The 57,671-nt window shown below is 32.0% G+C and carries 54 protein-coding genes and 2 pseudogenes (2 of these 56 cut by a window edge); 12 read left to right on the plus strand and 44 right to left on the minus strand.

The features are described from left to right. Nucleotides 1–14, plus strand: the 3' end of a protein-coding gene (locus TTHE_RS11430) for a DUF4367 domain-containing protein (protein ID WP_013298728.1). It extends 739 nt beyond the left edge of the window; 14 of the gene's 753 nt are visible here — the last part of the coding sequence; the start codon falls outside the window, past its left edge; the stop codon is at nt 12–14. 290 nt (nt 15–304) lie between these two features. On the opposite strand, the pseudogene TTHE_RS11435 reads toward TTHE_RS11430, so the two are convergent. The 3 genes and pseudogenes from TTHE_RS11435 to TTHE_RS11445 form a co-directional block, all read right to left on the minus strand. Beyond that, nucleotides 305–1,765, minus strand: a pseudogene (locus tag TTHE_RS11435) (amino acid permease). Nucleotides 1,766–1,929: 164 nt separating this feature from the next. Next, nucleotides 1,930–3,069, minus strand: a complete 1,140-nt coding sequence (locus tag TTHE_RS11440; protein WP_013298730.1) for a THUMP domain-containing class I SAM-dependent RNA methyltransferase — start codon at nt 3,067–3,069, stop codon at nt 1,930–1,932. Between the two features lie 75 nt (nt 3,070–3,144). Continuing rightward, on the minus strand, nt 3,145–3,879 hold the full coding sequence (locus TTHE_RS11445) for a class I SAM-dependent DNA methyltransferase (RefSeq protein WP_013298731.1): 735 nt from the start codon (nt 3,877–3,879) through the stop codon (nt 3,145–3,147). Between the two features lie 155 nt (nt 3,880–4,034). On the opposite strand from TTHE_RS11445, the gene TTHE_RS11450 reads away from it, so the two are divergent. The 3 genes from TTHE_RS11450 to TTHE_RS11460 all read left to right on the plus strand — a co-directional run bounded on the left by TTHE_RS11450 (nt 4,035) and on the right by TTHE_RS11460 (nt 6,629). Next, a complete protein-coding gene (locus TTHE_RS11450; protein ID WP_231292652.1) occupies nt 4,035–4,898 on the plus strand; it encodes a DUF2156 domain-containing protein in 864 nt (287 codons plus the stop codon). A gap of 79 nt (nt 4,899–4,977) precedes the next feature. Next, complete coding sequence (locus TTHE_RS11455; protein WP_013298733.1) at nt 4,978–5,466, plus strand: Lrp/AsnC family transcriptional regulator; 489 nt, start codon at nt 4,978–4,980, stop codon at nt 5,464–5,466. Then, nucleotides 5,463–6,629 (plus strand): aminotransferase class I/II-fold pyridoxal phosphate-dependent enzyme, encoded by a 1,167-nt coding sequence (locus TTHE_RS11460; RefSeq protein WP_013298734.1) that lies wholly within the window; start codon nt 5,463–5,465, stop codon nt 6,627–6,629. The genes TTHE_RS11455 and TTHE_RS11460 overlap by 4 nt, the downstream gene beginning before the upstream one ends. 20 nt (nt 6,630–6,649) lie before the next feature. On the opposite strand, the gene TTHE_RS14030 is transcribed toward TTHE_RS11460, so the two are convergent. From TTHE_RS14030 to TTHE_RS11475, 4 genes are all read right to left on the minus strand, one after another. Continuing rightward, a complete protein-coding gene (locus TTHE_RS14030; RefSeq protein ID WP_013298735.1) occupies nt 6,650–6,802 on the minus strand; it encodes a FeoB-associated Cys-rich membrane protein in 153 nt (50 codons plus the stop codon). Between the two features lie 16 nt (nt 6,803–6,818). Further along, nucleotides 6,819–8,609, minus strand: a complete 1,791-nt coding sequence (gene feoB, locus TTHE_RS11465) for a ferrous iron transport protein B (RefSeq protein WP_013298736.1) — start codon at nt 8,607–8,609, stop codon at nt 6,819–6,821. 34 nt (nt 8,610–8,643) lie between these two features. Then, nucleotides 8,644–8,871, minus strand: a complete 228-nt coding sequence (locus tag TTHE_RS11470; protein WP_013298737.1) for a FeoA family protein — start codon at nt 8,869–8,871, stop codon at nt 8,644–8,646. A gap of 97 nt (nt 8,872–8,968) precedes the next feature. After that, a complete protein-coding gene (locus tag TTHE_RS11475; RefSeq protein ID WP_013298738.1) occupies nt 8,969–9,520 on the minus strand; it encodes an undecaprenyl-diphosphatase in 552 nt (183 codons plus the stop codon). Between the two features lie 152 nt (nt 9,521–9,672). Between TTHE_RS11475 and TTHE_RS11480 the strand changes: the two genes are divergently transcribed. From TTHE_RS11480 to TTHE_RS11495, 4 genes are read left to right on the plus strand one after another with little or no spacing between them, the layout of a single operon-like run. Beyond that, nucleotides 9,673–10,101: a Fur family transcriptional regulator gene (locus TTHE_RS11480; protein ID WP_013298739.1), complete on the plus strand. Its 429-nt coding sequence runs from the start codon at nt 9,673–9,675 to the stop codon at nt 10,099–10,101. Next, nucleotides 10,098–10,979: a metal ABC transporter solute-binding protein, Zn/Mn family gene (locus TTHE_RS11485; protein ID WP_013298740.1), complete on the plus strand. Its 882-nt coding sequence runs from the start codon at nt 10,098–10,100 to the stop codon at nt 10,977–10,979. The genes TTHE_RS11480 and TTHE_RS11485 overlap by 4 nt, the downstream gene beginning before the upstream one ends. A 17-nt stretch (nt 10,980–10,996) precedes the next feature. Beyond that, nucleotides 10,997–11,770 carry a metal ABC transporter ATP-binding protein gene (locus tag TTHE_RS11490; protein ID WP_013298741.1) on the plus strand — a complete coding sequence of 258 codons (774 nt, stop codon included), beginning with the start codon at nt 10,997–10,999 and terminating at the stop codon, nt 11,768–11,770. 14 nt (nt 11,771–11,784) lie between these two features. Beyond that, the gene (locus TTHE_RS11495) at nt 11,785–12,585 is read left to right on the plus strand and encodes a metal ABC transporter permease (RefSeq protein WP_013298742.1); all 801 of its coding nucleotides are present in this window, start codon (nt 11,785–11,787) and stop codon (nt 12,583–12,585) included. Between the two features lie 95 nt (nt 12,586–12,680). On the opposite strand, the gene TTHE_RS13780 is transcribed toward TTHE_RS11495, so the two are convergent. The 12 genes from TTHE_RS13780 to TTHE_RS11550 all read right to left on the minus strand — a co-directional run bounded on the left by TTHE_RS13780 (nt 12,681) and on the right by TTHE_RS11550 (nt 28,176). Continuing rightward, a complete protein-coding gene (locus TTHE_RS13780) occupies nt 12,681–13,241 on the minus strand; it encodes a VanZ family protein (RefSeq protein ID WP_013298743.1) in 561 nt (186 codons plus the stop codon). Beyond that, on the minus strand, nt 13,228–13,374 hold the full coding sequence (locus TTHE_RS14230) for a hypothetical protein (RefSeq protein WP_231292653.1): 147 nt from the start codon (nt 13,372–13,374) through the stop codon (nt 13,228–13,230). Before TTHE_RS14230 ends, TTHE_RS13780 begins: the two co-directional genes overlap by 14 nt. A gap of 324 nt (nt 13,375–13,698) precedes the next feature. After that, a complete protein-coding gene (locus TTHE_RS11505) occupies nt 13,699–14,445 on the minus strand; it encodes an endonuclease/exonuclease/phosphatase family protein (RefSeq protein WP_013298744.1) in 747 nt (248 codons plus the stop codon). Nucleotides 14,446–14,472: 27 nt separating this feature from the next. After that, nucleotides 14,473–16,224: an ABC transporter ATP-binding protein gene (locus TTHE_RS11510; protein ID WP_013298745.1), complete on the minus strand. Its 1,752-nt coding sequence runs from the start codon at nt 16,222–16,224 to the stop codon at nt 14,473–14,475. Between the two features lie 31 nt (nt 16,225–16,255). Further along, on the minus strand, nt 16,256–17,275 hold the full coding sequence (locus tag TTHE_RS11515; RefSeq protein WP_013298746.1) for a S8 family serine peptidase: 1,020 nt from the start codon (nt 17,273–17,275) through the stop codon (nt 16,256–16,258). 24 nt (nt 17,276–17,299) lie between these two features. Further along, nucleotides 17,300–18,550 carry a radical SAM/SPASM domain-containing protein gene (locus TTHE_RS11520; protein ID WP_013298747.1) on the minus strand — a complete coding sequence of 417 codons (1,251 nt, stop codon included), beginning with the start codon at nt 18,548–18,550 and terminating at the stop codon, nt 17,300–17,302. Between the two features lie 12 nt (nt 18,551–18,562). Further along, nucleotides 18,563–19,240, minus strand: coding sequence for an ABC transporter ATP-binding protein (locus TTHE_RS11525; protein ID WP_013297960.1), 678 nt, complete (start codon nt 19,238–19,240; stop codon nt 18,563–18,565). 17 nt (nt 19,241–19,257) lie between these two features. Further along, a complete protein-coding gene (locus TTHE_RS11530) occupies nt 19,258–21,816 on the minus strand; it encodes an ABC transporter permease (RefSeq protein WP_013298748.1) in 2,559 nt (852 codons plus the stop codon). Nucleotides 21,817–21,852: 36 nt separating this feature from the next. Next, nucleotides 21,853–22,515: an ABC transporter ATP-binding protein gene (locus TTHE_RS11535; protein ID WP_013298749.1), complete on the minus strand. Its 663-nt coding sequence runs from the start codon at nt 22,513–22,515 to the stop codon at nt 21,853–21,855. A 68-nt stretch (nt 22,516–22,583) separates the two neighbouring features. Beyond that, on the minus strand, nt 22,584–25,151 hold the full coding sequence (locus tag TTHE_RS11540) for an ABC transporter permease (RefSeq protein WP_013298750.1): 2,568 nt from the start codon (nt 25,149–25,151) through the stop codon (nt 22,584–22,586). A gap of 158 nt (nt 25,152–25,309) precedes the next feature. After that, on the minus strand, nt 25,310–25,573 hold the full coding sequence (locus TTHE_RS11545; RefSeq protein ID WP_049774935.1) for a hypothetical protein: 264 nt from the start codon (nt 25,571–25,573) through the stop codon (nt 25,310–25,312). Between the two features lie 17 nt (nt 25,574–25,590). Beyond that, complete coding sequence (locus TTHE_RS11550) at nt 25,591–28,176, minus strand: ABC transporter permease (RefSeq protein ID WP_196793625.1); 2,586 nt, start codon at nt 28,174–28,176, stop codon at nt 25,591–25,593. Nucleotides 28,177–28,201: 25 nt separating this feature from the next. Here TTHE_RS11550 and TTHE_RS11555 point away from each other — a divergent pair, with 25 nt between their 5' ends. Continuing rightward, the gene (locus tag TTHE_RS11555; protein WP_196793627.1) at nt 28,202–28,828 is read left to right on the plus strand and encodes a transposase; all 627 of its coding nucleotides are present in this window, start codon (nt 28,202–28,204) and stop codon (nt 28,826–28,828) included. A gap of 294 nt (nt 28,829–29,122) precedes the next feature. Here the strand turns inward: TTHE_RS11555 and TTHE_RS14235 are convergent, their stop codons facing one another. The 17 genes and pseudogenes from TTHE_RS14235 to TTHE_RS11640 all read right to left on the minus strand — a co-directional run bounded on the left by TTHE_RS14235 (nt 29,123) and on the right by TTHE_RS11640 (nt 43,958). Beyond that, a complete protein-coding gene (locus TTHE_RS14235; protein WP_013298752.1) occupies nt 29,123–29,287 on the minus strand; it encodes a hypothetical protein in 165 nt (54 codons plus the stop codon). Nucleotides 29,288–29,360: 73 nt separating this feature from the next. Next, nucleotides 29,361–30,380, minus strand: coding sequence for a radical SAM/SPASM domain-containing protein (locus tag TTHE_RS11560; protein ID WP_081441852.1), 1,020 nt, complete (start codon nt 30,378–30,380; stop codon nt 29,361–29,363). Next, nucleotides 30,373–31,623 (minus strand): radical SAM/SPASM domain-containing protein, encoded by a 1,251-nt coding sequence (locus TTHE_RS11565; protein ID WP_013298754.1) that lies wholly within the window; start codon nt 31,621–31,623, stop codon nt 30,373–30,375. Before TTHE_RS11565 ends, TTHE_RS11560 begins: the two co-directional genes overlap by 8 nt. A gap of 157 nt (nt 31,624–31,780) precedes the next feature. Then, nucleotides 31,781–32,563, minus strand: coding sequence for a helix-turn-helix domain-containing protein (locus tag TTHE_RS11570; RefSeq protein ID WP_013298755.1), 783 nt, complete (start codon nt 32,561–32,563; stop codon nt 31,781–31,783). Between the two features lie 455 nt (nt 32,564–33,018). Continuing rightward, nucleotides 33,019–33,558 (minus strand): hypothetical protein, encoded by a 540-nt coding sequence (locus TTHE_RS11575; protein ID WP_013298756.1) that lies wholly within the window; start codon nt 33,556–33,558, stop codon nt 33,019–33,021. A gap of 32 nt (nt 33,559–33,590) precedes the next feature. Further along, nucleotides 33,591–34,307, minus strand: a complete 717-nt coding sequence (locus TTHE_RS11580) for a polymorphic toxin type 35 domain-containing protein (RefSeq protein ID WP_013298757.1) — start codon at nt 34,305–34,307, stop codon at nt 33,591–33,593. A 209-nt stretch (nt 34,308–34,516) separates the two neighbouring features. Next, nucleotides 34,517–34,642, minus strand: coding sequence for a hypothetical protein (locus TTHE_RS14865; protein WP_269207929.1), 126 nt, complete (start codon nt 34,640–34,642; stop codon nt 34,517–34,519). A 221-nt stretch (nt 34,643–34,863) separates the two neighbouring features. Beyond that, entirely contained in the window at nt 34,864–35,421 is a 558-nt protein-coding gene (locus tag TTHE_RS11585; RefSeq protein WP_340371412.1) for a transposase, read from the minus strand. A gap of 251 nt (nt 35,422–35,672) precedes the next feature. Beyond that, nucleotides 35,673–36,200: a hypothetical protein gene (locus tag TTHE_RS11590; RefSeq protein WP_013298758.1), complete on the minus strand. Its 528-nt coding sequence runs from the start codon at nt 36,198–36,200 to the stop codon at nt 35,673–35,675. A gap of 314 nt (nt 36,201–36,514) precedes the next feature. Further along, a complete protein-coding gene (locus TTHE_RS11595; RefSeq protein ID WP_013298760.1) occupies nt 36,515–36,937 on the minus strand; it encodes a hypothetical protein in 423 nt (140 codons plus the stop codon). Nucleotides 36,938–36,980: 43 nt separating this feature from the next. After that, nucleotides 36,981–37,397, minus strand: coding sequence for a hypothetical protein (locus tag TTHE_RS11600; protein ID WP_231292654.1), 417 nt, complete (start codon nt 37,395–37,397; stop codon nt 36,981–36,983). Nucleotides 37,398–37,722: 325 nt separating this feature from the next. Further along, a complete protein-coding gene (locus TTHE_RS14410; protein ID WP_013298762.1) occupies nt 37,723–38,559 on the minus strand; it encodes a polymorphic toxin type 44 domain-containing protein in 837 nt (278 codons plus the stop codon). Between the two features lie 529 nt (nt 38,560–39,088). Further along, complete coding sequence (locus tag TTHE_RS11615; protein WP_013296871.1) at nt 39,089–40,372, minus strand: IS110 family RNA-guided transposase; 1,284 nt, start codon at nt 40,370–40,372, stop codon at nt 39,089–39,091. Between the two features lie 257 nt (nt 40,373–40,629). Then, a pseudogene (locus TTHE_RS11625) lies at nt 40,630–41,411 on the minus strand (helix-turn-helix transcriptional regulator). A 142-nt stretch (nt 41,412–41,553) separates the two neighbouring features. Next, complete coding sequence (locus TTHE_RS11630) at nt 41,554–41,970, minus strand: hypothetical protein (protein ID WP_231292655.1); 417 nt, start codon at nt 41,968–41,970, stop codon at nt 41,554–41,556. Between the two features lie 130 nt (nt 41,971–42,100). Next, entirely contained in the window at nt 42,101–42,505 is a 405-nt protein-coding gene (locus tag TTHE_RS11635) for a hypothetical protein (RefSeq protein WP_013298764.1), read from the minus strand. A 103-nt stretch (nt 42,506–42,608) separates the two neighbouring features. After that, complete coding sequence (locus TTHE_RS11640) at nt 42,609–43,958, minus strand: ATP-binding protein (RefSeq protein ID WP_231292656.1); 1,350 nt, start codon at nt 43,956–43,958, stop codon at nt 42,609–42,611. A 195-nt stretch (nt 43,959–44,153) separates the two neighbouring features. On the opposite strand from TTHE_RS11640, the gene istA reads away from it, so the two are divergent. The 3 genes from istA to TTHE_RS15030 all read left to right on the plus strand — a co-directional run bounded on the left by istA (nt 44,154) and on the right by TTHE_RS15030 (nt 46,964). Beyond that, nucleotides 44,154–45,626 (plus strand): IS21 family transposase, encoded by a 1,473-nt coding sequence (gene istA, locus TTHE_RS11645; protein WP_013297221.1) that lies wholly within the window; start codon nt 44,154–44,156, stop codon nt 45,624–45,626. Then, nucleotides 45,623–46,369 carry an IS21-like element helper ATPase IstB gene (gene istB, locus TTHE_RS11650; RefSeq protein WP_013297222.1) on the plus strand — a complete coding sequence of 249 codons (747 nt, stop codon included), beginning with the start codon at nt 45,623–45,625 and terminating at the stop codon, nt 46,367–46,369. Before istA ends, istB begins: the two co-directional genes overlap by 4 nt. A 382-nt stretch (nt 46,370–46,751) precedes the next feature. Next, entirely contained in the window at nt 46,752–46,964 is a 213-nt protein-coding gene (locus tag TTHE_RS15030) for a hypothetical protein (RefSeq protein ID WP_423250143.1), read from the plus strand. Nucleotides 46,965–47,137: 173 nt separating this feature from the next. Here the strand turns inward: TTHE_RS15030 and TTHE_RS11655 are convergent, their stop codons facing one another. From TTHE_RS11655 to TTHE_RS11690, 8 genes are all read right to left on the minus strand, one after another. Next, nucleotides 47,138–47,995, minus strand: coding sequence for a cation diffusion facilitator family transporter (locus TTHE_RS11655; protein WP_013298766.1), 858 nt, complete (start codon nt 47,993–47,995; stop codon nt 47,138–47,140). A gap of 248 nt (nt 47,996–48,243) precedes the next feature. After that, nucleotides 48,244–48,432, minus strand: coding sequence for a hypothetical protein (locus TTHE_RS11660; RefSeq protein ID WP_013298767.1), 189 nt, complete (start codon nt 48,430–48,432; stop codon nt 48,244–48,246). Nucleotides 48,433–48,541: 109 nt separating this feature from the next. Further along, nucleotides 48,542–49,315 carry a YiiX/YebB-like N1pC/P60 family cysteine hydrolase gene (locus tag TTHE_RS11665; RefSeq protein WP_049774954.1) on the minus strand — a complete coding sequence of 258 codons (774 nt, stop codon included), beginning with the start codon at nt 49,313–49,315 and terminating at the stop codon, nt 48,542–48,544. 74 nt (nt 49,316–49,389) lie between these two features. Further along, the gene (dusB, locus tag TTHE_RS11670; RefSeq protein ID WP_013298769.1) at nt 49,390–50,391 is read right to left on the minus strand and encodes a tRNA dihydrouridine synthase DusB; all 1,002 of its coding nucleotides are present in this window, start codon (nt 50,389–50,391) and stop codon (nt 49,390–49,392) included. Between the two features lie 111 nt (nt 50,392–50,502). Next, the gene (locus tag TTHE_RS11675; protein ID WP_013298770.1) at nt 50,503–54,129 is read right to left on the minus strand and encodes a 5'-nucleotidase C-terminal domain-containing protein; all 3,627 of its coding nucleotides are present in this window, start codon (nt 54,127–54,129) and stop codon (nt 50,503–50,505) included. A 507-nt stretch (nt 54,130–54,636) separates the two neighbouring features. After that, nucleotides 54,637–55,542, minus strand: coding sequence for an N-acetylmuramic acid 6-phosphate etherase (murQ, locus tag TTHE_RS11680; protein ID WP_013298771.1), 906 nt, complete (start codon nt 55,540–55,542; stop codon nt 54,637–54,639). A 4-nt stretch (nt 55,543–55,546) separates the two neighbouring features. Beyond that, complete coding sequence (locus TTHE_RS11685) at nt 55,547–56,629, minus strand: DUF871 domain-containing protein (RefSeq protein ID WP_013298772.1); 1,083 nt, start codon at nt 56,627–56,629, stop codon at nt 55,547–55,549. 39 nt (nt 56,630–56,668) lie between these two features. Beyond that, nucleotides 56,669–57,671, minus strand: partial view of a PTS transporter subunit EIIC gene (locus TTHE_RS11690; protein ID WP_013298773.1) — the 3' portion only. Its footprint extends 371 nt past the window's final position; the window shows 1,003 of its 1,374 coding nt (coding positions 372–1,374); its start codon lies off the right edge, out of view — the gene reads right to left on this strand; its stop codon occupies nt 56,669–56,671.

Consider the following 57,671-nt stretch of genomic DNA (forward strand, 5'->3'; position numbering starts at 1 on the left):
AATTAAAAAAATAATTTATTTTTAGTGTAACAAAATACTTACTTATTTGTCTATATATTATAGAGAAAAATAATATAGAGGGGATTTAATGTTGAAGAAGAATTTTATAAGAGCTGTTTTAATATTTTGCCTCATAGTATTTGTGAATTTTGCAGTATTCTACGGTATATTTTCTCTATATACGGCAGTTCATCCTTAATTACTTATTGGGGCATACTGCTATATATAAGCATGACTAACAGGTACAATACATATTAATTAGTCATGCGTGCAAAAAAAGCCTTGGTTGTCCAAGGCTTTATCGTCATACTTCTTTATAAAGGCTTTCCACTTTGACACCTTTATAGTCATTTTGTGCTAGCTTGCTGTGCCTATATCCATAAAAGAAATATATGATAATCCCCAACACAAACCATACTATAAACCTTATCCATGTCTCCAAAGGCAGCGAAATCATCAAAAATACAGTTGAAGCAATGGATAAGATAGGTATTAAAGGCACAAATGGGCATCTAAATTTTCTCGGCAGATCAGGTTTTGTATATCTTAATACAATGACGGCTATTGATACAAGAACGAATGCAAACATAGTTCCTATATTCACAAGTTTTGCAAGCTCATCAATCGAGAAAAATCCTGCAACAAGTGCTGCAAATAATGCAACTATTATCGTGCTTGCAACAGGCGTTTTGTGCTTCTCATGAAGTTTTGAAAGAAATGGCGGCAAAAGTCCATCTCTTGACATAGCAAAGAATATCCTCGTCTGTCCATACATCATTACCAAAAGAACCGTCGTTATTCCTGCTATTGCACCGAAAGAAACTAATCCTGACGCCCAGTTTATGCCGAGGCTGGTTAGCGCAAATGCCACAGGTTCAGGCGTATTAAGTTTTGTATACGAGACAACACCTGTCAGTATTGCAACAACGACTATATACAAAAGTGTGCTGATACCTAATGAACCTAAAATTCCTATAGGCATATCCCTTTCAGGGTTTTTTGTCTCCTCAGCCGCAGTTGACACAGAATCAAACCCAATGTAAGCGAAAAATATTATTGCAGCGCCTGAAAATACCCCTTTCCAGCCATATGGCAAAAATGGTTTCCAATTAGAAGGATGAACGTGCCATACAGCAACAGCAATGAAAAATAGCACAACCATTATCTTAAAGATGACTGCAATATTATTTATTATAGAACTTTCTTTAGTGCCAAAAAGTAAGATTATTCCTAACAGCAAAACTATGCCAATAGCGGGTAAATTTATAATTCCACCATGTGCAGAACTTGCTGAATTTGCAGCCCATACCGGTATATTCACACCGAAGCTATGAAGCAGATTTGTGAAATAACCTGACCAGCCAAGTGCTATCGTTGGTATAGCAAATGCATACTCTAATATCAAGTCCCAGCCTATTATCCACGCGAATATCTCACCAAGTGCCACATAACTGTAGCTATACGTAGATCCCGCTGCTGGAAATGTCGATGCAAACTCTGCATAACTCAATGCAGCAAAAGAGCAAGCAATACCTGAAAGAATAAACGACAATATAAGACCTGGTCCTGCATATTTTGCGGCAGCAACACCTGTCAAAACAAAAATACCTGTTCCTATGATAGCGCCGATTCAAAAAAGAATGAGGTCAAACCAGCTAAGAGATTTTTTCAAAGCGTGATTTTTGTCATTTACATCTTCTATTATCATGTCAAAAGATTTTTTTCTTAATATATTTGAATTTCCTCCATTTTTCTTAAAAGTCATTTAAAAGTATCCCCCAGTTTTTTTAATTGCAATTAATTAAAATGCATTTTTTGTTGAATTTAAAACAATTTATTATATTATAATTAAAATTCAATAACGCTGCAAATAATTTTTTATAAATGTTAAAATTTTTTTATAAATACAAAAAAAAGACGCTTAAGCGTCTAAATTTTCCTTGTAGGCCTTGGCCCAAAATATTGATAATAAGTGGTTTTTATCATGCCGTTGTAAAGCTTTCTCCTTTTTGTTGCTTTTTTACCAAATAACTTCTCAAAATTTTCATGAGATGTTATTATATAGTATGACCACGTATTAAGACTTGTAAAGACTCGCCCCATTTCTCTATAAAGCTTTTCTACTTCTTGTATCTCACCCATCCTCTCGCCATAAGGTGGGTTGCATATTAAGATTCCATACATATCATCTGTTCTCAAATCTTTTAACGGTTTCTTGGCAAATTTTACGTATTGATTAACACCTGCTTTGTGTGCATTGTTAATGGATAACTTAACTGCAGATTCATCAATATCATATCCTCTTATATTGAGTTCAACATCCATCTTAATTAAACTATGAGCCTCTTTTCTTGTATCAAGCCACAATTTCTTCGGTATCTGTCCCCATTTTTCTGATGTGAATTTGCGATTCAATCCGGGTGCAATGTTGGCGCCGATTAAAGCAGCTTCAATGGGAATAGTTCCTGAGCCACAAAATGGATCTATGAGTGGCCTATCATATCTCCAGTCACTAAGCATAATCATGGCAGATGCTAAAGTCTCTCTCAAAGGCGCTATATTTGACATGACTCTATATCCTCTTTTGTGCAATCCTTCTCCGCTGGTATCTATCATAAGCACTGCCTTATTCTTCATCAATGAAAACTTTATTTTATAGAGAGGCCCATTTTCATCAAACCATTCCTTTTTATACTTTTTCTTAAGCCTCTCAACAACAGCCTTTTTTATTATTGATTGGCAGTCAGGTATGCTATGCAAATTTGATTTCAGTGAGTACCCATCAACGGGAAACTGGCCATTTTCTGGAATCCATTCTTCCCACGGTAGCGATCTTACTCCTTCAAAAAGTTCGTCAAACGTAGATACCTCAAATTCCCCAATTTTAACATATATACGCTCTGCAGACCTTATCCACATGTTAGCTTTGCATATAGCGGATATATCACCAATAAATGTAACTTTTCCATCTTCAACCTTTATGCCTTCATAACCTAAAGATCTTATCTCTTTAGCCGCCACTGATTCAATCCCAAAAAGTGTAGGTGCTATTAATTCTATCTTAGACATATCACTATCTCCCATTTATTAATTCCAACATTATATTGTTGACTAAATTCTATTTAATCACATCTCCACATTTTATTAAATGCTGCAGAGAATGAAAGCCCTATCTAAACTATATATGTCTTCAACCACATCAAATTTTCTATTCATTATTCTGATATCCTTAAACCCTGCACACTTTAGTTCATCTACTACTGCATCTAATGAAAAACTCGATTCCTGAACTGTTTCCTCATATTCTTCATATAGCCTGCCTTCTTTCTTTAAAAAAGCAGTAAATGTTATAAACGCACTATCTCCAAATGATATACTTTTGGAAATATAGTAATCGCCGTTTGGATACTTCCTTATATGGATATTATTCCAATTATCATTTAAATCTTTCAATGTATTCATATCAAACATAAATACGCCCTTTTCATTAAGGTGATTCTTTACACAATTAAACATAGACTTCCATTTATCAAATTCAGTCATGTGATTTATGGCGTCAAATGTACATGTTATAAGGTCATATTTTTTCCCAAGGTGGAAGCTACTCATATCGCCATGATGAAACTTAATATCAAAACCAAAACTTTTTGCATTTTCAACCGCCTTTTTAAGCATCTCTTCTGATATATCAAGTCCTTCAACAATTATACCATCTTTCAATGCACCTATGCAAAAAGTGCCTGTTCCACAAGCCAAATCAAGCATAGTTCTTGGTTTAAACCCCGCTTTATCTAAATATTTTTTAAAATCAGGCCACAACTCCTTTGCATAGGAATCCCATCCCAATCTATCGTAAAATTTAGCAAATTCATCGTACATAAAAACACCTCTTAAACAATATTTTCTGTATTATTATCCTTATATATTATATTATTACATAACTTAAGTCAATTTTGTAATTCAGATGCTATATGTTATAATATTAACACGCGCAAATAACCATATTCAATAAATAATTGTTATCCAAGAGGTGAGTGACATTGAAATCGCTGACAATTGACGATAAAAGCGTATTTGATGAATACTTCTCTAATTTTCCGCCGGAAATATCGGAGTACACATTCACGAATCTTTTCATGTGGAATCATGTGTACAACATAAAGTACGAAATAATTGATAATTGCCTATGCATATCATCAGGCAACAAAATCTTGCCTCCGGTAGGGCCTAAAGAAAATATTTTGAATGCTTTTGATAAATTTTGTAAAATAATGCAAACGTACCATTCTGAAATTTACCTTGATCGATTTGATAAAGACAGCGCCTGTAAAATTTCAGAAATGTACAAAGTTGAGATGACACCAGATGAAGATAATTTTGATTATGTCTACAATACAGATGATCTTATTAATCTTTCTGGAAGAAAATACCATAATAAGAAAAATCATATAAATAGGTTTTTGAAAACATATGATTATACTTTGGAGGAATTGTCATCTGATAATGCTTTAGAATGCTTGAAATTCACTGAAGAATGGCTTTCGTCAAAAGATATAAATGAAAATCCCGGTGTTCTTAAAGAGTTTGATGCTATAAAGAAAGTACTGAATAACTATGAGTTTTTTAAACTAAAGGGCATTGTTTTGAAAATAAGCGGAAAAATTGAAGCATATTCATTTGGAGAAAAATTAAATCCGGAAACAGCCGTTACACACATAGAAAAGGCAAACCCCGAGATTAAAGATGCGTACGCTTTTATAAACATGTGCTTTGCAAAAATGATGTCGGAATTCAAATACATCAATAGAGAGCAAGATTTAGGAATTCCTGGCCTTAGATATGCGAAACAATCTTACCATCCAGTAAAGATGATTTTTAAATTTAAGGGAAAGTTATAAACTTAAAACTTTACTAGATTGAATTATTATAATAATTATATTATAATGTGCATAACATTAATTTTTAGGAGGTGTTATGATGTCTAAAAAAATGGATATTATTGAGCTTCTTAATGAAAACAGCCGTCTGACAGACAAGCAAATCTCTGTAATAACAGGGCTTAGCGAAGATGAAGTAAAAGATATAATAAAAAATCTTGAAGAAGAAAAAGTTTTATTAAAGTACAGCACATTAGTTAATTGGGAAAAAACTGAAAAAGAAGTCGTACGCGCACTTATCGATGTAAGAGTTACACCGCAGCAAGGACAGGGCTTTAATGCAATAGCTGAAAGAATCGGTCAATATGATGAAGTAAAATCAGTATCTTTAATATCTGGAGGATACGATCTGTCTGTAGAAGTCGAAGGAAAAACGATGAAGGAAATCGCTATTTTTGTAGCCGAAAGGCTAGCACCGATAGATGGTGTATTAAGCACCACAACACATTTCATACTTAAAAGGTATAAACAGGACGGCATATTTTTTACAGATGGTCCGGAGGATAAAAGATTGGTGGTAACGCCATGATAGAGGACAAATACATTTCAGACATAGTTAAAAATATACCACCATCTGGAATAAGAAAATTTTTTGACCTTGTTACTAATTCACGCGATATTATCTCTCTCGGTGTAGGAGAGCCAGATTTTGTAACACCTTGGGTAATACGCAAAGAGGGCATAGATGTCTTAGACAGAGGCAGCACTACGTACACATCAAATCTCGGCCTTAAAGAACTGCGTGAGGCTATATCATTTTTCTTAAAAAAACATTATGACTTAAATTATGATCCTGAAAGGGAAATTATGATAACTGTAGGAGCAAGTGAAGCCATCGATCTTGCGCTTCGCTGTCTTTTGAACAATGGCGATGAAGTGCTGGTACCGGCGCCAAGCTATGTATCGTATTCACCGTGTATTGAGCTTACAAGGGGAATTCCCGTCTATGTACCAACAGATGAAAAAAACAACTTTGTAATAACACCTGATGATTTGAAATCAAAAATAACCAACAAGACAAAAGCACTTATACTTCCATATCCGAATAATCCGACAGGTGCCATTATGAAAAAGGAAGACTTGGAAGAAATCTTAGACGTAATAATAGATCATGATTTAATAGTCATTTCTGATGAAATATACAGCGAGCTTACCTATGATGGAAAGCATGTTAGCATAGCATCGCTACCCGGCATGAAAGAAAGGACTATACTTCTCAATGGATTTTCTAAAGCATTTGCCATGACAGGCTGGAGACTAGGTTATATAGCAGCAGAACATGGTTTTATAGAAGCCATGAATAAGATACACCAATATACAACGATATGCGCTCCAATCATGGCTCAATATGCTGGTATAAAAGCTATATACGAATGCGAAGCAGATATAGAAAAGATGCGAAAAACTTACGATCAAAGAAGGAGATTTATAGTAAACGGATTTAGAGAAATAGGCTTTGATTGCTTTGAACCAAAGGGCGCCTTTTACATCTTCCCTTCAATTAAAAAAACAGGATTAACTTCACAGGAATTCTGTGAAAGATTGTTAAAAGAGGAAAGAATCGCAGTTGTGCCAGGGGATGCTTTTGGACCAGGCGGTGAGGGTTACATAAGGGTTTCATATGCATATTCCATCGATAAGATAATGAAAGCTCTTGAGAGAATAGAAAGATTTGCAAAGAAAATATTTTAAAACAAAAAAAGTAGGTTTTCCTACTTTTTTTGTTTAATAGCACTGAATTTAGGACAGCTAGAAGAACAATTGCCGCAATTGCATTTGCCAGAAGCACTCTTCTTTAAATTCTTGTAAAGCATAAATACAGCAGCAGCTACTATTGCTACAGTTATAATTACTTCAATAATCATAGGACCACTCCTTTAATTAAAATATTCTTAAGATTAAACTTCCACCATTAAAGACTATAAAAGAAACTATCCACGCTAAGACAAGCTGATATATTACAGAAAAGATGGCCATTTTACCCCCATATTCTTTTTTCATGGTAGCTATAAGAGATATACATGGCGTGTACAAAAGCACAAACACCAAAAAGCTGATTGCTGAGAGGGGAGTAAATACCGTAGGCAATACTTTTGTCAAATTTCCACCATAAATAACTCCCATCGTTCCTACTACTACTTCTTTAGCCATTATTCCCGTAAGAAGAGCTACTGTATTTTGCCATGAAGCAAAGCCTAAAGGAATAAAAATCGGGCTTATAAACTTTCCGATGGCTGCTATGAAACTGGAATTAATTTCCGTCATACCCGAAAAATTAAAATTTGACAATACCCAAACTATTATGGATACAGAAAAAATTATAGTTCCTGCCTTCCTTAAAAAACCCTTACCTTTTTCCCATGTATGAATCGCTAGAGATTTAACTTCAGGCAGCTTGTATTCAGGAAGTTCTATAATAAAAGGCTCATCGTCCTTTTTAAATATAGTATTTTTAAAAAGTATCCCAACTAAAAAGGCTACTATTATACCTAACGCATAAAGTGATGCAACAACTATAGATTCGTGGCCTTTAAATAAAGCTCCTGCAATTATGAGATAAACTGGAAGTCTTGCATTGCATGACATAAGAGGAACAAGAAGTGCTGTCATCTTTCTGTCTTTTTCACTCTCTAAAGTTCTGGTAGACATAACTCCTGGAACTGAACATCCAAAACCAATTATAAGCGGAATAAAAGCTTTGCCGGATAAACCCATTTTTCTAATAATTTTGTCCATTAAGAAGGCAACCCTAGCCATATACCCACTATCCTCTAAAAAGGATATACACAAAAATAGCGTCAAAATCACAGGCAAAAATACTATAACAGAACCTACACCTCCTATTATGCCATCCACAATAAATGATTTGAACCAATTACTAGTGCCTGAAAGCACCATCTGAATATGTGGCACCAGCCAGTCATTGACACCGCTATCCAATAAATCTGCAAGAGGTTGACCAACCCAGCTAAAAGTAAACTGAAATATGAAGTATACAATTGCCAGAAAAATCGGATACGCTAAAAATTTATTTATGAAAATTTTATCAAGTTTTTCTGAAATTGTAGTCGTGTTTTCAGATGTGTACGTCAAACACTGTGATAAAATTTCTTCTATATATTTATACGTTTCAGCTTCACTTTTGAAATGTAAAATATTATGATAATGAGAATTATTATCATTATATGTTTCTAAAAAGTCACCTTTCGCTAACAGCTCTTCAAGTTTGTCAACGCCTTTTCCTTTTGCAGCTATTATTGGAACCACCAAAACATTTAAAAGCTTTGACAATTTATCATAATCTATTTTTACACCTTTGCTCTCAGCAACATCCACCATATTTAAAATTAATACGATAGGTTTATTGAATTCTTTTAGCTGCATAGTTAAGTACAAATTTCTTTGTAGATTTGACGCATCAACTATATTTAGTATCAAATCTACATCTCCACTCTCTAAAAATGCTTTTGAAATTTTCTCTTCATTTGAGTAAGTATCCATCGCATAAATGCCTGGCAAATCCACAAGCTTTACATTTTCGCTGACAAAACCCTCTTTTTTTTCAACTGTAACACCGGGCCAATTTCCAACATGCTGGTTAGAACCAGTAAGCAGATTGAAAAGTGTAGTCTTTCCTACGTTTGGATTTCCAATTAAAGCTGCAGTAATCATACGTTTCCTCCCTTGTTTATATTAAGCCATATACTTACAATACATTTTTCACAACAATATTTTTCGCATCTCTTTTTCTAATAGCTAAATCAAACCCCATGAAATTTATTATTATAGGATCTCCTAAAGGAGCAAAACTTTTAACTTTCACTTTAGCCCCTTCAATAGCCCCCAGGGCCCTTAGCCTCTTTGCCAATCTTTCATTGCCTAAAATATCGCTGACTATAGCAGTTTGGCCCGGTTTCAGATCGTATATGCTCACTATCACCACCCCTTATTGATAATCATTCTCAATTACTTGATTTTATGATAACATACATCATCCTCAATGTCAACAATAAGGACAAACAAAAAAGCCTTTATATCTTTATAAATCTATGCCAAGTTTTTAAAATAAACGTCTCTATAGGATTTAAAACAATATTTAAATATTTTATCAATTTGCTGCTTATATAACCTATCACAAATCCTCCTATAACATCAATTGGATAGTGAACACCAACATAGACTCTTGCAATAATCAGTAAAATCGTCAATAACATCATAATAGAACCTATAATCTTGTTGTATTTTAATTCCGTAAATGTTATAGCCGATCCACCTGACAGATGATCGCTTGGGAATGAAGCATCGCTTGGATGTTTAACTAATAAATTTACTTTATGTGTAACAAAAGGCCTCGGTTCAAAGTAAAACTTTGAAATAATAAAATTTGTGCTTAATGCTATCACTGCTGCAAAAAAATCATCCATCGACGCTTTCTTACCCCTGTCCCCTCCTATAAACCACTGTACAATCACTAAAGCACCATATATGATCGGAGAATACAAAGCAGTAAATATCATTATCTTATCCAATATACTGTTATGACCGGCAAATCCATTGATAATCTGAAAAACAGCATAATTCATTTTTATCACCTCTCCTTAAGATTGTAAGCATAAATCCTTAAAATCATATTAGACTGACATTAAAAAAAAATTAGAAATTGCTTGACAGATAGTATAAATAGTTATACAATCCTAAATAGTAAAATATTCTTATTTAAAAGGATTGTGGTATCATGACGAAGGAAGAAATTTTAAATGCAATTAAAACCAATAATTTTAAGATCACTCCACAAAGGGAGCTTATTATAAATATCATGTTGAATACACAAGGATACCTGTCGGTTAAAGAAATATACGAGAAGGTGAAAAAATCTTTTCCACAAGTCAGTTTGGATACAGTGTATAGAAATTTAAGCCTTTTAAAGGATATAAATGTACTAAGTGAAACAACTATAGGCAACAATATTATGTATGAGATCCACAAAGACATGCACGATCATATTATGAAATGCATAAAGTGCGGCAAGGTTTATGAACTCAATATTTGTCCACTTGATTTGTGCATCAATAAACTTGATGATTTTGAAATAGTAGATCATAAAATAGAGATTACAGGATACTGCAAAAATTGCAAAAAAACAATAGGAGGATCACATTTATGAAAAAGCTTTTATCAATTTTTTTAGCAATTTCAATATTATTTAGCTTGACATCATGCAATACAAAGATTTCAAAAAGACCTGACAAAATGATAGTTTACGCTTCTTTTTACCCTTTATATGATTTAACAAAAAAGATTGCCGGAGATAAAGCAGTCGTACAAAATATAATACCACCCGGTGTGGAACCACATGACTGGGAGCCCACAACACGACAGGTGGCTGATATTGAAAGAGCCTCTGCAGTCATATATCTTGGACTCGGCATGGATTCATGGATAAATAAAATCGAAACATCAGTTTCAGGTCCTAAATTTATAAATGTATCAACTGGCATAAACGCGATAAAAGTTGGAAATGCTGTAAATCCTCATGTATGGTTGTCTCCAAAAGAAACACAGATATTGGCAAAAAATATCAAAGATGCTTTAGTAAATGCTGACAATAAAAACGCAAAATACTATCAAAGCAATTATGAAAATCTAGTAAAGACTTTAAAACAATTGGACAATGAATACACTACAAAGCTTAAAAACACTAAGACAAAGACTTTTGTGGTATACCACAGTGCATTTGACTACATAGCTAGAGATTACGGATTAAATCAAGTATCAATTGTCGGTATGAGTGAGGAAGCGGAAGCCAGCCCAGCGAAAATTGCTGAAGTAATAAAGCTTATTAAAGATGAAAATATTAAATACATTTTCACCGAACCATTGACATCTCCAAAGCCTATTCAGTCAATCGCCAACGAAACAGGTACAAAAGTACTTCCGCTAAATACTATTGAAGGGATTACTAAAGATGAGATGAAGAAAGGATACGATTATATAAAATTGATGCAGCAAAATTTAGATAATCTTCAAAAAGCATTAAATTAAGTGAAAGGAATCAAAATATGGGTAAAATAGTAGAGCTTAAAGATGTTAGTTTTTCTTATGATGATAAAAAGGTGTTTAATAATATCAATCTAACTATCGATGATGGCGAATTTGTAGGCCTTATTGGGCCTAATGGTTCAGGCAAAAGCACTCTTGTAAAGATCATGATAGGAGATCTTACGCCTTCATCAGGAGAAGTCCTTATAAACGGGATAAATGTAAAAGACATAAAAAACAGATCTATAATCGGGTATGTCCCTCAAAAATCTTATTCATTTAACGCTTCTTTTCCAGCAAGTGTAAAAGAAGTCGTCTCAATGGGACTTTATGGGAAATTAGGGTTATTTAAAAAACTTTCCAAAGACGACTGGGAAATTGTAAATAACGCTTTAAATACTGTCGACATGATTGATTATAAAGACAGGCTTATCGGAAATCTGTCTGGAGGCCAACAGCAGAGGGTATTTATAGCAAGAGCGCTTGTCAGCAATCCTAAGATTTTATTTTTAGATGAACCGACGACAGGTATTGATGCAAAGTCAGAAGACACGCTCTATAAAATACTTGATACTTTAAATAAGGAAAATAAAATAACGATTATCATGGTCACTCATGATGTTTGGGCAATAACTGACAAGGTATCTCGAATCGTATGCATGGGAAATGGCAAATTATATGATAGATGCGACACACTGGACTTTTCGAAAAAAGGATTAGCGGAAATATACGGATACCCTGTCAAACTGGATATGCACCATCACCAAAGTGAAAATATCAATAATCGACTTTAGATTGAGGTGTTATAATGCTTAATATTTTTACATACGACTTTATGATCAGGGCGTTTTTGGCAGGCGGTTTTATATCGGTAATAGCACCATTAGTCGGCAGTTTCTTAGTGCTAAGAAGGCTATCGCAGATGGGTGATACGCTATCCCACGTAGCACTGTCAGGCGTAGCAGCAGGATTTCTGATTGGAATAAATCCAACAATTGGCTCTATAATCTTCGTAATAATATCGTCTTTCGGAATTGAACGCTTGAGAAAATCGTACTTTAGATATTCAGAAATATCTATTGCAGTTGTCATGTCTGCAGGAATGGCAATTGCAGTAATACTTCTAAGTTTATCCAGCGGAAGCCCTGCAAACATAATGAATTATCTCTTTGGAAGCATAATATCAATTAATAACACTGATGTATTGCTATCACTACTACTTAGCATTGCAGTAATAACTGTAATTTATATCTTCTACAAAGAGCTTCTATACATTACATTTGACGAAGAAGCTGCTTTGATATCGGGAATTCCCGTCAACATGGTAAATATAATATTTACTATGATTGTCGCCATAACTGTAGCAGTATCCATGAGAATAGTCGGAGCACTTTTGGTATCAGCACTAATGGTGATACCTGCTGCAGCAAGCCTTAAAATCGCCAAAAACTTCAGACAGACTATTTTTTATGCCATACTGTTTTCCTTTATATCTGTATTTGCAGGCATAATACTATCTTTTTATCTCAATCTTTCACCTGGCGGCAGCATTGTAATTGTTTCTCTCATAATCATGGGTTTAGCAAGTATAAAGAAAGCAGGTAACTAACCTGCTTTTTTTGTTTTTAACTTGGATAATAAAATGTACTAATTTAATTCCAACTCCTAAAACCTCCTAACTGTGAAAATATTTTTTCACAATAATTATTGAAAGTCTTGCTGTGGCGATTCACAAAATAAATGATTGTCTTTTTTGAATATATGTAGCAAAATCTTAAAAAAGATATAACCAATTAATGCTCCAAATACATTTAATATAAAATCATTTATATCACAAATTTTATATGCAAAACCGTATATTAGTGAAACAAGCAATTGTGTTATTTCGATACAAAAAGATGTTATTGTACATAAAGATATATTTTTTCTAAATGAAATATACTTATAGTTAATAAAAGGCATTAAAAATGCCAAAGGCATCAAAAGTACAATATTTCCTATTATTTGTATTTTTGTGTAATGTATCATTGGTAATAACGGAATTAAATTATATGATTTATTTTTTGTGCCATTTAAAAACTGAATCATATCACTTTGTATTGGTATAGGAAAAAACACGGTATTTATTAAAACTGCAATATAAACAACTAAAACCGCATATATAATATATTTTTCAAATTTAGCTTTTTTATAATATAATTTAAGAGCTATTATTACATAAATAACAAGAAATAAAATTTTAAAAAGAATATTAAATTCCAACATATTGCAAGAACATCCTCCATTTTGAAATTATTGCAGGATCCGTCATCGAACTTGTAAGCCCTGCTTTTACGCATCTTTTATATGAATAAAGTATTTCATCATATATTTTCATATTTCCAATATAAATCCCCACGCAAAACTTGTAAATTCATTCTCTCACAATATAAAACAAATTTCTAAGGAATTTGTTACAGTTTTTATAAAAATTTTTATATTTTTTTATAGTAAACAATCAATTGTATCTTTGTGAACAAGTACACAAATTCCCACACCTTTTCGCGAATATCTAATTCTATGAAAATCCTTTACCTCCTCAAACAGAAAATTCCCCAAAAAATAAGTCTGCGGAAACATAAAGCACACTTCAATATTTAATTAAAAATCTTTAAAGCCTTTGATTTCAACCTATTTATTCTTACTTTTATTAAACATAAATCAAATATCTTTCTTGATTTTTTTAATCATTTATATAAGCCATCACTGGGCGGTGATCTGAAATATCCACTTGCAATACTTTGCTTTTTGTTGCATCAATCGAAGTTCCACAGTTAAATAAAAAATCAATCTTTGGATTATTAGAATTATTATAGCATTCCAGTGTGCATATACCTGCAGGTCCACTATCAACCATAGAAAAAACATTATTGAGCATTATATTATAGGTATCTGAGTTTTCTCCATCGTTCAAATCACAACCAATAATCAATCTTTCATTTGAAAATCCATTATTATTTAATTCATCTTTAATCTTTTGTGCTTGAATCACTTGATCACCGTTTAAGCCTAGATGGGCAGTTCCTACATAAAAGTAAGAACTGCCAAAATCAACACGTACAAGAAGAAAGCTGCGATTTTCTGAACTATTTACCTTAGACAAGTAAACCCTTAAAGCCGTTGTCAAAGAGCAACTACTTATAATTGCATTACCATAATAACATGGATTCATATTAATAGATGTAATATATTTATAATTCCAAGTCGTCCCAGTAATCGCGGTAAGTTTATTAGAAATATACTCTGCCTGATGAATATTTGTGCCAGATCGTATAGTATATGCATCAACTTCTTGAAGACAGACAATTGAAGCTCCCGAAGTTTTAATTTCATCCGCGATTTTATCCAGATTTTCCGTTTTCGGATCTGGATAACCGCCATCCTTGTTTTGTCCAGCTTTAATATTCCACGTAAGAATATTTATTGTCATAATTATTCCCCCTATACTTTTTTAATTTTATGCAATAGAATCGATATCTGCTTCCATATTCTGCTCTTTTATAAAGCTGTAAAAATACCCTCCTTTTTCCACCAGTTCTTCGAAGTTTCCCTCTTCTACAACTTTCCCCTTATCAATTACATATATTGTGTCTGCATCTTTTATTGTCGATAATCTATGAGCTATTTTAACAACAGTTTTATCTTTCAAATATTTGTCTATATTTTCCGATATATGCTTCTGCGATAAGCTATCCAAAGCAGATGTTGCTTCATCGAAAATTACAATTTTCGAATCACTTAAGATTGCTCTGGCGATGGCTATCCTTTGCTTTTGTCCACCTGACAATTTTACTCCCTTTTCTCCAACAATAGTTTCAAATTCTTGAGGCAGATTTGTAATAAAGTCATAAATATCCACCTCTTTGCATATTTTGTCTACATAATCTCTATCTATGTTCCTATTCAATGTTAGATTGTTTAATATGGTATCGTCAAATAATAATAAGTCCTGCGTCACTATCGAAATCTTACTTCTTATGTGTTTAAGATTATATTCATTTATAGGTACATCATCTATTGTTATGTTCCCCTCATCAACATCCCACAATCTATACACCAATTTCGCAATAGTTGATTTTCCGCACCCACTTGCGCCAACTAGTGCTGTTACTTTGCCATTTTCAAATTTTAAACTTATTTTATCCAAAATCTTATTATTGTCTTTATATGAGAAGCTAACATCATTAAAAGAGATATCTCCCTTAAAATTATCGCATCTATAGCCTTTATTGTCCTGTTTTATAGATATGGGTTCATCTACAATATTGAATACACGATTTATTGATGCAACTGATCTTTGAATCATAGTATTTGATCTTATTATTCTCAAACAAGGTCCTATAAGCATTCCAATATACTGTTGAAATGCTATGAGTTCGCCGAAAGTCATTTCTCTATTTATTATTTTATAGCCTCCATAACCATAAATAAAAGCTGTTATTAGTCCGCCTAAAGAACTTCCTATTGCCCCGTTGCCAGAAATAATAACATCTAACTTTATAAATTTATTTATAATATCTTTTTCTTTCTTTAAATAATCTTTGAAAAATTTAAAAATAGATTTTGTAATAACTACATTCATTATATTGGAAATATATTCCTCAATTATATTTGATATATTTCCTGCATCATTTCTGATTTCCAATGTCTTTCTCGATATGATTTTATTAAACTTTGATTGAGAAAATATCAGTAGTATCTGCAGCACAATGACCAAAATCAGCAAACTTGATTGCATCTTTATCAAGAAAAATAATGCCATTATAGCCGTAAAGGTATCGACTATCACAGAAAACAGTATATCAACTCCAAAACTTTCTATTGTATATATATCGTTTTCTACCATACTTAATATATTGCCGGTTTTTATATTTGTAAAATAATCGCCTGATAATTTTGGTATATGCTTCAATAATTTTATTTTCAAATTAATCGAAACTCTCTTTTTCATTTTAGAATACATGTACTGTAATATTACATTTAATAATGAAGATAATATACTTATTGCTCCATATATTGTGGCAAGCTTTATTAATAATTCTATATTGCTATTTTTTATAGCATCATCCAATATCATTTTGGTTAATTGGGGTTGTAATAAGCCCAAAATGGATACTGTTAACATTATAAAAAATGCTACACATAAGCCAAGTTTGTTGTGTCTTAACAGTATTTTTATAAATCTTCTTATGTTTTTTTTATTGTTCATATTTTCATCTCCATATTATATACAACGGAAACTATGAATTTAAAATATTTTTTGCCACAAGGTCTGTTAATGTTTGTATTGATACAAAATCATATCTTGATATACTTAAATAGTCAAACTTTATGTCAAACTTTTCTTCCAATTTCTTTAACACTTCATAACAGTTATCGTTGTTTAACCCAATTTTTCTATTAAATAAACTGTATTTATAAATGTCATCATCAGACTTATTAAGTTTTAACACTTCTTTTACAACATTTGCTGTACCTAAAAGGATGCTATTGTCTTTATCATATAAGCCTTCTTTAAAATCATGATACCTTTTGCTGGCTAAAAAATCCTTATCCTCCCAATCATTTTTCACTGCAAGATTCTCAAGCTCATTGTTCAGCTCCTCAAACGTTATATCATGCTTTTTTGATAATATTCTGGCAATTATGCCTGTTAACTTCGCAGTCGACTGACTATTACATTTCCCAAATAGTCTGTATGAATTATTGATATTGCAATTCATATATGGATTGTTATCCATTATGCATTGAATTCTTTTATCCTTGTTGTACCAAAACGAATTTTCGCTTTCCAAAATAAAACCCTTGACACCTATGACATTGTTAAAAACAGCAGGATAGCTTTCTTCAAATCCGTTAGCAAGGGAACATACTATTATTTTTCCTTGCCGATACAATTCATCGCATATTTCATGCAAATCCTGAATCATTTCATTTGTTGTAACTGACAGGCTTAAATTTATCAATCTAATGTCCATATTAAGAAGATACTTTAATGCTTCCTCAAATATTTGTCTACTTGTTCTTCCATTTTTGCCTAATACTTTCACTACAAATATTTCAACATCATCAAATTCTCTCTTTATACTAGATGCGCAAGAAGTTCCATGTCCATTCTCATCTTCATAATTGTCTGTGGCTATTATATAATCATTATCACACTCAAAAGATATTCCACCGATTATATTACCCTTTAGATAATCATGGTTTATATCTATGCCTGAATCTACCAATGCTACTTTTACTTTGTTATTCAACACCTATCACCTTGCCTCATAAAAACATTAATTCATCTGCCATATTTTAGGCATCAATGTTCTTTTCATAAAATTGCAATTGTAGTCAAAAGCTCTTTTATCACTTAACAGTGTGTATACTTTTGCAGGGCATACTGTACAAAATAAATTTATTTTACAACTTTTGCAGTGTGGAATATTTCTAGTTTTTATATTATCAAAATTAGAAAATGCAGGAAGTTGTCTTTTAAACACCTTTTTAATGATTTCATCACTTAAATCAAAAATATGACAAATTTTAAATTCTTCATATCGTAACAATGGGCATAAATATATATTGCCATCATGATTTACAAACAATTGTGAATTTCCTGCCCAGCAGTTATTAGCTCGAAGCTTGTTTAAATCGTTAAAATCATTTACCCCATAGTAATGCATTGCAAACTCATCTTTTAAATATTTGTAGGAATATTTTCCTCTTCCAAACTTGCTAAAATTTCTAACAACTGCTCTCGTTCCCAAACTTTCATTTAATTTTAAAAAATTGTCAACATTATCTTCATTAAATTCCCCTGCCACCATTGATAAGCTTATATGTTTCATGCCGCTTTTCTTCAATAGCCTAACATTTTCAATAACCTTAGCAAAAGTTCCCTTCCCTCTTATTTTACTGCAGCTTTCTTCATCATACCCATCTAAGCTGATTTCTACAGCATAAACAGCATTTGTTATTTTTTCGATATCTTCTTCCTTTATCAATGTCGCATTTGTACATAAGACCACTTTCCCACCATATACCAATTTAATGTATTCCAAAATATAGTAAAAATCGTCTCTAACTAAAGGTTCTCCGCCTGAGATAACAACCTCTTGAGGCTTTAATTTTAAAATTTTATCAATCGCTCTTTTTATATCACTGGTTGATAAAATATCGTCTTTTTTTAAATAATTGTCTGCATCAACACAGCAATATTCACAGCTTAAATTACATCTGTTTGTTATGGAAAAGACTACTTTGGGGATAAAATCAATTTCAAACTCATAAGTTTGATCAGCATTCAACAAACCAATATTATCTAAACAATTTAATACGGATTTAAAATACTGTTGATCTTCTTCATCTTCAAATACCTCTATAGCGTTATTGACTGGAGTAGAGGTTTCAAGTGAATATTTTATTGCTTCGTAACATTCTATAGGTATCTTAATCCACTTGCCCGTTAATCTGTTACTCAATATCACGGTATTATCTTTTATAACAATGTCACAAATCTTATCTATAAAATATTTATTCTCCATCTTTATCACTTCCTAATTGTTCAAGTAACTTAGAATCTTGCCATCTTGTATTGTTATGCATACATCTGCTGATGCTGCTATATCTTTATTATGAGTTACCATAATCAAAGTCTGTCCAAATTTTTCTACACAGAGTTTAAAGAATTTCATCACTTCATCCGCTGTTTTACTGTCTAAATTACCTGTTGGTTCATCTGCAAATATTATATCTGGTTTGTTTGATAGTGCCCTTGCTATTGCTACTCTTTGCTGCTGTCCTCCTGAGAGTTCATTTGGAAAGCTTTTTATCTTGCTCTCTAGTCCTAAAATTTCTATTATTTCCGATATGTAGTCCTTATCTATTTTTTTATTATCTAATGATACTGGCAATGTTATATTTTCATACACGTCTATAACTGGTATAAGGTTAAAGCTTTGAAATACAAATCCGAAGTTTCGCCTTCTCAGTATCGAAAGTTTTTCTTCTGATAGATTAAATATATTCTCACCATTTAATAATACTTCACCTGATGTAGGCACATCTAGTCCTGCCATGCAGTGAAGCAGCGTACTCTTACCTGAACCGCTGGGGCCTATTATAGTAGTGAATTTTCCCTTTTCTATAGAAACTGATACTTCCTTTAAAGCCTCTACTTTATTGTCACCTTTACCGTATATCTTAGTCAATTTTACTGTCTCTAATATGCTCATAATCTCCACCTCATCTTTTATTCGGTTATATTTAAGCCTTCTACTATATTAAGCTTTTCTACTTTCTTTGCAGATACATAAGATGACAATATGCATATAACTATAACTATAGCACTGTACAATAGTATTGGTATAACTGGAAGTTTAAATTGCAGCCTTTCGCTTATGTTAAATCCAGCCTTGTACTGCCTGTTTACCAAACTGTAAAATGAATAAACGTTGTAACTGCCTATTAAAGCCGCTATTATGCTGCTTAAAAGGCCATAAATAATCGATTCTTTTATTATCATGCTTTTAAGCTGTTTGGCTGTCATGCCTATTGCTCTAAGTGTAGCAAACTCATTTGTACGTATCAATAAGTTAGTTTTTAGCGTATTATATACATTCATGCCTGCTATTAGTAATATCAATGCTACGATCACCATGTCTGATTTCAATACTCCCGTAAATCCTTTTTGGCTCTTTTCAATATAGCTTAGCTTACTTTCCATTTCTGCAAATGGCTTATTCTCTAAAATCTTGTTTATTCTATTATACACATAAGTGTCCTTTCCCGCCTCAGACTGCACACTGATCTGGTCATATGTACTTTTCCCCGAAATGGTCATTAAGTACTTTTGAGGAAGGATTATCTCCATCCTGGCTCCCCGTGTACTGTCACCTTTAGCTATCCATTCCTGCTTTAATAGTGCACCTACTCTGATATTTTTATCTTCATATGCTATTTTGCCATTTCTGATAACAGGAATCCTTATTGTCATGATATCACCAACTTTTAAATCTTTTCTAATTCCTTTGAGCTTATGTTTAAAAATATCATAATAATAGTTATACACAACTGCATTTGGATATTTATCTGATGAATTATTCAGCGATGACATGTCCCCTTTATCTATATACTTCTTAAATCCCTGCAACTGATCATCATCATAGCCTTTTACTTCTATCATTGTTTCCACATTTTTTTTTGTATCTGAAATTCCATTGTACTTTTTAAAGTCATTTTCTAAATCATTTACATCAGATTCCAAAAAACCTTCCATAGATACCTTTGTACCTACTTTTTTCACTCCTTCTATCTGAGATATGGCTTTTACATCATCATTTGTATAACCTGTAAAATATAGATCTATATTTGGACCAAACAACAATTTAAAATCATAGTCCTGCATGTTTAAAACATACGGTGTTGTATTATACACCGCATCTCGGTTGTTAAGAAATGCAATATCATCTATAAATAAATATCCTGCCATTGCTACTGATACGACTATTATTATAGTCCTCCACTTATTTCTCCACACATTTTTATATGCCATCTCACCTGTTATACCAGATATCTTTTTTATAAACTTATGGTATCCTCTATTTCTTTGTTTTCCACCTGATCTATCGCTCTTTCTCATAGCTTCTATTGGTGATATCATTCCTGACATCCATATGGGTATTATACTTGATAATATGACTGTTGCTGTACCGACTATTAATGCATTCCATATGTTTTTCGCACTTATGTACACTGTTGATTGTGATACATCTAAAAATGCAAAGTTAAACAACTTCATCCCAATATATGAAAATGCAATTCCCATCAATAGACCAAGAGATAATCCAATGATGAGAATAAATAAGCTTTGAAATCCTATTATCAGTCTCACTTGTTTCTTTGACGACCCTATAGCCCTCATCATGCCTATTTGCTTTATCATGTCTATTAAAGATATGTTAAACATGTTATATATAAGAAGAATCGCTGTAATTACTATCAAAATATTAAAATGACGTACAGAAGCATTCGTATTTTGAGAACTGTAATCATCAAGTGCTGTTACCAGTTGTATATTTAGGTCATAATCCCATCTTCCTATATTATATCTCTCTCTTATCTGATTCAACTGACCCGATAGATTAGCCTTTGATTTCAATTTGACGATTTCTTCATATGTTATAAAATTGTTAGGCAGTACATTATTTACGCCTTCTTTAAAGTATGTAAATCCTCTCAGTGAATAGTACCCCTCATAATATTGTTTGGGCTTATCTAATATCCCCACCAATTTGAAGGACTTGTTTTCCATGTATATTTGGTTCAGGCCGTTTTCATCTTTATATTCCCTTTTGATTTTAAAATTTATTGTCTCACCCAGCTTTTCTTTAAGTCCCATCTTTTTTAAAGCCTGTGATTCTAATACTATTTCTCCTTGTTTATTAGGTAAATGTCCTTTTATAAGAGTGTATCCACTCATTTCTATGTAGTCTTTGTCTGTTGAATTTAATATCATTGAAATACCATTATCAGTAACAAGATTTCCTAGATTAGCTGCTACTGCAGATTTACTTACGTCTTTATCATTTTTTATTTTCTCAGTCAAGTCTTTATTTAGATTAGTAAATATGCCCTGATATGTTCCATACATTTTGTAAATATTAGCAAGCTGGTTTCTGCTCTGGCTTTCAAATATAACGTTAGTACCAAATACAAGCATTACTGCCAAGGCGACACCTAATACTAAAGCAATCGTCCTTCCTCTTTGTTTTTTCAGATATGCTAATGCTAAATGTATATATACATTCATTTCTATCCTCCATTGATAATTTGAATAATTTTATCTCTATCGTATTTCTCCATCAACGATAGATAATATTCTGTCTGCACTTTGTGCTATATTTTCATTATGTGTTATCAATACAAGTGTCTGATTATATTTTTTAATAGAACTTTTTATCAGGTTCATTACTTCACCTGTCGTTTTTGTGTCTAAATTCCCCGTGGGTTCATCTGCTAATATTATACTGGGCTTTGCTGCCAATGCTCTGCCTATTGCCACTCTCTGCTGCTGCCCTCCTGAAAGCTGATTTGGTAAATGTCTTTGTCTTTCTGTTAACCCTAAAAATTCTATCAAATCATCTATATATTCTTTATCTGGTATTTTTTTATCTAGTCTTACTGGCATTTCTATATTTTCTCTTACATTTAATACTGGTATCAAATTGTACTGCTGAAATACGAATCCTATATTTCTCCTCCTGTATATAGCTAATTTGTCCTCAGATAGCTTATATATATCCACACCATCTATCTCAACTGTTCCTTCTGTTGGTTTATCAAGTCCTCCTAATAAGTGGAGCAATGTTGATTTTCCACTTCCGCTTGGTCCTACGATTGCCAAAAATTCACCTTTTTCTACATTTATGTTTATATCCTTTAGTGCGTGTACTTTATTTTCGTCCTTCCCGTAAACTTTGCTTAGATTTATCGTTTTTAATATAACCATATATAAATGCTCCTCTCCTAATTTATTGTGCTGATAGATTCTACTATACTCATACGCTTAACTTGGAGTCATTGATCATTTTTGATCATATCAACTACTGCTGTTTTTCTTATATTCATAGATGATAGGTATGTTGTTGCAATTGTTACTATAAAATTTATAATGATAACAATCAAATATTCTCTGTATTGTATCTTAAAGATGGGATTTATATATATAGCTAAATATTTATTATATAAAATATATTGAACCAACACTCCAAAGATAATTACTACTACACTTGATATAGCTCCATATAAGAACCCTTCAGCTAAAAACATCTCTTTCAGGCTTTTGTTTGTAGTGCCGACAGCTCTTAACATGCCAAACTCTCTCATTCGCGATGCAATATTATATTTAATATTGTTTGCTATATTAAATACTCCCATAATGAACAGTATCATTACAATTGCATTTATAAATCTGTGCTTATTTTCATTCAGTATATTAAAATTTTCTATTTCTTTATCTAAATCTCTTAAAATTACTCCAGGTTTCTTATCAATTATTGATTTAATCTTTTTATATAAGACATTATGATTTACTCCTCTTTCTTTGTTGATGCTTATAATCTTATACTGAGTTATCCCCGTATCCTTTTTAAATATATCCGAGGATAGGACAACATCAACGCTGTTATTTACAGTATAATAATTATCGTAATCCAACAGATTGTTTACTATTGCCACCACAGTATATTCTTTATATTCATAGCTATCGTCATTATAATTAATTTTCCAGCTTTCCTCAGAATTTGTTCCCTTGTTTGAAAAAGCAACTCTTATTTTATCTCCCACTTTGAAATTTGCAACGTAAGGCCTTTTATTTTCTGTATTTATGGGATTGGGTATCCTTACAATGGCAAGATTTTCTTTTTTCATCCTGTCAATATCAATTTTACCTTTTACCAAATATTTTCTTAACTTGGCAAGAGATTTATCATCATAACCGTACATATTATCTTTTAAAATATATTCTTCCAATTTATCCGTCGCCTTTAAATTTTTGACTAACATTCCATTCATCAAATCTTTTATATATGGAGTGCTGTTTAAATTTTCGAAGTACATAGGTTCTGATATATGTTCACTGCTTAGCATAAGTCTTGAATATATTACCTGTATAGCTGATAAATCCCTTACTCCGTTTAATGACCTTATTCTCTCTAGTTCTTTGCTGCTTAGCCCGTCGGTTTTTTTCGCACCGGGTACAAGATTTATTTTATAGTCGGAATTATACCCTATGCTATCTGCTATATTGTCTACTTGCCTTTCTTCTAAAAAACTTAAGTAGCTTGCATTTATAAAAAGTATACCTGCAATACTTATTGATAGTATAATCATTATAAAGCTTCTGCTGTTAGAAAGAATATTCCTTATAGTTACAATTGAATATATGGACAGGTTTTTCCCTGAGGCTACTTTTTTATATATTTTTTTATTGCATTTTTCTCTTAGTCCTAAATTTTTTCTTATAGCTTCTATAGGTGATATCTTTGATATGGTTATATAGACTGCAATAACAATCAAAAGTATGACGGCTGCTGTAACAATTACAGGTATAATAAAGGCTTCCTTAGTTATAACAAGCCGGCTTATGTTGACAGCTCCTTCAGTAAATACATTTCCAACTAAACCGCTTAATAGCTTTGAACCGATCAGGCCTAATATAATACCTATAGGGACACCCATTGTGCTCAATATAAGCAATTCATATAATGTTATTTCAATCAATTGCTTTCTACTGCTACCTATAGCTAATAAAATTCCGTATTCTGATATTCTTTGAAGAATTGATATGCTGTATATTCCATATATAACTATAAAAGAAGCTACCAATATTACAAGTAATGAAAAAATATTGTTTTTATATATATTATTTAATTTCCCATATGCCTCTATTAGCGTCGTGTTTTTAACTATGTCATCGCTCTTCACATTCAATTTCTTTGCCAGTAAAGATGTCAATTTATTTATATTGTTTTCATCTTTAAATGTCACCATAGAAATATTTCTGTTTCCTTTAAAATCGTCACTAATAGGCAAAAATGCCTGTAAGGTCATACTTCTTTTAAATTCTGGTCTGTCTTTCAATATTCCCACCAATTTATACGTTTTTGTTTCCCTTCTGTCTTCCAGTTTAAGTTGCAGGTCACTGCCAACTTTAGGTTCTTTCCCAAGAACATTTAAGACCCACTCTTCAACAGCAATTTCATTATCTTTCTCTGGATACCTTCCTTCTTTGATAAATGAATTACCACTGAAAGAGCTTCCTAATTTTATGTATTCTTTATCTGCCCTTAGAATATTCAAATAAAAATCATCAGTTAAGGCAACCGAATCATAATACTCTGCAAATCCTCTGTCTTTTATTGATTTATCCTTTTTTATTTTCTCTATCTGATCATTGTCTAATTTTGTAAAAACCGCATGGTAACTTCCTTCGTCATATTTTATGCTATCAATATTTGCCTGGTTGGCACTTTGGCCCAATATTATTATACTTGCAATAACAGCAACACTTAGGATTATAGCCACCAACACAGAAAAAGTCCTTTTTTTGTAATATTTGATATATTGTAATGATAATTTAAACATCTATTATATGCCTCCTAACTAAATGCATCCTCAAATATTTGCCTATTTGCTCTTCCATCTTTGCCCAATACTTTTACCACAAATATTTCAACATCATTAATTTTCTCTTTATAGTTGATACGCAAGAAGTTCCATGTCCATTCTCGCCATCATTATCTCTATCGTATTTCTCCGTCAACGATAGATAATATTCTGTCTGCACTTTGTTCTATATTTTCATTATGTGTTATCAATACAAGTGTCTGATTATATTTTTTAATAGAACTTTTTATTAGGTTCATTACTTCACCTGTCGTTTTTGTGTTTAAATTACCGGTGGGTTCATCTGCTAAATACTTTATGTTTATATCCTTTAGTGCGTGTACTTTATTTTCGTCCTTCCCGTAAACTTTGCTTAGATTTATCGTTTTTAATATAACCATATATAAATGCTCCTCTCCTAATTTATTGTGCTTATAGATTCTACTATACTCATACGCTTTACCCTTTTTGATACAATAAATGTAGCTGAAAATCCTAAAAGGATATTTATTATTACTATGAAAAGATATATTTTCCAATCAATTGTAAATTTTGGAGTGATTAAAATTGGACCTAAGTATTTAAATAATATCACCTGTCCAGTCAGTCCAAATATCACAGACAAAGTGCTTGAAAATATTCCATATGTCATACCTTCAAAAGTTATCATCTTTCTGAATTCTTTGTTTGTAATGCCAACGGCTCTTATCATGCCAAACTCATTTACTCTCGATATTAAACTGTAACTTACATTATTGATTATATTTAAGAAGCTTATGGCAAATAGTACTATTACAATGGTATTTATAAATATAAGCTGATTTGTCGCAAATGCCTTTATTTTCTGCTTTTCATTGCTTAGATTTAAAACTGTTGCTCCTTGTGTTCTTTTAGCAATTTTCAAAATCTGATTGTACAATTTTTCACTGTTATAACCTGGTTTTACATTTATATCAATGAGTCTGTAATTTTTAAATCCGCTTATTTTCTGTAAAATATCGTTAGATATGACAACTTGAACACTATTATTGCCTGCATAATAATCGGAAGAATCTATTAATTTTTCTACTATTGCTCCCACAGTAAATTCTTCCTCTTTAAATTGTGCATTTGCATCTTCCATTCTAAAAAATTCTTCTCCTGTATCCCCATCTTTTCTAAAACTTTCCGTTATCTTGTCTCCAACTTTTAAATTCACCACATCAGGACTTAAATGTTTAGTGTTCATTGGATGTGGTATGGCAATGATAGCAATTTTTTCCTTTTTCATTTTTTCTATGTCTATCTGTCCTTTTTTTACATATTTTTTCATCTCTTTAAGAAGCTTATCATCATATCCATAAATATCATTTTTCAATATGTACTCGTCACTATTTGGTTCTTTAACAAGCAGGCCATTAAGTACTTCTTTAAAATAAGGAGAGTCATTTATCTGTTCAAAATATAAAGGCTCAGCTATATTTTCTTTTTTCAGTTTCATTCTCCCGTATATCGGCTGTATCGTTTTAACTTCTTCTATACCTTCTAAGTTTTTTATTTCTTGAATGTCTTCAAAAGGAATACCCACTGATAAATTTGTACCGGGTATTATTTCTATTTTATAATCGGTATTTATCTTTGATGTTTCGGCCTCTTTATTTATTTGAGCTGCTGTAAGCTCTGCGTAAAAATTTGATATTATGAATATAGTGCTCCCCAAGCACATAGATAGAATTATCATATAGAAACTTTTTTTATTTCTAAAGATGTTTCTAAATGAAATGTATTTTGAAAATGGTAGAATTCTATATAAGAAATCTGTCTTAATTAATACTTTTTTGTATTTTATATCCGTGTTTAAATTTTTTCTTATTGAGTCAATAAGCGTTAGCCTTTTTATGCTTCTATATGTAACCAACGTAACTATAATTATAGAAATAAGGTTAATTATTATGGACATCAAGAAAACTCTCGGAGATAGAACTATATTTTTTATGTCGACTTTGCCTTCTGTGAATAGATTCCCTGCTATTGAGCTTAAAAATTTCGCTCCCGCACGACCACCCACAATTCCGATTGGTGTGCTAATAAGTAGTAAAGTTAATAATTCATAAAAAAGCAGCATCAAAATCTGTAAGGAACCTGCTCCAACTGCCCTCATTATTCCATATTCAGATAGCCTTTGTAATATGGATATATTGAAAATGCCTAAAATTACTATTAATGATACTACCCCTGCAATAAGTGATATCAATAAAAAAGTAGGATCTATTTTTTTGCTGCTTCCTAATGATTCCAGAAGCATATTATTTTTTCTAACATATTTATTATCTATTTTCAAGTCCTCGGCTATGTTTTGTATATCTTTATTTATGTCAGTATTTTCATCAAACTCTACATAAACTTGTGCATCTTTATAAGAATCATTTTCATTTAGATTAAGGATGGCTTCCATCTGCCCTGATGATTTTAACCGTGGCCTATCTTGTAAAATCCCGGTTAAAATGTATGTTTCGTTAGTCTTTTTCCCATATAAATTGAAATTAATCTTAGTACCTGGCTCCGGATTTACCCCCATGTTTTTTAAAACCCATTCTTCTATAGCTATTTCATCATCTTTTACCGGAAACCTTCCCTTAATTACCTTAGAATTAGTTAACTGTACATAATCTTTATTTGCCTTTATTATATTTAGAATTATTCGCCCATCAGGTACAGTAGAATCGTAATATGAAGAGATGCCAATTTTTTCAACATTCGGTTCATTTTTTATCATTTTGAGTTTTGATTCATCTATATCGATATTATACCTAACATGGTAGATTCCGCTTTCATATTTTGTTTTAGTTACATTAGCATGCTTGGCACTATCAGCTAGAGTTCCAACTCCTACTATTAATGCTGTACATAAGATAATGCCAAGACAAATAGCTAATGATCTTGATCTATACTTTTTTATATATGCTGAAATTACTTCAAAAAGATATTTATTCATTTTTATAATCATTCCTTTCGCTTCGCTCAAGGCATAAAACGTAATAAAATGTGCCATGCTAAAAAACTTCCTGAGCTTTATCGCTGTTGATGGTTATATTACGCCTGAACAAGCTGGAAAATTAAAGATCATCAAAGGGCATTTTGAAGATTTGGAATCCCGGAAAGCAGAATTAGAAAAACTAATTCTTGCGCTCGCTGCGCCTTATCAACAAGAACTAGATATAATTCTAACCGCTCCATCGTTTAAAAATATTTTCTCGGCTATTACTGTAATATCTGAAATCGGCGTAAATATGGAGGCTTTCCCTTCAGCGAAACACTTATGCTCATGGGCTGGACTAACTCCAACTAACAATGAGAGTGCAGGCAAGAAAAAATCTGTCCGGGTTTCCAAAGCAGGATGTTACATTAAGCCGCTTCTTGTGCAGTGTGCTAACTCTGTAGTTAAAAGCGAAAAACACCATAAAATTCATAACCACTATTTGCACATCAAAAAGCGTCGCGGCCACAAGAAGGCAATCATTGCTATTGCAAGAATGCTTCTTACAGCATTATACAGCATGTTGAAGAAGAAAGAACCATATAATGCTGAATTATATAAAAAATCTGATGCTTTTCCCGCAAAACGCGAGATTACGGTTGAGCAAGCTTATACTATTAGCTCAACTTCAAGGCTATAAAATAAAGCCAGCTATTTAGCTTTAACACTTACTTCGATATTTAATTTTTAAAAAGTCATCAAAGATGGCTTGTTTGCTATGCTATTTTATTCTTATTGCAATTTGTACTTTTAATTTCAACCTTTGCCTCCACAATTGATTTATCTTCAAAAGAATATTTCCAAGATTATTTTGTCTAATATTATTCTATCAACTTCTCTATTAGTTTATAAAAATACAAAAATCATCTTTTAAATATGGATAAGGCAATAGATAATGTTTAATTGTCTATTGCCTTACCTGTACTATCAATTTCTAAGTCCATTGACTTTCCCAGTAACGTGGTTTGTCGTAAGCAGTGCAATCTTGTAAACAATCTTGACCAGGCTGATAGTAATAAGGTGCTCCGGGTTTTGTGCAATTATCCTGACCCACTACTATTTTTGTTTCTTTGTCTTCAATTTTGTTGATCTTTAACATTTCAATACCTCCTTTCTTGAATAATTTACTAATTAAATTAATTATAAATTTAATTAGTCTTCACTTTAATTTTTTAAGTGGCATACATTTTATATTGCAAATTTTCTAACGCGCAAACCATATAAGGTGGAATACAGTAGTTATTTGTTATTAACTTATTAATAATTTTACATCTTGGTCCATCACAATAATTATATATTTTACAGCCATGACAAACTTGATTTAATTGATATGATTTTTCTAGTATATTATCCCTCTTTTTATAATCAATACCATTATATATGTCTCCGATTTGAAATTCATCATTACCCGCTGATACTATGCAAGGATATATTTTTCCATCAGGATATATTTGAAAATGTGTTTTACCTCCATTACACGTTGTCTTGAAAAAATATTTTTTATTTTCAGTTAAATTTATAAACGTATCATTAAAACTCGCCTGATATTCTTTTATGTATTTAATTTGTTCTTCTAAATTATTTATATGTTCAGTATTCCAATTCTTATCATATAAGTTAGGTATCGCTACTATAAATCTAAATCCTAAGTCCATCAAAGATTTTACATCTTCATATAAATTATATGCTGTATTACTGTCAAAGGTCATCCGTACCCTTAAATTTGGTAAATATTTAAGTAACTTTAAACTATTTTTTTTAACTATATCATAACTGCCTTTTCCATTTTTAAAAAGTCGCATCTTATCATGGGTACTTTTAGTTCCATCTAAACTTATAGTAATATCCGGTATTTCATTTACAATAAATTCTATTATTTCCTCATTAAATAAAGTTGCGTTCGTAGTTGCCGCAAATAAAATATTAATATTATTCCTTTTAAAAATTTTCTTAAATTTATATACTAAATATTTTATTTCATCAAATGCTAAAAATGGCTCACCTCCATGTATGTTTAGATTAAACTCTGTTATATTCTGAAAATCAAAATAATTCATTATAAACTCAATAGATTGATCAATTATGTTTCTATTTACTGTTTTATTAGCCTTATTTATACCTTCATAGCAATATCTACAATTTAAATTGCAATCTGTTGTTACCCATAACGTTACATACATTACTTTATTCACTCTCCCAAACTCTTTTATATAATATTGGCTTTAATTTATTACATCTATCTTCAAAAGCTTTAATATTTCCCTTATACTCTTGAAAACTTCCCGGGCATGTCCAGCAGAACAAATTTACTTTACATTGTTTACATCTTTGTTTGTATTTATAATCCAAAGATTGTAATACAGTATTGAAATCTATAAAATCCATAGTTTTTTTTACTACTTCACTTAAGCTTTTAATTTCCAATATACTACCCAATTTGAATTTTTGACTAGATAGAGACATACATGGATATATGTCGCCATTATATCTTATTAATAATTCTCTAGTCCCTGCTCCACATGAAGACACTCCAATAGGTTTACTATAATCATCGCTAAGAAATTTTTTTGAAATAAAAACTTTATCTAATCCATCATCAGTAAAAGCAAGATAATTGTCCCTTCCTCTTCCTACAGGTGAAAAATCTCTAATTAAAGGAGTTGTTCCTAATGATTTATTCAATTCATAAAATTTACCTTCTAAATGTTCAGTTTTCGGACTTATAGTCATTGAAACACTTATCCTCTTAAAATTATTCTTTTTTAGTAACTGAATATTTTTTATCACTTTATTAAATACCCCGTGTCCTCTTATCATTGAGCAAGATTCTTCATCTGCACCATCTAAACTAATAGACATAGAAGTAACGCACTTTGTTAAAATGTCAACATTCTCTTCGCTAATTAAAAGCCCATTAGTAGATAATATTATATTTCCATTATAAATAGATTTTAAATATAATAACAATTCAAAAAAATCTGTCCTCACCATGGGCTCACCACCACTTAGCATTATTGACTTAGGATTCCATTTACTCATTTTATTAATAATGTCTTTGCATATCTCTGTAGATAAGTCTTTGTCCTTGCTATTTAAAGTATCAGCCGAAACGCAGCAATGGATACAATGTAAATTACATCTATGTGTCATTTCAAATGATACTAATTTATTATAAGCAATATTTTGGTGAGTATCATCTTCAATTATTCCAAGCATGCACATGTCTTTGTATAATGATTTTAAGTAGTTTTTATCATCGTTATCATATAAACAGTTAATTAATTCACTTATGGATAATTTATTTTTTATACCCATTTCTAAAATATTATATACTTCCTTAGATATCCTTATCCATTCACCATTTAATCTATTTCCCAAAACAACTTTGTTATTATTTTCTACTATTTGTGTATATTTACTAAAGTGATAAATCATTATTATTCACCCCCCCTTTGATATTAAATACTTAATCAATTCTTTAACGAATTGATTTCTTTATTTTCATTTTACAATGATAAATTTCCAATGTCTACTATATCTTTGTATAGTTTTTACATAAAAACCAAAAAACTATACAAAGATATAGTCTGGTTTAATCAATATCTATTAAATTTAACTTTGTTGCCTTTACTATTGCTTCTTGAATGCTTTTTACACATAGTTTCTCAATTATTTTCTTCTTATGATATTTTACGGTAACTGGTTTAATCCAAAGTTCTCTTGATATTGTCAATTCTTTATAGCCTTTTGCAAGCATTATCAATATTTTTATTTGTTTGTCTGTAAAATCTATATTTTTATTTACTAGTTCAGAATTCTTTAAACAGTTTTTATATTCATTAGCAATTTTATCTGAAAGCAGTTCGACAACCACATTCATTTCTTCTGTCATGTCTCTTTCTATCGTTGAAACATCTAAATATCCTATTATATTTTCATCTATAATTATAGGAGCAGCAATGCAATGCCATTTTTTTAGAATATCACAATAATGATATAGAGGTTCTAAATATACTGATCTTTTTAATTTCATCGCCATTGATATGGCATTTGTACCTATGGCTTCTTCTGTAAAAGATATGCCAATTGAACAGTCAAAATTGATGTGACATAGGATTTTCTCATGACACATCGTATCTAAAAGATATCCTTCATCGTCAGTTAATAAAAATATGTACTTACCCTTTAAGCTCCTTAAAATATTGCCAACAACATTTTTAAATGTCTCAATTAATGTCATATTTTTCTTTAATCTGATTTGCAAATCATTTCCTCTTGAAATTATTGCAGGATCCGTCATCGAACTTGTAAGCCCTGCTTTTACGCATCTTTTATATGAATAAAGTATTTCTTCATATATTTGCATATTTCCCATATAAATCCCCCGTAAAACTTACAAATTTATTCTCTCATAATATAAGACAATTTTTTAAAAGATTTGTTACAGTTTCTTATAAAAAAATTTTTATATTTTTTTCATAATTAACACTCAATTGTATCTTTGTGAACAAGTACATAAATTCCCACACCTTTTCGCAAATATCTAATACTGTGAAAATTCTTTACCTCCTCAAACAGAAAATTCCCCAAACAATAAGTTTGCGGGAACATAAAACACGCTTCAATATTTAATTAAAAATCTTTAAAGCCTTTGATTTCAACCTATTTATTCTCTACCAACATGACTGTCTCAACATGTGTTTTGATAGAGAAATGATAGTATTTCGCAAAATTAAAGAGGGTATTTTAATTTTACCCCCATGCATTCAAAATAAAAGCTTATGACTTTCTCTCCAATAGAAAACATTTTTTATTTATATTGGAAGTATTCTATTTTTTATCCTCAGACTCTATCAGTTCTATCATTCTAATAAAATAATCATATACTTCTGTACTTTCATTAAACATATTTTCTAAGTCTTTTTTCCCTTTTTCTAAAATATCTTTTTCTAAAAACTTTTCGTTAAAGATAATTGCTAATGGATATTGCCTTCGTGAAGCTACATTTAACATTTGTTTGCCAGCATTTTCTGCTTTTAAATAATCAGAATATATTGATAAAAAGTGTTCTGGAAAAACACTAATTAAATAACCATAAAACCACAAATAATCTTCGTCATTTGAATATTTCTCTGTTGCTATTTTGAAGGCATCTATTAATATGTGTTCTGCCTGGTCTAAACATTTTTCTAATTTAGGTGATAATCTTCCCCATTCAGACATAACATACCAAGTGTAAAAAGAAATTCTGAAAAGATTATATTTCCCAATTGATTTTAAATAATCTTCATTAATAGTATTTAAAAGTTCTATAAACTTATCCCAATCTTCATCATTTTTTATAATTCTATCTAATTTATCTAAATCCATCGTACATCATAACCTTTCAAATAATGTTCTATTTATTCCTTATTTACCCATGCATCGCTAATTTTCCATATATTATCGCTTACTTTTTGAAATGTTACTGTTACTGTTTCTTTACCAACCTTTAAAACTCTTTTATATGCAGAACCGTATCTGCTTTCTGTTCCTTCTTTCATAACTTTTTCTATTGTATTTCTTACTTTTTCCCATGTAATTGCCCCCTTAATAATTTTATCCCAATTATGTTTTGGATCTTTTATATGTCTTTGCTTATTTGGTTGTCCATCTAAATCTTTTAAGGCTTTGTCAATTATTTTCTCTTCCGCTCTAGCTTCAAACCAATCAACAACTTTTTTATACAACCAGGTACCTGCTGCTATTACTGTACCACCTATAATCACTACTCCCGCAGCAGTAATCACTACTTCTCCAACTCCTGGAATCCACCATGTTCCTGCAATAAGAGCTCCTGTAGCACTTTGTACACCTACACTTCTCATTGCACTATTATCATCTTTTAATTCAGTTTTATCAACTACTACTGCAGTATCAAGAAGTTTGACAAACTGTTCTTGTGTATAATAAACATCATTAATATATACGCCGTCATCAGTAATAACAATATTACATTTATCAATATTTGCATTTTTAGAACTTGATTCATTTTCACTTGCAAATGCTGAAATGCCTATATTAGATACCATCAGTATCATAAGTATAAAACTAACAATTTTTCTTGTCAAATTTTTCATAATTCACTCACCCCTTAAACTTTTCCTTAGGTAATTTTATCAAATATATAAACAAGCTTGTTTACAGTAATTATTATACCTCCACATTCCAAATTTGTAAATAATTTTATTTCAAATATTTTCCGACATAAATTGACAGAATGTTATTGTTTCAAACAAAAAATAATCAAAGCGACTCTACATCACTTCAACTATCACATTCATAATCTCTATAGTCCAGGATTCTTTAAACAGTTTTTATATTCATTAGCAATTTTGTCTGAAAACCATTCAATAACTACATTCATTTCTTCTGTCATGTCTTTTTCTATTGTTGATACATAACATTTCCTCATGACACATCGTATCTAAAAGATACCTTTCATCGTCGATTAATAAAAATATGTACTTACCGGCTTTTTGAGTGAATCTAATATCTTTTTCCCTTCGTCAGTTACCAACTTGGGAGATATTTGTCAATAATGCAGATTTACTAACATCAAAACAGTTATCTTTTCACTTTTTTATAATACAGTTTAATAGAATATTTGATTCAAGTGTCATAAGAAGCATTTTTTTAAGATGATAATAATAACTTCGCTTGATTTTTACCTGATTTTGTAAGAATAAATCTGATTTTGATATTTTTATACAAAGTCGCAGCCATCTCAGCTGCCATTTTCAGTACTTTTTTTGCATTTATGGCTCCTATTTTGAATGAAAACCAGATTTTTGAGCGCACTAATCCCCTTACAGGTATCACATCTACATGATATTTTCGTCTTAGTATTGATGGAATACCCTCCACTCCATTTCTTATCTTTTGAAGTACACTGTATTTTTCTGTTGACATCTTTTTTAAATAGCTTGCTCTTTGTATTGTTTTTGCTGTTATTAATACATACGCTGATTTCTTTTGTAGTTTCGCTCCACATTTTTCTCTTAGTGGGCAATGTTCACATGTTTTTTTATTGAAGGATGCTCTATATACTCCAGCTTTTTCATAATACCTTGTTTTGTATGGTTTTTCTCCTTTTGGACATTTGATTATTTCATGGGTCGTTTCATCTAATTCAAATTCGCTTTGTATTTCATCTGGTAATTTCCCTATAAGAGCTGTTGTTATTAGTTCGATATTGTTTTTATGCTGCTGTAAGCTCCATCTGCTATTATTGTTATTTCTTTTCTTGCCTCCTAATTTTTTCTATTGTTTCTTTGCAAAAACTGCTATCGCTGTGTGTGTTTACATCATAATCATAGCTGGTTATTATGGAGTCTTCGGTTTGAATGCAATGGCTACGTACCGCTCTTTCTTTTTGCTTATATTTCTATTTTACCATATTTTTAGTTTATCACGGATGAAAAATACTTTTGACACCTTAATCATTATTTTAATTTTAAACTTTTTGCAATGTTTAAAGCGGTTTGTTCATCAACATCAGCAGTATTAAAATATAGGTCATAAGCAATCTTTTTTTCCTTGATAATAAAAAACAGGTGTACCTGCTCGGTTACAGTTGTTTCACCAGATGCAGCCGGAGGTGTAATTTTAAGTTTTTCCTTCACTACTTCCGTAAAAAATCCTTCAAGTTTTTTTGATTCGATAACTTCTGAATGGTTTGGCTCAAGCTGTGAAATTGGTTGTTCTGGATAATATCCTATAATATCCAGTCCACCTATCTTTTTGTTTTCTTTCATAAATGCAAGTGTATTCCCATCTAATTTCTCTGCTGTCCATTCTTTTGGAATTGAAATTTGATAAAGATCGGTTTGAATGTTTTGTTTTAATTGTGTATTTTGTGATTGATTCAATTGCTGTTCAGGATTAGTGTTAAGTTTTTTGGTTTCATTTGAACAAGACGTAAAACTCAACAAGAATATGACTGAAAATAGCAAAATAAAGAATCGATTCATTTATATGCCTCCTCTCATAATATAAGACAATTTTTTAAAAGATTTGTTACAGTCTTTTATAAAAATTTTTTTTAAATGAGGAAATTGCACAATTATGTTTTTAACTAGGATAAAATGTACTGACTAAAAGATATATCAACGCACCATTTAATATGATAAAGAACCATATACTTAGTAAAACCATTCTAACGTTATTTCTATGGCGCCTATACAATTCATAAGTTGCAATATTGCATGCTATTAATGCTATACTTATCGAAGTTCTAAAAATGATCACGGATTACGCTCCTTAAAATTTATCTATAAAAAATGGATTAATATATCTCACATTGATTTAGCAATACCGAACTGCTTTTATTATCGTATTTTATAATCACTGTATATTTTTGATTTTTATATTTTTTATAAAATTCGTCTGACTTTAATTCGACTTTGTATTGCCCAAATTTAAACTTTGGATCAGGAATGTATCTTAGTCTACCGGTAAATAAACGTTTATTGTTAATAACAATGTCAACATTGATTTCATCAGGTATCACAAAATCCTCATTAAAAGGTTGAATTATTAGTTCACTATAATGAGGTACAAAAATTGTCAGAAATACTAACCAATAATGATTGGCACCTTTTAAATTTACTGAAGTATCTGGTGGATATTGCGGCGTACATGCACTTAACATAAATATTGAAATTATTATCATAATAGCAATAAATATTTTTGAAAGTCGTTTATTCATCGAGAAAGCCTCCTTAACATATTTGCAATCATCTAACAAAAACTTATGGAAAATACACATTTCGTTTTATATATATTTTTTTGCCCATCACTTCTACCGCATTATCACTTAATTTCTTTACTGAAATATCATAAACATGATCTTTTCGAACTAAATTTTTAACAAGCAAAACGCCTTTTATGATTTCTTTTTCCTGTCTAACTGTTATTCCATAATCAGTAGTAGCGCCAAAATTTGTTCTATAAACCACAACAGAACTTGAATCAAATTTTATGTCGTGAATTGGCATAAACGCCTCATTTACATTAAGAGTAATAGTGGCAAATAACATAATGGCTGCAATTGTTGTACTTATCACTATTAATATTATTGAAACCGCACTATTCGCTATCTTTGCAGAAATATGTTTAAATCTAAAGCCATTTATTAACAATATCAAAGGTATTATCTGAATACACAAAGAAAAAATATCGTTTAATTTTAAAGACTTAAATCTTATAAAAGGATAAAAGTAATCTAAATTCAATATCCATAAAATATAAATAGCCAATAGAGTCATGTGGATAATGTATTTATTATTTCGAACTAAACTATTCAATAATATCACCTGTCTTTTTATTTTGTTTACAAATAAAACATAAAACTAAGAAATATATTACACTATATATTTAAAATATAATTCATCTAGTGTAACATATTTCTTTTAGAAAACTTTTACTTTAAAGGTTTTAAATTTCTATTTTTAAATTGATAATAAAATTAAATACTATCTAGAAAACCTATATTTAAAAACTACGACCTTCACAATAATTTATACCTCTTTGAATCCAATATTGATCGTTCGGATCATCAAAATAAGAATTATACCATCCTATATAAGAAGTTCCGCTATAAATCTGGTATGCACCAGCTGCTGTCTTTAATAAATCAGCAGAAAATACTTTCCTTCCAACATATCCATAGTGAGCATTTCCTATTTGTTCTCCTGACATAAGAATACTCCTATTGTCTACAGTTACTTGGTAAGTTGTATTCACACCTAAAAATGATTTATAATCCCAGTCACCACCTGTTCTGACTTTTGAAGCAAAAAATTCACCCGTTTTCATATAACCTATATTATTACCATATACAGATATATTTATATATAAATTTCTTAATAGAGTATCTCCATTAGTTTTCATTTCAGAGTCTAAATCAAAAATAACTGCATATGGTCTAATTTTAGTCGTAACCTTTTCAAAATTATTTGATTCCTGAATAATTTTATTGGCGTCTATTTCAAATATTCCTTGAGAAATTCCGTCATTGAATATATTTATATATTTTTCAAGAGTTACAAACTCATCTTTTGATAAGTATTTTTTTATATCATTTTGATTCACCATCATATATTTGCCATCTTTAACAATTATACTTCCATGTTGAATTAATTTATATATTAATTTGACCTCTAACTTAGCTGTTTCAGTGAAACTTTCATTTATTCTTAGTTCAATGTTATTATTTGTCAACATTTTTTCTGTCTTATATTGATCGAGATCAGTTGAGGCAATACCAACAGTTGCTGAAAAAGTTAAAGTCAAGCATAGTAAAAGTGAAACTAAAAACCTTTTAATCATAATTTCTCCTCCCTCTATAATCTTTGATTTTCTTTTAATATCTCACTCATTCTCAAATTTTCATGATCTTCAAAGGAGCCCTCATGTATATTAATGCTATTTATTCATTAATTTTACATATGATAGGTATCCCAAATAAGCTTCTGTTGTTTTTCCATATTTTGGCCTATGAATTCCACTTAAGCTCATGTGGCATACCCTCCCATGTCTCACAGGATCTTTGTCCTTAATTCCTTCGTTCTGCCTTACATGAGGTGGATGTCAGTTATGCTCCCTTGCTGGGTCTTAAGCCCTTATGGTGAAATTACCAACCTGACAATTCCGGCTCTCTTTGTCAATCTTCGAATTTTTAAATTGAGTTTTAAATCTTTATTTGCTTTATTTTTAGCACCGCTTAATTATCCAAACCATCGCAGGAGCGAGGCTGTCAAGGGTCAGCTTTGTGAAGTGAAACGCAGCAAAGCTGAGACGTGGTCCTTGCCCTTGACTGACGAGGGACTGCGGTGTATCATCACCACAGCGGTGCAATTTATGCAGCATTCCTAATCTCTGGTCTTTTTATATCTCTTAACATCTTATTTCCGTTGTATTTTACTCCTTTTTTCAGTATGACAAAAAATACTCTGATTAGCTTGCAGCATAAAACTATCATTGACTGTTTCTTTTTAAGCGGGTTTTCTTTTCTTGTGGTGTAGTATTTGTGTAATTCCTGAAATTCTTTATTGTTTGCAAGTATTGGCATTATCATTTTGTATAGAGCACTTCTTAGCCTCCTTCTTCCTCTTTTGCTTATGGTGGTTTGCCCTTTATGCTGTCCTGAACTATTCTCTACCAGATTGTAACCCGCAAGCTTCTGTATTTGTTTTGGATGCTCATATCTTGTTATATCGCCAACTTCAGCAATAAATATTGCTGCTGTTATTACTCCTACACCTTTTATACTTAGCATTTCATTAGCACCAGGTACTTGCATGAAAAGTTCTTCTATTTTGCTTTCTATTTTTTTTAACTGTTTTACAAGCATTTCGTACTGTTCAAGTATAATTTTTATCTCTATCTCTGCCATCTCAATGCCATCTCTTTTACCAACACTTTGACTGGCAGCTTCTATAAGCTTTAAAGCCCTCTTTGCACCTACAGCACGATTAATTTCCTTTTTCCAAGCTGCAAGTATTTCCTCAGCTCCAATACCTAATATCTTTGCAGGCGTTGGAAATTCTTTTAACGTTATCAGTGCTGCTTTCCCTTCCCAATCTGCAAAAACTTTATTAAACTCAGGAAAGTATATATCAAGCCATCTTGCAACTCGGTTCTTTATCTTGTTTAAATCCTTTGTAAGCATCTCTCTTATGTCCACTGCAATTCTAAGTTCGCTGTATATACCCTCAGGTATATTAGGTTCAACATATCTTCCATCTTTAACTAGCATTGCAATTGTCTTAGGGTCTTTCCTGTCATTTTTAGTTGGCGAGTTATCATCAAATTCCTTACTTCTCTTTACATGGAATGGATTTACCAGTACCACCTTATGGTTCTTATCTCTAAGAAACTGTGCAAAGCAGAGCCAATAATGGCCTGTTGGTTCCATGCCAACCATCAGATGCTCTTTGTTGCTTTTATTCATAATATCTGCAGCCCATTTTAAAAATCTTTTCATTCCATCAATGTCATTGCTAAATTCAATACGCTTACCGTATTCTATTCCTCTGAAATCGAAAGCTCTAGCGTGATGTATCTCTTTAGCAATGTCTACACCTACAATTAATGTCTTTTCTGTTATTTGCATTATTTTTGTATTTTGGTTATACTTCATATTAGGTACCTCCTTGTTATTTGAGAGTCGTGTTCATGAACAATCGACATCTTGTATTTTATCAGGAGGTACTTTTTATTTCAAATCTTATATTTCTTTATTACAGGAATGCTCCCTTTGATATTAAATACTTAATCAATTCTTTAACGAATTGATTTCTTTATTTTCATTTTACAATAATAAATTTCCAATGTCTACTATATCTTTGTATAGTTTTTACATAAAAACCAAAAAACTATACAAAGATATAGTCTAGTTTAATCAATATCTATTAAATTTAACTTTGTTGCCTTTACTATTGCTTCTTGAATGCTTTTTACACATAGTTTCTCAATTATTTTCTTCTTATGATATTTTACGGTAACTGGTTTAATCCCAAGTTCTCTTGATATTGTCAATTCTTTATAGCCTTTTGCAAGCATTATCAATATTTTTATTTGTTTGTCTGTAAAATCTATATTTTTGTTTACTAGTTCAGAATTCTTTAAACAGTTTTTATATTCATTAGCAATTTTATCTGAAAGCAATTCGACAACCACATTCTTTCTTCTGTCATGTCTCTTTCTATAGTTGAAACATCTAAATATCCTATTATTTTTTCATCTATAATTATAGGAGCAGCAATACAATGCCATTTTTTTAGAATATCGCAATAATGATACTGAGGTTCTAAATATACTGATCTTTTTAATTTCATCGCCATTGATATGGCATTTGTACCTATGGCTTCTTCTTTAAAAGATATGCCAATTGAACAGTCAAAATTGATGTGACATAGGATTTTCTCATGACACATCGTATCTAAAAGATATCCTTCATCGTCAGTTAATAAAAATATGTACTTACCCTTTAAGCTCCTTAAAATATTGCCAACAACATTTTTAAATGTCTCAATTAATGTCATATTTTTCTTTAATCTGATTTGCAAATCATTTCCTCTTGAAATTATTGCAGGATCCGTCATCGAACTTGTAAGCCCTGCTTTTACGCATCTTTTATATGAATAAAGTATTTCTTCATATATTTGCATATTTCCCATATAAATCCCCCGTAAAACTTACAAATTACTCTTTCATAATATAAGACAATTTTTTAAGGAATTTGTTACAGTTTCTTATAAAAAAAATAGTTTATTCAACAAGAAAGCCTCCTTAACATATTTGCAATCATCTAACAAAAATTTATGGGAAGTACACATTTCGCTTTAAATATATTTTTTTGCCCATTAATTCTACCGCATTATCACCTAATTTCTTTACTGAAATATCATAAACATGATCTTTACGAAGTAAATTTTTAACAAGCAAAACACCTTTTATGATTTCTTTTTCCTGCCTAACTGTTATTCCAAAATCCGTAGTTGCACCGTAATTTGATCTATAAACTATAACGGAGCTTGATTCAAACCTAATATTATGAATTGGCATAAACGCCTCATTTACATTAAGAGTAATAGTGGCAAATAAAATAATGGCTGCAATTGTTGCACTTATCAACATTAATATTATTGAAACCACACTATTCACTATCTTTGCAGAAATATGTTTAAATCTAAAGCCATTTATTAACAATATCAAAGGTATTATCTGAATACACAAAGAAAAAATATCGTTTAATTTTAAAGACTTAAATCTTATAAAAGGATAAAAGTAATCTAAATTCAATATCCATAAAATATAAATAGCCAATAGAGTCATATGGATAATGTATTTATTATTTCGAATTAAACTATTCACTAATATCACCTATTCCTGTATATAATAGTTGCCTGTTTGCAAAACCTGTACGCTGATATTCATTTATCTTATAAATTTCGTTATCAATGACAGCAATCAAGTTATTTCCATTATTTGCATCATACTGGACATCGTAAAATATATTCCTGATTTCATATTTTTTGTTATTTTTAATATCGTATATTAAAACGGGAAATGATGGAGCTTCACCTTCCATAAGCATGATTTCACCTTTTAATCCATAAAAGCTTTTATAATATTGAAATACACTGAGTAAAACTATGAAGATTATTATGCTCATGAGGATAATTACAAATATTGATATTGTCTTTTTTATTGCAATCACATCCTTCCCATGTTTGCAATATTTATCAATTGGACCAAATTTATCTTTCAAATTACTTTCTCACAATATAAGACAAATTTCTGAGAAATTTGTTACAGTTTTTTATAAAAAATTTTTTCTTAAATGATTCTCATATTCTTTTGAGAAAAATAAGTTAGCGTCTTCCAAACAAATACAAAAATACATAAGCAGGAATTTTTACTATTGGTACCTTTGCCGAAACCTTAACTTTCCCATAATCTTCTGGTCTTTTTGTTACTAATATTGCTGAATCAATATTTTTTTCTTTTTGGCTCATCTCAACAATGGCATCATTCTCAGAAAGTGTCGTATCTTCTCTGAATTTCACTTCGATTAAGGATTTACTATGTAGGAAGTCAACCACTACGTCAATCTCTTTTTGATTGTCACTAGCTTTTCTAAAATAACCTATTCTAGCATTTGTTTGCAGGTAAAAATTATAGATATGTTTAAAAACTGCTGTTTCAACCGTTATTCCAAGTTCTTTACTGTCTAAGAGTATATTGTCTATCATTAAAACTGCATTTCTTAGGGCAGGATCGGAAACGTAAATTTTTGGTTTTGCTTTTAGAACTTTTTTCCCGCCTAATTCTATAGGTAAACTTTTATAAATCAAATTTGCATTTTCAAGAAGATGAATATAGTTTTCTACTGTTACTGTTGAAACATCTCCAATTTCTTTACTTATCGTTGAAATACTTATAACATTTGCAGAATTAAAGCATAAGTACAAAAAAACCTTCTCTAACACTGCTAAATTTCTTACATTAAACAAGGAAGGTATATCTCTTTTAATAACTTTATCAACCACATCTTCTCTTAACATTCTTTGCACTAAAAATTGGTCTTCCGAAAATACAAATTCAGGAAATCCTCCTATTGTTAAATACTTATTAAAGTACTTTTGCAATGGCATAAGCAAAAACATAAGCTCATTTAATTGAGAGTCATTTAAATTTGAAATTTCATTTAAGTTTAAATTTGGCAGATTGCTTGGTCTTTCTGGAACACCAAGTATTTCGCAAAATTCATAAAAAGAAAGAGTAGGTACAGAAATCACAGTCCAGCGACCAACACCACTTTCTTTTGTACCTTCAATAAGTGCAGGAGAAGCCGAGCCTGTAGCAATGATTCTCCAGTTTGGTTTGGTGTCATAATAGACTTTTAGCCATCTGTCCCAATCGCTTGCATATTGAATTTCATCTAAAAATATATAAGCCTCTTTTTCTTCATTTATGGTGGTTTCATAAAGGTTAATAATTTGGTCAAAAGAACTTAATTTAAACAAAGGATGATCAAAAGATATATATAGTATCTTTTTTGGGTTCACTTGATTTTTTAAAAGGGTTTCTATCATTTGATATAAAATTGTAGTTTTACCTACACGACGTGCACCTGAAAGTATAACATATCTTCTGATAGTTGGATGCATTAGTAACTCAAATGCCTGATGATAGACTACTCTCTTTACGGGTTTTGACAAATCCTGAGGGAAATATCCTTCTCTCCACCATGGGTTATACGAGTACAAAATCCTTAATATATTTTCTGAGCTTGTATATGCTAATATAAAAGTGAGCCAAAAAGTGGCTCTGTGCTAACGAAAAAGTGATCCACTTTTCATAAAAAACCTGTAAAATTTATTATACAAGATAAATTTTACAGGAGGTTGGAAGGTGTGATTATCGACGTGAATTTATACCAAAAGATTAGAGAAATGTATACAGTACATCAAATGTCTCAAAGGGCTATAGCAAGGGAATTAAAAATTTCAAGGAATACTGTAAGAAAATACTGCAAAGGTGACAATGTTCCTTGGGAGAGAAAAGAATATTCCCGTGAGCCTGATGTCTTAACTCCTGATGTTATGGACTTTATCAGACAGTGCATTAAAGAAGATGAAGCAGAAGGAATAAAAAAACAACGACATACAGCCAGAAGAATATATCATCGTCTAGTAGAAGAAAAAGGGTTTAAAGGTGGAGAATCCACAGTAAGATTGGCTGTACAACAACTTAAAGATGAGATGCCAAAAGCATTCATCCCACTTCAATTCGACCCTGGAGAAGCAGCACAAGTAGATTGGGGTGAAGCTACTGTGTACCTTGACAACAAAAAAGTTTCTATAAATCTTTTCTGTATGCGACTCTGCTATAGTTGTGATATTTTTGTAATGGCATTTTATCGCCAAAATGAAGAATCATTTTTAGAAGGCAATGTAAAAGCATTTGAACATTTTGGTGGTGTGCCACACAAACTAATCTTTGACAATGCGAGAGTTGCAGTAAAGGAAGGTTTTGGAACTCATGCCAAGCCTCAAGCCCGTTATCAAGCATTGAGTGCACATTATGCATTTAAAATGGAATTCTGCAATCCAAGCAAAGGAAATGAAAAGGGATTGGTAGAAAATCTGGTAGGCTGGGTAAGACGCAACATTTTAGTTCCTGTCCCAAGAGTAAAGGATATTGATGAATTAAATCAGATTCTTATGACAAACTGTTTGAAATACCGTTCCCATCAGATACGCGGCCATGAACAGACAGTCGGCCAAATGTATGAAATAGACAAATCATTATTATACTCACTTCCTAAATATGTATTTGATTCGAGCAAAAGCATATCAGTCAGTGTAGACGAGTATTCAACAGTGCGCTTTGATAGAAACAATTATTCAGTACCAGTAAAATATGTAGGCAAAAATGTCAGTATCAAAGCATATGGGAATATATTAACCATCTTTTATCGTGGACAGGAAATTGCTAAACATAACAGAAGCTATGGTTCCAACAAAACAACTTACAAACTAGAACATTACATAGATCTATTAGAACGAAAACCCAGAGCTGTATTCAATGCGAAGCCCGTAAAGGACCATGTAAAACAAGAATTATTAGAGTGGGGACAAACACTTCCGGGTGGAGCAAAAGACATGGTAAAAGTTCTGAGACTTTGTGTAGACTACGGTTCAGACAAGCTTCTAGAGATAAAAAAGCAAATTCCAGCAGGTGTTACACCTACTGTTGATTTAATCCGCAGTTATCTAATAAAGCACAGCATACCAGAAAAAAGTACACAAAAAATTATAGACACAGTAAATGTAGAAGAAGTTGATTTAAGTATATACGATAGACAATACGGGGTGGCACAATGAGTGAAATAAATGTAGCTAAAGAAACAATAAAACTTTATGCCAAACAGCTGAAACTGCCTACTTTTGCACAATACACAAGTATTATTAAACGCATGGATAGCAATATGGGATATGAGGAATTTCTCATAGAATTAATGAAAAAAGAAGTAGCTTCCAGGCAAGAAAATCAGCAAAAGCGTCGCATACACAAAGCGGGATTTCCTTACCTGAAAACCCTTGACGAATTTGATTATACCAGACTCAAATACGTCGAACAAGCCTTTATATGGGAACTTGCCACATGTGAATTTATATCCAAGCGTCAAAATGTCATTATGATAGGAAACACTGGCACAGGCAAAACTCATATTTCAATAGGCTTAGGGCTAAAGGCTTGTAAAGAGGGGCATAACGTAAAATTCTATACCGTTGCAAATCTTGTAACAGAACTTACAGAAGCACAAGAGTACAAAAAGCTTCTAAAACTTGAAAAACAGCTAGAAAAAGTGGACCTGTTAATTCTAGATGAACTATCATATCTATGTTTTAATAGGAACCAAGCTGATTTATTATTCAGGATAATTTCGGATCGTAGTGAAAAAGGAAGTGTAATAGTATCTACGAACCTTGAATTTTCAAGATGGACAGAAATGTTTGAGAATACTACTATGGTTGCAGCATTAGTAGATCGTCTAACCTTCCGTTCACATGTATTAAATATGAATGGAGAATCTTTCAGGCGTGATAATTCGCAAATAGAGTAGATTATTATCCGCTCAGATGGTCACTTTGCAAATACCGATTTTAGTAATTATTTTTAAAAGAACACGTATCAACCATGGGAAAAGTCCTTTAGTAATGGCTCAAAAATTCATTAGCACATGGATCACTTTTTCAATAGCAAAAGTGGTTCAAAAATTCATTAGCATGTGGCTCAAATTTCTATTGACATTCACACTGAGCTTGTAATAGACATTTTTATCACCTCTAATATAATATTATAACACATACTTTATATTTTTATACAAAAAATATGAAGTATACTTTATATTTTATATGTAATTTTTTTAAACTACATTTTAAATTATTAATTCGCCATCTTTCTATAAAAAAAAATAAACTGGCGTTTGAAATCTTCACACCAGTTTGTTTTATTCATCTAATTTAACTATAATAGAAGCACATTTTGAAAGAAGATACCTTCTCATAGGAACACTAAAGACTAACAGAATTATCTATCCACAAGGCATCAGAATTCAGAGAAAAGATTTAGCCCAATATATTGAGAAGAACGAAGTTTGCCTCGATACAGTAAACGGCAATAGTAATATTTGTTATCATTTTCCCCCATTTATATAATTGAGACTCAATTATTTTGCAAATTCATTCTCTCACAATATAAAACAAATTTCTGAGAAATTTGTTACAGTTTTTTTATAAAAATTTTTTTAAAATAAAAAAGTCTATTAAGGCCATTAACATTCAATTGCATTTTAAAAAGCAGGATGAATCCCTGCTTTTTTGTTTTTATTTTATTTCTTTCCTTCAGGCTCTATATGAATTATCACATGAGAATCTGGAAATTTATCCACTATCTGCTTGGAAACTTTATGTGACAGTTCATGAGCTTCTACTATGTTGTAATCTTTGTCTACTCGCAAATGAACGTCTATCTCTCTTCGAGATCCCGATTTTCTCGTCCTTAATTTATGAAAACTTGTAATTTCAATATTTGATTTTATAATATTCTCTATTTCTTTAACTTCCTTTTCTGGAAGACTAGTATCTGCTAAATCTTTTAATGCTTCTTTTGTCAATCCAATTGACGCTTTTATAATAAGCAATGCAACAAAAATAGCTATGATAGGGTCTAAAATACCCAATTTAGTAACTTTTATAACAACAAGTCCTATTGTAACTCCTAAAGAAGTAAATACATCAGTCAAAAGATGCATTGCATCTGCCCTTAAGGCAATAGAATCTTCTTTTTTTGATACTTTAAATAAAAAATATGATACTACTGCATTTACAAAAGATGCAAAAAGCATCACAATAATTCCAGTTCCTAAATTTTCTACATAAGTACCCGTAACTATTCTTCGCACTGCCTCATATATGATTAATATAGCTGCAAAAAAAATTAAGATAGCTTCCACAAAACCAGAAATATTCTCATATTTGCTGTGCCCAAAAGGATGATCTTCATCAGCCGGTTTTACTGCTACTCGTATGGACAGAAAGGCAATTAAACTAGCAATTAAATCAATAGAAGAATGTATGGCTTCAGAAATTACACTTACTGAATGCATTAGTATTCCTGTCAATAATTTTATAACTATTAATACACTATTAGAAATCACAGAAAGCAAAGCTGAGTTCTGTTTATTCATGATATCCTCCATATTATCAATTGAAATTTTATTATTGGTATATATTATAGCTTAATGACTGAAAATATGCAACTATTTTCGATTTAGAGTATTGAATTTTAAAATCAATTGATAATAACTATTATTCCCATTTTATTGATTTTTTATAATGATACTGGAAACCAATCATGCAATAAAAGTAAAAATATGATAAAAAGTCTAAAAAACATGTATTTTAAATCTATGATCTAAAGTCTAATTTTTACTAATCAACTGTATCTCACCATTATATATCCTAAATATAGCATCAATATGGTGATAATGATATTCTCTATATCAATTATGCTAAAAGAAAATTTGGCAAATTCTATTGTCATCACAAACCCAAACACATTCCATAGTCCCACCAATATTAAAAGCACTCCGCCGATCTTGAATTTCCACTTGTCGTGATCCATTAAACAGCCCCCTTATTACAACAACAAAATAAAATTATAATTTCCTAAATTATACATCACAAAGTTATAACATTCAATTGCATTTTAAAAGGCAGGTTAAAATCCTGCCTTATGAATTAGAATACTCAAATACTTCTGTTTCTTTTGATATAAAGATGTCAATTGGCAGCACCCAAAAGCCTCCATTTCCATCTATGTCTATTCCTGATGATTTTTTGTATGCAGCCCATGGGACTTTTGAGCAATACCAGTTTTCATCATCGTTTTTATCAGCCCTCCAACTGTAAGGTTTTCCGACAAACTTGGATACTTCATCAATGGCTTTTACTCTTTCTTCTATTGTAGCCTTTGGAACTGTCAGCCCCCAGGCCTCGCTGAAATTTTCTCTGTAAAATCTTATGGTCTCATAAATCACACCTTGGTCTGGTTCTGCCGTTAAAAGGCACTTATCATCGATGCTTCCATGATATCTCCTACTGTCAAATATTGCAGCATGCCTTATTGCACCTTGCACGTGAAATCCTTGGCTTGTTGCTACTATTATGTCTCCAATTGTAAACTTGTCGAATGGTATACTGTTTTTATAAACAATCTTTTCACTGCTTCTTGAAGAAAACTTCACACCAAATACTTCTTCCGAATTGATGTTTTTAATTAAATCGTATAAACTTACATAGAATTTATTTACTTCTCCTGCACCAAAAGGTTTTGATATCATGATAGCTCCATTTAAGGTGAGAAATCTCTTATAAAAGTCCTCTTTTTTAAAGAAACTTTTTTTCTTTAAGTTTTCTTTAAAATTAAACTCTTCAATATTAACACCAGATATTTCAATCTGTTTTGGAATATCATTGCTACTTGATAGGTATTTATTGTTAGGCATTATGAGCATTCCTACATCCCCCTTCTTTTTAGTCTATGCTATTATAGAAGGGATTTGTGCATGTATTTTTTTCATCATTCAGCTTGTTTAATGCTAATCAAAAGCTCTTTGATTTCTTTGTATTCAGACATGGTAAATACCATTTGCTTTATCTTTGATGCACCGCGGATACCTTTTAGATACCATGCTATATGCTTTCTCATCTCCAATATTCCAACATGTTCTCCTTTGTAATCTATCATCATGTCAAGGTGCTTTAAGATCATGTCAATTTTTTCGCTTACGGTAGGTTCTGGCAGAATTTCACCTGTATTTAGATAGTGAAGAATTCTTTTAAAAATCCACGGATTCCCTTCTGCCCCTCTGCCAACCATCACCGCGTCACATCCCGTCTCATCTATCATCCTTTTTGCGTCTTCCGGTGTAAATATATCTCCATTGCCTATTACAGGTATTTTTAGATTATCTTTCACTTTTTTTATAATATCCCAGTCGGCGCGACCTGAGTAAAACTGTTCTCTCGTCCTGCCGTGTATGGCAACCGCTTTTACGCCGCAGCTTTCAGCCATTTTAGCAATCTCCACAGCATTTATGTGATCATCGTCCCATCCTTTTCTTATTTTTATAGTGACAGGCTTAATAGAGTTTTTCACTACAGCTTTAATTATGCTTTCTGCCAAGTCAGGTTTAAGCATCAAAGCTGACCCATCGCCATTTTTCACTATTTTAGGCGTAGGACATCCCATGTTTATATCTATTGTCTTTGCATTTGATGTATTTAATCTCTTTGCAATTTCACCCATTATATAAGGATCAGAGCCAAATATCTGCAGTGCCACATTTTCCTCATCATCTATATCTGTAAGAAATTCCGTATTCTCGCTTCCATAATAAAGACCCTTAGCACTGACCATTTCAGTGTATGCAAAACCACAGCCCATATCTTTGCATATGAGCCTATATGGTTTATCTGTAACACCTGCCATAGGAGCCAAAAACACATTATTTTTGATTTCTACATCGCCAATGTACAAGCTTGCTTTCATTCCCTTCTTACAATCACTATGATAAATCATCTATATTCTATCATTATATTTGTCTCTATCCAACTGCCTTTTATACTATTTATGTATGACAAAAGGGAAAGCTGCCATCATACAGCCTTCCCTTTCATTAACTTTATCTTTCTATTTTGTGTGCTTTGCGTAAACAAATCCGTACGCGCCGTTATACTGGACTTTATACCATCCGTCGTATTCTCCAACTACCTTTAATTCATAGCCATACGGTACTGCTCCTATTTTTAACGCGTTTATGGAATTGTTCACTCTGACATTAAGTCCGTCTTTAGCAGTCACCCTTACCGATTTTAATACGGCTACATTTGATAAGTCTGGCGACGAAGCTACATACTTGCCGTATACATAACCTGTCTTTCCATTGTAGTCAATCTGATACCAACCATTATTTTCGCCTACTATGTTGATAGATTGTCCAGCCCTTAATACTCCTATCACTTTGTAATTTATACCAGCACCTAAGCGCACATTTAAAGCTGACGCTGTGACAATACCTTTACTTCCAACATTTCCTTCTGAAACTGGTGTCTTAGATATCGTCCAGTAGTTGTCGACAACAGGATCTATAGTTCCTTTCATCTTTATATAACTTATCATCAAGTTTCTTACCTGTCCATCGTCACCATAAGCTTTAGCTGAGTCAAAGACTATAACAGGATTTGTTATGCCTGCTGCCTTCATGAAACCTCCGCCGCCATTAAATCTGTAATTGTTTATTGCAACCGTAAATACATCATCATCTTTCACCGGTTTACCATTTACCGTAAGATTTTTTATCCTGTTTCCGACAGGCTGTGTAAGATCTATCGTATAACTTGCGCCATAAAGCTGATCAAGGTTGTAATCTGGTATATTAAGGGTCTTATCCTTAGTTATAGGATCATCTGGAGATTTAACCTGCTGATAATAGCGGACAGACCATTCCATCCAATCCTTTAACTGCTTACCAGTCATTTTTATTCCGTATAAGTAATTTTCAAACACATATACACTCATCATGTCTTGTATTGTAACATCGCCTTTTAATATCTGAGCAGTGCTACTTAATGGTGCGGCTATTGAAAGATCTGTCTTTGCATAGTATTTTTGTACTTTATTTATAAGATCCATCAAGGCCGTTTCCTTTGTCAACTGATCTTTTCCTAAGAAGTCACCAGAAGCTGTGCCTATCTTGGTTCCTACGTATTTGAGCGTCGCTTCTTGGTATGGCTCTGCAAGCTGCATTATGTTTTCATCAGGCTTTATTGAGCTATCCATTGCAACAGCTTTGCTTGTTTTGCTGTCAATTGTCCATTTTCCATTTTCATCTTTAGTTAAGTTGAAATCTATCCTTGAAACGTATTGCCCCCATTTGCCAGGCTCTGTCACTATCACATCTTTACCTTCTGGGTTTTTAAATGTATCCATTTGTATTACAGCATGTGTATGACCAGCTATTATCGCATCTATCCCATTTACACCTTGAGCTACAGCTTTTACCTGATTTTCCGGTATAGTATCTGATGGACTCTCCTCGCCGGAGTGCATAGCAACAACAACTATGTCTGCCCCAGCAGCTCTCACTTTAGGCACCCATTTATTTGCTTCTTCTACAAGGTCATTAAATTTAAGCCCTGCATAATGAGATTTGTCTTCCCATGAAGGAATTTCTTTTGTAGTAAGTCCTAATATGCCTACTTTCACATCACCCATAGGTGTAGTTATCGTCTTAATGTAGTAAGGCTCTACAAAGTTCGTGCCATCATCTTTGTAAGTATTTGCAGACAAGACATGGATGTTCTCCTTTTCCATATCAGCGATTACTCTGTTTAAAACATCCAATCCATAATTGAATTCATGGTTGCCTAACGTCCACGTATCGTAGTGCATAGCACCCATTGCCTTCGCCATCGGATATTCAGACTTTGTGTCAATTTTGTCGTAGTAGTATGAAAGCGGCGTACCTTGAATTGTATCACCATTGTCTACTAATACGACATTAGGATTTTCAGACCTTACTTGATCAACATAACCTGCCACTTTCGAAAGGCCCTGATTAGCCTCTTTTGCACTGCTATAATCCCATGGCACCAGATTCCCATGTACATCAGATGTAGCTAAAACTGTTATAGTCGTCTCATTAGAAGCTGGCATTGTGGCAGGAGATATCCTATTGTCTATTTTCGCTGTTATATGACCTTGTGCCTTTACAGCATCGATAAATGCATCTCTGACCAATTTCTGCGTATCTATGTAAGACTTCTGCACATCGGGATCAGTAAATTCTGTAAAACCATCTCCACCAGTTCCCATGAAATTATTCGTTGCTACAAGGTATTTTGCGTTCATGTCTATTGGTGTACCATCGGATTTCTTGATGTCAAATACTCTATTCATGGATGGTTTATTTGGATCGTACTTAAATGAAAGACCTGCAACCTGAATCCCTTTGCCGCCATCCTGAACCGCCTGTTCTAACACTTTTTTAATCTCTGCACCAGTCATGCTCACTGTAACAATAGTATTGTCAAATGGCATCAACGTGTACATTGTTCCAACAGTAATGTCACCTTTTAATACGTCAGTTCTTAATCCTCCATTGTTTCCAAAGGCAAAATCCGCATTTACAGCATCCTTAACGACTTCTGACGTCCAATTTCCTAAAATCGAATCGCCAAAAGGATTTGCACTTTGAGTTCTTGTCAAGTCTACATCTGCAGTGCCAATGACTTGACTAAATAACGGTCCAGCCTCTTGTATGGCTTTATCGACTATACTTTGAACATCTTCATCAATTATCGGTGTTTTCATATTGTAATAGCTGTAATCATCATTGTAAACCATATCGGAAGCTGATACAGTACCATCACCATTTACTGTTATCTTGAGATCGATAAAACCCATACCTGCATTGTTGGCAACACCTACAGGTATTCCATTTACTCTGGTTGTGACAATCGTATGAGTATGGCCGCCAAATATAGCATCTACACCTTTTACGCTCTTTGCAAAATCAATGAGATTGCCTGTTGTCTCACCTGTATTCTTATCAGTTGTAGCTCCCATATGTGCTAAGACAACTACAATCTGTGCACCATCATTTCTTAACTGCTGTGCAAGATTATTTACAATTGGCACAGGATCTTTAAAATCTACATTGCTTATAAGAGATGGCAAAATTATAGACGGAAATTCTTTGTTATCAACAATGCCAATGACGCCAATCTTTACTCCATCTCTTTCAATTACAACGTATGGTTTTGTGTAACTTACAGGTTTACCTGTAGTTTTATCGTATACATTAGCTGCCAAAACAGGTATTGTGGACCCTTTTAAGACTGCGTTGCTTGTATCGATGACAGAATCAACGCCCCAGTCGTACTCGTGATTTCCCAAGGCCATTGCATCAAAACCTATGCTTTTCATCATGTCGATGACAGGCTGCCCCTTTAAAACGTTTGAAAGAGGTGTTCCTTGAAACATGTCTCCGCCCGATAGTATGACAGTATCGGGATTTGCTGCTTTTATATCCTTTATTCTCTTAGCTAGTACAGATCCTCTCTCCTGAGTAATTGGCGTTCCGTCGCTTAATTTGCCTGATGCTTGCAAATATCCGTGGAAATCAGTGACTTCCACAAAGTCAAATGTCTTTGACGCAGCTGCGTATGATATCTGAGGCATACTTGAAAATACCATGCCAAATACCATCACAAATGTCAAAATGATACTTAAAACTTTGCCTCTACCTTTAAACATATAAACCCTCCTACTTATCTTATTATTTGAAATATTTCTGAGTATAAACACAATCCCCCTTATGTCATATTCGTTTAAACACTGATGCATGGAATAAATCAGATGCGCGTTAACCTAAAGTCAATGAAATTTTAGCTGCATTGATGATTGGTGCAACTTCTCACAAGATTAATATAACAGACTATTATATAGTGATTATTAAGTGTTGTTAAAATCATGTAAAGCTTGAATTTGTGTTAAATATTTAATTGTAATATATCAGATGTCAGACAACTTTTAATATAATTTTATATCTCTATTAAAACAATTACAAACCCTAAATATTGCCTTTATTTGAAATTATATAAGTGTACCTCAAAAATCCTTACAATATTAAAAAATTATTCCAATTTGCTATAAATTATAAAAGCTGAAGAAAAATTTTCTTCAGCCAAAAATAACTACTGTACAGTATGTTTTCCTTATGTATTCTTATTATATTATAATGTTCAATAAATATAGTAGAATTTATTTTGTTCTATTCTCTTTCAGCGCTTTCTCTATATAACCTTCTGCCTTTTCTAAGAGCTTCTGGGCTTCAGGTTTTTCAAGACTTGTGAGTATGATTAGTATCGTCAATTTAACATTATAATCTGTCTCATTTAATATCCTCTCAATAGTAACATCATCAGCTCCTGTTGCAAGTTTAACTATCCTTTTGGCCCTGTGAATTAATTTCTCGTTTGTCGCCTGTACATCAACCATCAAATTGCTGTACACTTTACCAAGCTTTATCATGACTCCCGTAGAAATCATATTTAATACAAGCTTCTGAGCAGTCCCCGCTTTCATTCTAGTAGAACCCATGATGACTTCAGGACCAACAACAGGCGCTATCATTACATCAACTAACTTTTTCATCTCACAGTTGAGATTACATGATATGCCTATTGTAGATGCTCCGATTTCTTTAGAATATTGAAGGGCTCCTAATACATAAGGTGTTCTGCCGCTGGCAGCAATGCCTACAACAACATCCTTGCTTGATAAATTCCTTTCGATTAAGTCCCGTTTGCCGAGTTCACTGTTATCTTCGGCGCCTTCCACTGCTTTTCTTATAGCCGTATCTCCTCCTGCAATAATTCCCTGTATCATTTCAGGATCTGTTCCATATGTTGGAGGACATTCTGACGCATCTAATATTCCAAGCCTTCCGCTTGTACCTGCGCCTAAGTAAATAAGCCTGCCGCCTTTTTTTAACCTTTCTGCTGCAATGTCCACAGCTTTTGCTATATTAGGAATTTCCTTTTCTACAGCTAACGGAACTTTTTTGTCTTCATCGTTTATTTTTCTTAACATATCTTCAGTGCTTAATTTATCAATGTCCAGAGTATCTGGATTTCTTCCTTCAGTTATAAGTTTTTCTAAGTTCATTGTATCAGCCCTTTCTAAATCTGAATTTCGTACCCGGTTTGATTAAATCTGCTAGAATGTGCTCTTCTTCAGGTATATATCCTACTACATTTACCCTTTCATCTTTAGGTAAATCAACCATGCAGATATTAAGCTCTCCAGAATACCTTTTGAAATTTTCATTATCTATTGTTACACAATATTTTTTTCTCTCAACACAGTTGTGTGCTTTTATTTCTTTCCCTATATTTGCATAACCTCTTGATTCCTCTGATCTTATAATGTATTCAGGTGAATCAGGCCTATTTGTATGGACATGATTAAAAATTATATCTTTTTCATTATCCGTAATATCTTCAACTAAATTAATTTTTAATTCGATTACATCCTTATCTATTGATGTAACATTTTTTATCTCATCTACAGTGGCATATGCATCTCCAAAGTATACGTCATCTATTCCTGAATAGATTAAATGCCTTGCTGCTATATCAGGTTTTATATTTCTATGAATTTCAAGAGTCGGTAATCCTTCATATATTGGACCCCTTCTGCCTTTTAGAGATGGGATAAATGCTGAAACTTTAAGTCCGTAATTTTTTATCATGGTAGTTTTTTCTTTAAAAAATTCATATGAAAGCCCCGTATATGGTTTGGGATAAAAGTTATGACAGGTTCTTAATTTGTTCAAATCAGCCTTTTGGCTTATTAATTCATCTATTTGTTCTTTTGTTATTGTACTTGCATTTAATTCTATTTTTATATCGAACTCGTTGTTTGTCATTTCAGCTATTTCATCAGTTGTAAATCCATAATCAAGTCTTAAGCAATCTATTCCTAAATTATGAAATTGTTTTAGATTATTTGGTGATAAATTTAATATATTCATCGTAACAGGTGAAATATCTATCGTCAGCTTCATATTTAATAATTTAATATGATTTATTAAATCTTCAATCTCATTCATTTTTTTATCATAATCAACCTCTGGCATATGCATCGATGTAAAAACCATGCTTATGCCATTGTCTTTTGCAGTCTTTATATATTCTTTATTTTTTTGATGTGGAAAATCTTCAAAAGTATATACTGAAATTCCGAAATCCATATAATCATCTCCTAAAAGGGGCAAGCTGCCCCTTTTTATTTATGCATTAAAGCTAAATGGTTGAGTATCTTTTACTTCTTCGTCTGCAGGATCCTCAAACCCTAGTAAAAACGTTGCTATAAATCCCGCAATATATGATATAATCAAACCGATGATATAATATATAATTTTGTTTGGTTCAATAATTGCAGCAAGAGGGATTCCGGATATACCTAAACCTCTTGCGCCAACTACTTTTAATGCCTCAAATGCGCCTCCAAAAGCTGCACCAATACAAGCTCCAATGAATGGTCTTCCAAGAGGTAATGTAACACCATAAATCAACGGTTCACCAATGCCAAGAATACCAACAAGTATCGAACCTTCTATAATCTTCTTAAGCTGTTTGCTCTTTGTTTTAACGTATACCGCAATTGCTGCACCAACCTGACCTGCACCTGCCATTGCTAAGATCGGAAGTAATATGGTAACACCGGTTGATTGTATTAATTGCATGTGTATCGGTGTCAAACCCTGGTGTAAGCCTGTCATAACTAATGGTAAGAAAGTTCCTGCAAGTATAAATCCGGTAAATACACCAGCTTTACCAGCAATTGCAACAGTCACTGCCTTGCCAATAGCATCAGCTATATATCCACCCAAAGGTTGTAATACATAAAGTGTCGCAAAACCTGCTATTAAAATTGTCAACAAAGGTGTTGCAAGTAATTCTATACTATTCGGCATTCTTTTTCTAATATTTTTTTCAAGCCAGCTTGCAAATGCAGCCGCAATTAATACTGAGATGATTCCACCTCTACCCACGACAAGTGCACTACCGCCAATTTTAATATCCGCCAAAGCAGGATTATAAATGATTCCTGCAAGTATACCGCCAAGCGTCGGTGAACCTCCAAATTCTTTAGCAGTGTTCATGCCTATCATGATACCCATGTAAGTAAAAATCGTATTTCCAAACAAACTTAACATAGCAAGTAAATTCTTATCAGCAACCCAGTTAAACTTTGTAGCAACATTGGTTATGCCAAGTATCAATCCGCCG

It is taken from the genome of Thermoanaerobacterium thermosaccharolyticum DSM 571 (genome assembly GCF_000145615.1).
In the GTDB taxonomy this organism is placed as follows: domain Bacteria; phylum Bacillota; class Thermoanaerobacteria; order Thermoanaerobacterales; family Thermoanaerobacteraceae; genus Thermoanaerobacterium; species Thermoanaerobacterium thermosaccharolyticum.

What these genes read in the sequence shown, in the direction of transcription:
- TTHE_RS11595 (WP_013298760.1), bottom strand. Translation starts at nt 36,937, where the DNA reads ATGAATAAACGACTTTCAAAAATATTTATTGCTATTATGATAATAATT.
- TTHE_RS11590 (WP_013298758.1), bottom strand. Translation starts at nt 36,200, where the DNA reads ATGAATCGATTCTTTATTTTGCTATTTTCAGTCATATTCTTGTTGAGT.
- TTHE_RS11660 (WP_013298767.1), bottom strand. Translation starts at nt 48,432, where the DNA reads ATGGATCACGACAAGTGGAAATTCAAGATCGGCGGAGTGCTTTTAATA.
- TTHE_RS11535 (WP_013298749.1), bottom strand. Translation starts at nt 22,515, where the DNA reads ATGGTTATATTAAAAACGATAAATCTAAGCAAAGTTTACGGGAAGGAC.
- TTHE_RS14865 (WP_269207929.1), bottom strand. Translation starts at nt 34,642, where the DNA reads ATGAGGAAATGTTATGTATCAACAATAGAAAAAGACATGACAGAAGAA.
- TTHE_RS11490 (WP_013298741.1), top strand. Translation starts at nt 10,997, where the DNA reads ATGGGTAAAATAGTAGAGCTTAAAGATGTTAGTTTTTCTTATGATGAT.
- TTHE_RS11525 (WP_013297960.1), bottom strand. Translation starts at nt 19,240, where the DNA reads ATGAGCATATTAGAGACAGTAAAATTGACTAAGATATACGGTAAAGGT.
- TTHE_RS11445 (WP_013298731.1), bottom strand. Translation starts at nt 3,879, where the DNA reads ATGTACGATGAATTTGCTAAATTTTACGATAGATTGGGATGGGATTCC.
- TTHE_RS11530 (WP_013298748.1), bottom strand. Translation starts at nt 21,816, where the DNA reads ATGAATGTATATATACATTTAGCATTAGCATATCTGAAAAAACAAAGA.
- TTHE_RS11460 (WP_013298734.1), top strand. Translation starts at nt 5,463, where the DNA reads ATGATAGAGGACAAATACATTTCAGACATAGTTAAAAATATACCACCA.
- TTHE_RS11570 (WP_013298755.1), bottom strand. Translation starts at nt 32,563, where the DNA reads ATGGGAAATATGCAAATATATGAAGAAATACTTTATTCATATAAAAGA.
- TTHE_RS11495 (WP_013298742.1), top strand. Translation starts at nt 11,785, where the DNA reads ATGCTTAATATTTTTACATACGACTTTATGATCAGGGCGTTTTTGGCA.
- TTHE_RS11615 (WP_013296871.1), bottom strand. Translation starts at nt 40,372, where the DNA reads ATGAAGTATAACCAAAATACAAAAATAATGCAAATAACAGAAAAGACA.
- TTHE_RS11455 (WP_013298733.1), top strand. Translation starts at nt 4,978, where the DNA reads ATGTCTAAAAAAATGGATATTATTGAGCTTCTTAATGAAAACAGCCGT.
- TTHE_RS11665 (WP_049774954.1), bottom strand. Translation starts at nt 49,315, where the DNA reads ATGCCTAACAATAAATACCTATCAAGTAGCAATGATATTCCAAAACAG.
- TTHE_RS11575 (WP_013298756.1), bottom strand. Translation starts at nt 33,558, where the DNA reads ATGGATTTAGATAAATTAGATAGAATTATAAAAAATGATGAAGATTGG.
- TTHE_RS11565 (WP_013298754.1), bottom strand. Translation starts at nt 31,623, where the DNA reads ATGATTTATCACTTTAGTAAATATACACAAATAGTAGAAAATAATAAC.
- TTHE_RS11675 (WP_013298770.1), bottom strand. Translation starts at nt 54,129, where the DNA reads ATGTTTAAAGGTAGAGGCAAAGTTTTAAGTATCATTTTGACATTTGTG.
- TTHE_RS11545 (WP_049774935.1), bottom strand. Translation starts at nt 25,573, where the DNA reads ATGGTTATATTAAAAACGATAAATCTAAGCAAAGTTTACGGGAAGGAC.
- TTHE_RS11555 (WP_196793627.1), top strand. Translation starts at nt 28,202, where the DNA reads ATGCTAAAAAACTTCCTGAGCTTTATCGCTGTTGATGGTTATATTACG.
- TTHE_RS11510 (WP_013298745.1), bottom strand. Translation starts at nt 16,224, where the DNA reads ATGAACAATAAAAAAAACATAAGAAGATTTATAAAAATACTGTTAAGA.
- TTHE_RS11440 (WP_013298730.1), bottom strand. Translation starts at nt 3,069, where the DNA reads ATGTCTAAGATAGAATTAATAGCACCTACACTTTTTGGGATTGAATCA.
- TTHE_RS11520 (WP_013298747.1), bottom strand. Translation starts at nt 18,550, where the DNA reads ATGGAGAATAAATATTTTATAGATAAGATTTGTGACATTGTTATAAAA.
- murQ (WP_013298771.1), bottom strand. Translation starts at nt 55,542, where the DNA reads ATGAACTTAGAAAAACTTATAACTGAAGGAAGAAATCCAGATACTCTG.
- TTHE_RS11580 (WP_013298757.1), bottom strand. Translation starts at nt 34,307, where the DNA reads ATGAAAAATTTGACAAGAAAAATTGTTAGTTTTATACTTATGATACTG.
- istB (WP_013297222.1), top strand. Translation starts at nt 45,623, where the DNA reads ATGAGTGAAATAAATGTAGCTAAAGAAACAATAAAACTTTATGCCAAA.
- TTHE_RS11480 (WP_013298739.1), top strand. Translation starts at nt 9,673, where the DNA reads ATGACGAAGGAAGAAATTTTAAATGCAATTAAAACCAATAATTTTAAG.
- TTHE_RS14030 (WP_013298735.1), bottom strand. Translation starts at nt 6,802, where the DNA reads ATGATTATTGAAGTAATTATAACTGTAGCAATAGTAGCTGCTGCTGTA.
- TTHE_RS13780 (WP_013298743.1), bottom strand. Translation starts at nt 13,241, where the DNA reads ATGTTGGAATTTAATATTCTTTTTAAAATTTTATTTCTTGTTATTTAT.
- feoB (WP_013298736.1), bottom strand. Translation starts at nt 8,609, where the DNA reads ATGATTACTGCAGCTTTAATTGGAAATCCAAACGTAGGAAAGACTACA.
- TTHE_RS11540 (WP_013298750.1), bottom strand. Translation starts at nt 25,151, where the DNA reads ATGTTTAAATTATCATTACAATATATCAAATATTACAAAAAAAGGACT.
- dusB (WP_013298769.1), bottom strand. Translation starts at nt 50,391, where the DNA reads ATGATTTATCATAGTGATTGTAAGAAGGGAATGAAAGCAAGCTTGTAC.
- TTHE_RS11655 (WP_013298766.1), bottom strand. Translation starts at nt 47,995, where the DNA reads ATGAATAAACAGAACTCAGCTTTGCTTTCTGTGATTTCTAATAGTGTA.
- TTHE_RS11685 (WP_013298772.1), bottom strand. Translation starts at nt 56,629, where the DNA reads ATGGATTTCGGAATTTCAGTATATACTTTTGAAGATTTTCCACATCAA.
- TTHE_RS11475 (WP_013298738.1), bottom strand. Translation starts at nt 9,520, where the DNA reads ATGAATTATGCTGTTTTTCAGATTATCAATGGATTTGCCGGTCATAAC.
- TTHE_RS11505 (WP_013298744.1), bottom strand. Translation starts at nt 14,445, where the DNA reads ATGACAATAAATATTCTTACGTGGAATATTAAAGCTGGACAAAACAAG.
- TTHE_RS14410 (WP_013298762.1), bottom strand. Translation starts at nt 38,559, where the DNA reads ATGATTAAAAGGTTTTTAGTTTCACTTTTACTATGCTTGACTTTAACT.
- TTHE_RS14235 (WP_013298752.1), bottom strand. Translation starts at nt 29,287, where the DNA reads ATGTTAAAGATCAACAAAATTGAAGACAAAGAAACAAAAATAGTAGTG.
- TTHE_RS11485 (WP_013298740.1), top strand. Translation starts at nt 10,098, where the DNA reads ATGAAAAAGCTTTTATCAATTTTTTTAGCAATTTCAATATTATTTAGC.